The organism is Armatimonadota bacterium (assembly GCA_028871815.1).
In the GTDB taxonomy this organism is placed as follows: Bacteria; Armatimonadota; Chthonomonadetes; order Chthonomonadales; family Chthonomonadaceae; genus REEB205.
The window spans coordinates 286,817-338,818 of record JAGWMJ010000004.1; the positions used below are offsets into that span (position 1 = coordinate 286,817).

Genomic DNA, 52,002 nt, shown 5'->3' on the forward strand with positions numbered 1-52,002 from the left:
ATCCCAGAAGTCCGCCGTGCGTCTTGCTGGCCATGCTGATGAACACGCCAAGGGCTACGCAGCCACCAACCAGCAGTACACCAATCAGAATGATTATCGCCTCAACCGGGTCGAAACCTTTACTGTCACCCACGCGGCGTCTCCTGTTTTGTTAAAGCCGAATAACTTGCGTCCAGCATGCCTTGCGCCGTTATTATAGCCTGCCCGTGGGCGGACGAGTCAAGGCCGGCATCACACCGTCCGGCTGGATCGGCGGTCAGTACTTTCGACCCAGATCTTCGAGGTTAGAGCGTTTGAGGTCTTCAGGCGTCATGGCTATACGGAACTCGCAGTCCGCCTCAAAGCTGAGAAACCATGGTTCAGCCAGGGCTGGGATCTCCGAGGCATGATCTACCTGCACCACCAGTACCGCCCCGCGCGATCCGCTGTGCTCGGTAAAATACGCCGCTTCCGGCTTGGTTGCCTCAAGGATTCTCGTGATCGTTTCGCCGACCGACCCTTCACGCAGCATCGAGTTGAACGGCTCCGGTGGAAGGGTAACGTGCAGCAGCATTCGCATGGTGGACCTCGATGTGGGATGCCTACGGGTGACGGCGATCGCCGTCCGGGACATAGATTACCTGCAAACCGTGCGCTGCGTCGCTCGCTGGAAGTGTGGTGAGAATCCGGCCTGTTGGCAGCAGGTTCTGGCATTAAGGTCAAATCGTACCGCTGCCTCGAGCCACAGCGTCAGCACTTGTCCTATGCCTGGTACGCAGGAGAACGACGCCGAGCCGCCTCAGCAAGGTAACGATGAAGATGCAGCCGCCGGCGAGCGGTTGGCCGTGCGCCTACAGGTCTCGATTCCGTCATCCGGCCTCGTCTCCGCGGAGTGCGACTGTCTGCACGCCCTCTTCGATGCCGGTACCTGCGGTTTTTCGGCCAAGCTCAGCGCAATAAGCATCTCCTCAAGCGCCTTGCCGCTCACCGTCCCACATCATGCATCGCGATGAGCCGTACGTACAGCGTGACGGCCGCCGGCAGCGCTATGACACTTCCCGCAAACCCGTACCGCTTTTGAGCCCTCGGTCAGGTTTTAGTTGAGCCGACGCGCGCGGCGCCATGTGACGACAAACCCGGGTAGAATGGGGCGCGGCGAAAGCCCGCGCGCCCGTAGCTCAGCGGATTAGAGTACCTGACTTCGGATCAGGTGGTCGGGGGTTCGAATCCCTCCGGGCGTATACATTCTGGATCGATTGTATGGATCTTGGCTGCTGCCGGCAACCCTGGCGAACCACCGAGCGTAATCCAAATTGACGGTTCACCCGGTCCACGCCGGTCGGGCCTAAACTCCGGAGGCGATTCGGTTAATTGAGAAGGGAGGCCGCCCATGAAGGCGCTGCCCAAGGTACTGATTCTGGGAGGCAACTTTGCCGGGCTGACCGCGGCCCGATTCATTCACGAACGATGCGGCGAAAGTGTAGAAGTAACGCTCGTCGATCGCAAAGCGGATCTGCTCTTCATACCGAATATCGGTATGGAGGTGTTGGAGGATCGCGACCCGGCGGAGACGATGCGTTTCGACATCGTACCGTTTCTTGACCATGACGGTACCCGCTTCGTTCGCGCTCAGGTCACCGAGATCGACCTCGCAAAACAGTGCGTCCGGGCGATTCCAACCGAGCGCCCGGGCTCTGCAACCGAGACGCTCCGGTACGACTATCTCGTCATCGCGCTTGGGGCAAGATTGGCGTTCGATCATATCGAGGGTTTCGCCGAGTATGGTCACGCAGTAACCGATAGCTGGTATGGCAACAAGCTCCGAGCCTTTCTCCATGGCGGCAGCTATCGCGGAGGGCCGGTCTTCATTGGGTCGGCGCGCTTCCACCAGGGCACTCGCGGGAACCCCGACTGGCTGCCGCTATCCGGCGCCGCCTGCGATGGGCCGCCGCTCGAGACGGCGCTGAGCCTTGCGGCGTGGTTGGAGCACCGTCGCCTCGGCGGTCCGAAGAACATCACGGTGTTCTCGCCGGCAAACGTAATCGCTGAAGACGCTGGGCAGCCCATCGTCAAGGAGTTTTTGGAGATGGCCGGCGGAATGGGCTTCCATTATGAGCGCGATACCCCCGACATTGCGTCGGTTGCCGAAGGCGGAATCACGTTCACTAACGGTAAATCGGTGGAAGCCGAACTCAAGATCCTGCTGCCGGATTGGCGGCCGCACGACTTTATTCGTGACCTGCCGATTGTGGATGAGGCCGGGTTCATCATCACCGATCGGCTGATGAGGAATCCTCAGTACCGTGAGGTATTCGCACTTGGAGACGCTGCCGCCCTCACTGTCCCGAAACTCGGGGCGCTTGGCCACACACAGGCGGAGATTGTTGCCCGCCAGCTTGCAATGGAAACCGGCCAGCTGTCGAGCGAAGAGGCGGCCAAGCCATACTGGCCCCAAATTGTGTGCTTTGGTGACATGGGGCGCCATAAGGCATTCTATATCCACTCCGATGTGTGGTACGGCGGCAGCACCAGCATATTCAAGATGGGGTACATGCTCTACGCGATGAAACTTGCGTTCAAGGAGATGTACTTCCGAACGGGTGGCAAAGTCCCAGGTTGGGGTCTTCCTGTTAGCGAAGTCTTAGCTGATAGTATCCTGTAGGCGCTGTAATCGGTCGGAACGGTAAGCGGCAAGTGCGCCAGATGTTTGCCGCGATTGTCTCAGCCGTCGACGGGCCTGCAGTTATCGTCGACCAGGGATGTGGAACCGTATGAACCTGTTCATTTCCGTGGATATAGAAGGCATAAGCGGTATCGCATCGTTCAGCCAGTGCATGGGTCCGGATGCCGGTCAGGCAGATTGGGCATATGCCCGCAGGATGCTGACGGGCGACGTAAATGCCGCGATTCGCGGCGCCCGTCGCGGAGGCGCGGATCGTGTGGTTGTCAAGGACTCACACGCCGGATGCCGGAATCTGCTCATCGGTGACCTTGAGCCCGGAACCGAGCTGATTTCCGGCTGGAAGGGTCCCGTAGACCTGTACATGATGGAGGGCCTGGATCAGGAGTCGTTTGATGGCGTTTTTCTCGTGGGTTACCACGCCATGGCGGGCACGCTTGAGGGCGCCATGGAGCATGCCTTGAGCGGCAGCATACATAGCTTCACCGTCAACGACGTGCCGGCGGGTGAGATATACGCAAGCGCCGCCATGGCTGGAGATCTGCGCATACCCACGTTGCTGGTAACCAGCGATCAGGCGGGCTGCGATGAAGCGGCCGGCTTACTGCGACGCGTTCAAACGGTTGCTACAAAGCGAGCAATGGCACGCTCGATGAGCTGGCTGCGGCACCCGCATGACACGGTTGCCGAGATTGAAGAGAAGGCGGAGGCGGCAGTGCGCGGGCGTACAGCAGTCGAGCCATTTTCGGTGGTTGGGGAGGTAAAGCTGGCAGCGCGATTTCGGGGCGTGCAGATGGCGGATACGGCAGCAGCGCTGGAGGGTTCGGTGCGCAGGGATGCGTATACGATTGAGGTGTTTGGATCAACCTTTACGGAGGCATACCGGCGATTTGGAGCTGTACTGGCTCTTGCGTCGGTAGGCGCCAAAGTCGGCGACTAGGGCGCCGGATCGTCATTCAGCTTCCAGGCGGATCGTGGCGCGGACAACTCCGGCCCGCTGGTGCCGCACGGTTACCTGAACCTCACCGGCAGTTTGGCTCTCAACCACCCATTCAATCTTGGCGCGTTCGGTACTGGCATCGGTTGTGAATGGTCCCGGTGCGCTCGTCTTGTACGCCCGTCCTTCCAGCTGACCACACTCCATGCGAAGTTTGCCGCTGCAAAGCTTTGCGCCCTGAGGCAACTCGATCTCCGCAACCACGTCACGCACAACTGCGTGCTGCAGCGCGGTTTTTGTAACATAACTGGGTAGCCATCCCGTGTTTTCCACCACGACCTGAACCAGCCACACTCCCGCGCGCAACCGGCGAGCTGTGGCGCTGCGCAACTCCATCAGCGGTGAGATCAGACAGTGAAAGATTGCCCAGTCTGCCAGCGGCGCGATCTCAGCTTCCAGGCAGCATGGCGGAGGATTGCGAAAAGCGTACAGGTAGTCCCATCCGCCAAGCTCGATGTCGCCGAGTTGCGGATGCTTGAAAGGCCGCCAGTCTTGCCATGCTGAGCCGCCCGGCAGTGAATCGGCCCAGGTCAGCATTTTGATATCGTCCTCTGCTGGATGCTCGCGGTACCACTCGATGAACTTGCGGCCGACTATTCCGGCATGTGCTTGTGGCGCCCAGATCTCGCACGTCCATGCAAACACACCCACGTGCTCAAACATCCAGTCGTCGAAAACGCCGGTGATCACCTCTTGAGGGTGGTAGCGGAAGTCGTGGTAAACGCTCGCTGCAGGATAGCCCGTTATCTCTGCCCCGCGTTCACCGATCTTCTGGTAAGTCCAGAGGTCCTCGGCAGGCATCTTCTCGTCCGGCTGGCCGCTGTACGGCCGCAGCAGAACGCCGCTGTGTGTGTGAAATGATATGGCGCCAGTGATGTTAGGATGGTCGGCAATGAACCGCATCAGATTGTAGACTTCCGGCTCGCTCCCGGGGAACGGCCCTGCGCCCCCCTGCTCGAACTCCTGCCGCCAGTCTGCGGGAAAGTTACGATTCAGGTCGAGCCGCTCCTTTGGAGGCTTGACCTTCAGGGTGATACCATCCCAATCGGGTATCAGCCCCTCCGGCATCAGCCGGAAGTACCGGCCACCCGTCTCGGTAGGCTCACGCCGTGTCAAAAGTCGTGGCTCTAGGGCATTGACCTTCCAGGCGCCATTGGGATCGGGGATGCGCATCTGCACCATCCTCCCATCACCATCAACATCCTGAACTTCCAGCCCTTCCAGCGGCTCTTCGTCGTACGGCCAGGGGCGCGTGCTGCTGCGGAGCAACCTGGGCCGCTCCGCAAATAGCTGCTCGGCGCCATCCGGGTTCACGCGCGGCACTATATAGAAAGCCCGGGTATCCAGGCATCGGGATATGCCGGGGTCGGAACCGTAACCACGGAGCAGCTTCTGCAAAAGATACAAGAGGGCTGATGATGGCGATACCTCCGTTGCGTGGATGTTGCCATCGCACCAAAACGCCGGCTTTTCAGATGCGGGGCCGGTAGCACTGTTAGTCACCGTGGCCAGCAATACGTCTCGACCCTCGTAGCTGCGTCCGATCGAGGCAAGTGAGAGCAGAGCGGGATACTCACGAGCCAGCGCTTTCAGGATGCGTGTAAGCTCGTGGTACTTGTAGTAACAATCAAACCGAATCTTTTGCGGCACGGTCGTCCCCCGGCGCAGCCGATGATTGGCAGCTAGCTGGCAAGTTCCGTTCCTGGCGTACCGCTTCCTTCACCGGACGGTCAACTGCCGCTGAAGCCGGCTGTTAAAATGTGCCCGGCGAGTCGCACTGAGACGGAGCGCGAGCTGCGGCCGCGACTGCCGCGGTGCTTCCGACACTCTCGCGCGGTACTGAGTGACAGCCCATCTCCGGTGGCGCTGTGACGGGCGGCGGCGGGAGGACCTCCTACGGAGGCGGAACGCCCTCAGGCTCCGACTGTTCGGTTTTTGCTGGATGCAACTTCCGTTCAATAGATTGCGCCACCGCAATCAGGTCTGATGGGGCCGGCCGTACCCGGTCGTTCGGGTTGATGTATGCGAACGCAATACTGGCGTCGCCTCCTACAACAAACGTGGCCGCTCTCAGGACAGTACTGCCGGTATACCGACCCGCATAGAGTTTGGCGGCATCGCCGGTCTTGTCCGACAGAAAGGTAATCCATTTGAGCTTGTACCGGTCACGCATCTGCTTCTGCGCCGCCGGATCCTCGTTGGATATCGCGAAAACCTGAGCGTGCGTTTTGAGAATGCCGGATTTGGATAGCCCAACCTGAGCCATCTGCTGATTGCAGTACGGTCACCAGATGCCACGGTAAAAGATCAGGATCACAGGGCGTTTGCCAAACTGGCGGCCCACAGTTACGCTCTTACCGTCCACCGCGGGCAACGTGAATGAAGCCGCCTTCTTTCCAACGAACCCTTGCGTGTAATCGGGCGGCTTCGGTGGAGGTTGCGGACTCTGTACGGCGGTCTGGCACGCGGAAGGCATGCATGTGACGAGCAGCGCGGTCGCGGCAAGCGCCATGTTAACCACGCATTTCACGGCGATTCCTCCATTCTGGACCATAGATTGACCGAACTGTACGGCGGTATTTCGCTGCCCTTGGACCGCTTACCTGCGTGCGCGGCATAGTCAACGCAAGTAGGGCCGCTGCCAGGTCTCAACTACTGTGCGCCGTCCCCCAGCGCAGCGGGGATCGTGATGGAGCCCGGCTTGGCGCGTCACGCGAAGCCCTTTGACTCGTCCATATGACTTGCGGTACAGACCTCCTTTGGAAGCTGAAGTCGCAGGAGCAATCAGCAATAGTGCTCGTTCCCGGCGGCAGCTCAAGCGCCACTGCCTGTGAATTTGCTCACGATGGCGTACACAGGCGGCCCGAAGTGAAACGATACCGCGCGTGAGTGTGTCTAAGTAGATGTTTCCACCCGGAGCGCTGGGCAAGTGCCGCCGCAGTAGCGAGGCGGCCTTATACCGGGCAGGAAGGAGATGCGTTATGGCGGCGGCGAAATCAGATGGCAGTTCGACGGCAGCGCTCCCACCGTGCGATCACCGCGAATTCCAGCGACTCATTGAGCGCACTAAGCGCCAAGCCTATAACATGGCATACCGCATGACCGGCAATCGGGAAGATGCAGAGGACCTCACGCAGGAGGCCTATTTACGCGCGTATCGCTCCTTTGGCACCTACAACCGACAAATGCCGTTTGAGAGCTGGTTCTTTCGCATCCTCTCCAACCTCTTTATCGATCTGGTGCGTCGCAAGCCGAAAATCCGACCGCTCTCTCTCGATCAGCCCGTTTCCGATGAGGAATCCGACACGAATCTGATCCTTCAGGTCGCCGACGAATCGGCAAATCCGGAGCATCAGGTACTGGATGCGATGCTCGATGAGAACCTCCAGGCGGCACTCGACTCGCTGCCGGATCCGTTTCGCATCGCCGTTCTGATGTGCGATGTGGAGGGAATGAGCTACGAGGCGATCGGGAAAGCAATGCACTCCTCGATCGGGACCGTCCGATCGCGAATCCATCGCGGAAGAACGCTGTTGCGGAAGCGTCTTGCGGCGCCTACGCCGGCAAAGCGTGGACTGCGTGCGCGCCTCAAACCGTTGATCCCTACGGACTCGGGAGAGCGATCCGGAACGCCCGAGCCGGCCTGACTCGTTCACGTCGGCGGACCATTTGTACGTCTCCATGGCCGATCGTGCGTTGGTGCGGGTAACATTCTCCCTGCACTGATACGGATGGGCAGCTAGCTTGGCATGCTCGCCGTCCGCAACCACGCACCGTGCCAACACGCTTTGTAGATACCCACTGTCACCTGAATGCGCCTGAGTTTACGGATGACTGGCCGGAAGTACTGGCACGGGCAGTGGATCTTGGTATGGCGGCCGCCATCGTGGTGGCTTATGACCAGCTTAGCGCTGAGCGCGCACTGGCCCTGGCAGCTGAACACCCGGAGAGGCTCTGTGCATCGGTGGGCATTCACCCCGACGCCGTTGCAGAGTGGCAGGCGTCAGAGAACTGGGTACGTGGTATCGCTCGCTCCGGCGCCGTAGTGGCTGTTGGCGAAGTCGGTCTGGATCGTGCTCGTGGCCAGCTGCTGGATAGCCAGTTACCAGTTTTTGAGGCGCAGTTGGCGATCGCCGAAGCGTGCCAACTGCCGCTAATTGTACACTGCCGCGATGCCTGGGTTGAGCTTCTCGAGGTCATCGAGCGCTGGGAGGGCCGGGTGAGTGGCGTCTTGCACTGCTTTACAGGCAGTGTGGACGACGCCAGACGCGCCACCAATGCCGGGTGGTATCTCGGTTTCGGCGGGATCGTTACCTACCCAAAAGCCGAAAACGTTCGCGCGGCGGCTGCTGCAGCGCCCGCGGCACACATCCTGCTGGAGACCGATGCGCCGTGGCTGGCGCCTGTTCCAAATCGCGGCAAGCGCAATGAGCCGGCGTACATTCCTGCAGTCGCGGCTGCGTTGGCGGAACTTCGTAACGAACCCCTTGAGCAACTGTATCACTCTACAACCGCAAACGCCGCGGCGTGTTTTCCAGCAGCTGCACGGATTATGAGCAGCGCATGAACATCCTTCTGATTGTGGTGGATACGCTTCGAGCAAGCCGGTTGGGCTGCTATGGCTACCCGCTGCCGGTCAGCCCACGTATCGATGCGCTCGCTCGAGAGGGACTTCTGTTCGAGAACTGCATTGCGCCCGGTATACCGACAACACCGGCGCATACCACGCTGTATACCGGTCTGCATCCAATTGAACACAACATCGTGTCGCACGGTGGAGCGGTGGATCTTGACAGGAAGATCGACGTACTACCGGAACTGCTTCAGCAGACCGGGGTAACCACCGCCGCTGTGGACAATCTGGTGGATATCAAGCCCTGGCTGGGCCGTGGCTACGAGTTCTACATCAATCCGTCGTTTCGACACAAGCTGCGCCTGATGATTACGGCCGAAGAAGTCAACGCCCGCGCGATACCGTGGTTGATGAGCCACTCACGCGAGTCGTTCTTCCTGTTTGTCCACTACTGGGACCCACATACGCCATACGCTCCGCCCACCGGGTACGAGCGGTTCTATCCGAAGAGCCGCGACCGGTTTTCCGCCCAGTTCAACTCCATGGAGCGGTTGAAGGAGCAGCCCCTGTGGCGTATGTTTGGCGATATCTGGTTCAACAAGCTGGGACCCGTAACCGATGCCGACTACGTGTCATCACTGTACGATGCCGAGATACGGTATGTGGACGACGGCATCGCGGCGCTGTTGGAAGCCCTGGAGGCCAGTGGCGCCGCGGACGACACGATGGTTGTGCTGGTGGGCGACCACGGCGAAAGCCTGACAGAGCACGATATCTACTTTGATCACCATGGGCTATATGAGGACGTTGTGCGCGTACCGCTCATTATCCGCGCTCCCGGTAGGGTGCGCGCCGGCAACCGGCATCCAGGAATGGTCTCGCACATCGACGTCGCCCCGACCATAATGGCCGCCGCCGGTGGGCCCGTATCACCGGCGATGAGAGGCAGGGACTTGTTGGCGGGCTCATTATCACCAGACGAGCCAATCGTATGCTGTGAATGCACCTGGCAGGCAAAGTGGGGTGTTCGTACTTCAAACCGCAAGTACATCGAATCGCGCAAACCCGACCACCACAATATGCCGTTGTACGAACTGTACGACCTGGTAGCCGATCCAAACGAACAAGTGAACCTTGCTCCGAACAGGCCGGATGAGGTGCAGCAATGGCACACGTGGCTGAATGAGTGGATTACACACGCCTTAGAGAGATGCGGGCGGAGTGAGGATCCGCTGGAAGCGCAGGAATTGACCCTGGGAAAGCGCTGGTACCGATAGCCGCGTCAGGGGCTTCGCCGAAGCACGAACATACTCTCTTCCACGGGTGCTGCTCCAAACTCCGGTTGCTGTCCCTGCTCAAGCATTGACTCGCCGCCGCGCTGATGGGAAGCAACTCCAATGGTTGGCTCCGGTACCTGCGATTCCTCGTCCGTGCCTGGTTCCGTTCGGCTGCGGCTCAACTGCAATTTGCGAAGCATCTGTTTTAGCTCCGCCACGTTCGAGGAACGGGAGATTGCCTCTCCCTCGCTCACGGTGTTCTCCATCACCAACTGGAGCAGTGCCTGGTTCATCGTGCGCATGCCCCAGTAACCGTCTTCACCATCCTGACGCATCATTCCATAGAGGTCGCCATGTTGGCCATCTGCCAGTAGATGCTCGATCGTGGGGTTGACTACCAGCATCTCCAGAGCCGCGGCAAGCGCGTGACCCGATAAGCATGGCAGCAGTTTCTGCGAGATGACGCCGCGGAGCGAAACGCTGAGCCGCTGCCATAAAAGCGGTCGCTCGGCCGGCGGATACAGGTTCGCCACACGTTCGATGGTCTCGCAGGCGCCGGCCGTGTGCAGCGTTCCAAATACAAGGTGCCCGGTCTCTGACGCTTGAAGGGCTACGTCCAGCGTACGCTGGTCGCGCACTTCTCCCATCAGAATCACATTCGGTGTTTGGCGCAGTACCTGCTTGAGAGCCTCTTCATAGGAGTGTGTGTCAACCCCGACCTCGCGCTGGCTGATCATCGCCAGCTTGTCCTGATAGACATATTCGATCGGGTCTTCCAGCGTGATGATGTTCACCGCGAAGTGCCGATTGATATGCTCGATCATGGCCGCAAGCGTCGTGGATTTCCCGGATCCGGTCGGACCCGTCACCAGCACGAGACCGTCGCGGTATTCCGTCAAGCGCGATACCGCCTCAACCGGTATCCCGACCTCATCCAGAGTGCGCACGGTAAGTGGCACCAATCGGCAGGTGGTTGCCACAGAATCGCGCTCAAAGTAGCAGTTCTGGCGGATACGCGCCACACCCGGAACTGTGAACGACAGGTTCATCTCCAGATGCTCGGCAAAGCGCTGTTGCTGCGCATGCGACATCTGCTCCTCCGCAAGCGCTCGAGTCTGTTCGGGCGTAAGCGCCGCTCCTTCTGACTTCGAGATCTTGCCGTAACACTTGAAGCCCGGCGGGGAACCGGCTTTTAGGAACAGATCGGACGCGCCCATGCTCGCTGCCTGAGCGATGAGTTCCAGTAGTGTGGGAGATTGCACGTTTGCTGAGTTGTTGGAGTCCGTTTGCATGCTCGGCGTTATCTCTCGGACGCAGCCGCTGGTTGGCTCGTCACGCAGGGTCATTGAGTCCCGACAAACAAGATGTGCATCTGCTGGCCGGAATGCTCCGCGCCAGAGTACCGTAGTGGCGATAAGCCGAGCGGGAATAGTGCCCTAACGTTCGGAATCGGCAGCCGGCGCGTTGGCGCGGCTCAGCCGCACGCCGGTCAGCTCATCGAGCCTGCGCAGCGCCGAGTACCGGTCGATCAAAGCCGACAGGGAGTACCGTTCCGCCAGCACGTGCACCGTGAGCAGCACGAGTACCGCCGCGATGCGAACGGAAACCGGCAGCGTCAGGAACCCGATGCCAATTGCAGCGCCGAGCGAATTGCTCCCCACATCGCCCAGCATCAGTAACGCCTTGCGGTCGTAGAACCACTCCAGGAGAGCCGGCACGGCCAACACGGCCAACGGCAGGAGTCTCCCTAGTTGGGTGGGACAAAGCAGCCACACAGCGACGCCGGTGAAGCACGCCATCCCGATAAATGCCGCGGTGGCGCGACCCGGTCGGACGTCGAGCAGGTTGATAACATTGGCGCTCAATGCGATGAGCAGGCTGTTCAGAACCCACACGGCCGCCGAAGGCGGCACGAATTGCCGTGCGATCCATAAAGCTGCGGCAAGGCCGCCGACGGCCTTTACAAGGCCGGTTGTTATGCGCCGCTCCTGCACCAGCGCGCGCAGGTGGCCGCGGATGCCGCGTGCGCGGCTGTCGCCGAGCCAGTCGTCAATGAGTCCCAGCGTGCCGAACAGCACCAGCGCAATGATCCAGAGGGAATATGAGGGGGCAGCGAGACGTGGCCAGTCGGAGAGCGTCGCAAGGATGAGAGAGGCGGTTCCGACCACCACGATTCCTGCGGCTATCGGTACAGGTTCCCCCACGAAGTTGGGTCGAACGGCTTCTGCATGCAGTGCAGCACGACGGAACGCAGGTAAGCCCGCGATCAAACAGAGGGCAGCGGCGATCGTCGTAGCCCAGATCACTGTTTGTTCGCCCCCCGCGAGCGGCGCCGTCTTGGGAGCGCGGCAAGCCCAACCGCGACGGAAACATCGACAAACTGACGCGCGCGGTGCCTCCAACCGGCGACACTGTTTCCGGTGACGCGATGCGTGAAGTCAGCCTCGACCTCCACAACCCGCGCGCCGCGACGCAAGGCGTCGATCGTCGCGGCGACTTCAACGCCCCAACCACGCGGCAGGCGCTCCGGCAGCATGCAGCGACGGATCGCACGCTGACCGCTGAGCGGGGCGACTGCCGTGAAGCCCGTCAGCCGGCGTATACCCCATCGCGCGAGGCGCACCACCATCCCGCGTCCGCGTCTCGGCCCTCCGCTCCCCGGCAAAATCGCGATCGCAAGATCGGCTTCGCCGGCTTCAATTGGCCGGAGGAGCTCGGCGACCGCCGCGACCGACTTTCCAAGGTCGGCATCTAGAAGGAGCGCCGTGTCCTCGTCGATCAACGGGATGCCCGCCATCAGCGCAGCTCCTTTGCCGGCATGACGTATGGATATTACACGCGTGGCGCCGGAGGCGCGGGCCACCTCGACCGTCGAATCGGTCGAGCCATCATCCACGACCAGAATCTGTGTGATGTTGGCGGTCAGTGCGGCTAGCGCGCGAAGCGTCTCTCCGATCCGCTCCGCTTCGTTCCAGGCCGCGATCAAGACGGTGACGCGTGGGCCGGCAAACACCTGAACGTCACCGCGATTTGCTTGAGGCGGCATCAGTACTATGGTGCAGCTGGGTCCGGCATCAGTTGGTGCGCCGTCGGCTTAACGCCGAAGTCATCGGGATCGCGCTTGAACGAGAGAACCAGCGAGGTTTGACCAATAACCGTATCCACATCGTCCACGGTAGCCAGCTGGAGGCCCGCCGCATGGTATGCCGCCACGTCCGACACCGTCGCTGACTCCGGCTCGGCCATTGTTACCGTGATGCCTGAATTCTGGAGACCGCGGACCAAGGGTGCGTCGATTTCGTCGATGCGGCCGGCATCAGCCTCACGACCGCCGCCCACAATCACCGCGTCATGGCAGCCAATCGAAAAATCTGTGTCCGCATGCGTCGTCACCATCCCGACCGACACGAGGCTCGGCAGCAGCGCTCGCTCTGGATTGTCGCCATGCGCCACGATGTTTGCGAGCGCGGTTACCAACTCCTGCCGCGAGGCGGGGGCTTGCGACCCAGCACGGCTGATCGTGGCCAATCGTCGAGCCACGTCCGAATCGTCCCCGGAGGCTCGGGTACCTAGCGTCATCACGCCGGTAACCGTGGCGCCCGCCTGCTCAAGTGTATCAGCCACCGAGGCGCCCGTATCCGGGTAGTCACCGGTGATAACAACCGCAATTCGATACCCGGTGAGTTTGTTGACCAAAAACACCGGCGAAACCCGTGTAGCATAGGTTTTGTATGGTTCCAATTGCGTCGTTTGCTGCGTCAGCGTGCGACCGAGGTCCGAGATGGCATTCGCCTGCCGTGCGGTAACGGTTGGCGAGCCGTACAGCCCTCCAATCAACAGACCCACCGCAAGTGCGAAGAAGATCGCCGACACGGTGATCACGTGATACTTGAATCCAGGTCCCAGCTTTGCCTCCAGAATACGCGGACCGCACCTACCGAGATGATATACGGAGCCACACGGAAAGTGTTTCGAGCAGGTTGCGGCCCATTGGCGATGTACCCAAAACGGCGAGTACGGCGCTACCGGCAGCTACCACCACAAGCGCCATCTCCCGAAACCGAGGATGATGGTGCGCCCAAAGTCTTCCGATGCCCTTTGCGTCTACTAACTTGGAGCCGATCCGCAGGCGGGTAAGAAACGTGCTGGCCATTCCCTGACGACCCTTATCCAAAAAATCTTCGAGGGAAAAGTGTGTGCCAACCGCGACAATCAGCGTGGCCCCCAACTCGTCGGCAAGCAACATGGCCGCGTCCTCACTTGTTCCTGCCGCGCGCATCACGACGGCATTCAGACCCAGGGCAAGCACTCTCGCCATGCCCGGTGCTCCGCGCGGATCACCCTCCTTGTAAGCATGCACCACCAGTTCAGCGCCACACTTTAGCGCTTGATCCGAGATACTGTCCATATCGCCGAGGATGATAGAGGGTTTCAGCCTTGCGTTCAGCAGGGCATCTGCTCCGCCATCAACGGCCAGCAGCACCGGATCGGAGTCGCGCAGGTACTCCTTCAGCATGGCCAGGTCGGCAGCGTGGCCCTCGCCGCGGACCACAATCAGTACGTGTCGGCCCTTTATACGTGTCTGGAGCTTCGGCACGCTCAACGCGTCAAACAGCAAGCTTTGCTCGGCGTTCAGAAATCCAAGCGTATTGCGCGCGAAGTGATCAAGCTCACCACGCAGATTCTCCCGCCCACGCTGCATCAGCTCCTCAATCGACGCCGCGTTAAGCAGGTTCCCGGTCAGCCTTACGCCCGATGCAGTAACCAGTTCGTTGCCGACCAGTCCGCCGATGATGCCATCCGGCAGCGCCGTGAATGCCGCGTCGCCCACATTGTCGAGAATCGGGATACCGGCTTCCGAGAGAACTGCCGGGCCTCGGTTCGGATATCGGCCGGTAATGCTGATGGCGGCATTCACAACCGCCGACGGGTGGCGATCGGCCAGAGCCTGCGCAGCGGTAGCATCCAGGTCTGGGTGGTTGATGAGAGCAATGTCGCCGGGTTGCAGCCGCAACACCAGATGTTTGGTTCTCGCGTCCTTCCGGATCACCTTACCAACAGCCGCCAGTGTCATAGAGGAGATGCCGCCTCCCGGCGATCGAGCGGAAGTGAACGCGCTATCATAGTGCAACCGGCGCGTGATGTCAAATACCGCGGCCTCCCGCTCGGGTAGAATAGGGCGTGGGGCACGGAGACCTGTGCAGCTTGGATGCCAGAAGTGATGCAATCCTTATTCAAGGGCTGGAGTTTTACGGATACCACGGCGCATCCGACGAGGAGCAGGAGGTCGGCCACCGCTTCGTCATCGACGTGGTATTGGAGGTGGATCTTTCGGTAGCCGGGAAGTCGGACGCCCTTGCTGATACGGTGAGTTATGCCCGTGTCGCCCGGCGACTGGTAGAAGTAGGAACGCACGACAAGTACCGGCTGGTGGAGGCGCTCGCCGAAGGTTTGTGCCAAATGGTGCTGCTGGAATTTCCGGGCGTAAACGCTCTGGAACTGTGCGTAAGAAAGTCGTATCCTCCGGTAAATATGATCGTATCTTCAGTAGGTGTACGGATTTACCGGTCCCGCTGACCGGCGCTCCGGTTGGTGGTAAGGTTCGGTTCGGCAACCAGGGAGCAGCATCCCTGACACATATGGGCGATGTCAACATCTCCGTTCTGTCGCGGCCTCCAGCCGGACGAACTGCTCGCCCTGGAGTTCATTCCCATTATGCTTCAGCTCCCGCTTCCGGCGGAGATCACGGCGCTTGATGCCACAGCGACGTCTGAGCGAGTTCGGCGCGTTCGCGCTGAGTTGGCCGAGCGCGTGATCATTCTCGGACACCACTATCAACGCGACGAGATCGTTCGATGGGCGGATTATACGGGAGATAGCCTTAAGCTATCGCAGCTCGCTGCCGCGCATCCGGAGGCTCCGTGGATCGTCTTCTGTGGCGTGCACTTCATGGCGGAGACGGCCGACATCCTCACCACCCCAGAGCAGACAGTGATTCTCCCGAATCTGAATGCCGGCTGCTCCATGGCCGATATGGCAGCCGCCGGGCAAGTGGAGGCCTGTTGGCAGACACTCGGCAACTGGCTGGATGCAGACGGCATTGTGCCGGTTACCTATGTCAACTCCACGGCCGCGATCAAGGCGTTCGTCGGGCGACACGGCGGAGCGTGCTGCACCTCGTCGAACGCACGGCAGGTTCTGGAGTGGGCACTTGGTCGCGGTGACCGCGTTCTCTTTCTTCCGGACCAACACCTGGGCCGGAACACCGCGGTGGACCTCGGCCTCAACCCGGAAGGAGAAATGGCCGTGTGGGCGCCTAGTCTTCCGGATGGCGGGTTGACCGCTGCTGACGCACAACGGGCGCGGATCCTTCTGTGGAAGGGCCATTGCTCGGTTCACGCTCGGTTTACGGTAGAGCAGATTGAGCAGGCGCGTTTGACGAAACCAGGCTGCCGAGTCATCGTGCATCCGGAGTGCCTTCTTGCGGTGGTTCGCGCAGCCGGGGAATCCGGCTCGACCGAGCGGATCATCGATGCGGTTGCGAGTTCTGCCCCGGGCACCACCTGGGCGATCGGTACGGAAATCAATCTCGTCCGGCGGCTCGCTCAGCAGCATCCCGATAAGGAGATCTTCTGCCTCGACCCGGTTGTATGTCCCTGCTCCACTATGTATCGCATTCATCCGCACTATCTTCTATGGGTGCTGGAGGAACTGGCTGCGCAGCGGGTTGTAAATCCGATCCGCGTGGCCCCGCTGGTGGCAGCCGACGCTCGCGTTGCGCTGCAGCGCATGTTGAGTTTGAGCCGGCCGTTACCCGAGCTCGCGCTTAGCCGGTGATACATGGACGGTGCGCTCACGCGTGATCAGCACCGAGCCTGCCGGCGCGCCCTTGGGTTTACGAACATACCGACGTTCGGTAATGTCTACGGCTACAAAGGCGGCGTGCTTCTGCTCACTGTGCAGTGCGCACTGAACCGCCGCAAATTGGATCGTGTCGGCATCGACGCCCTCCGGATGTCCGTTGGTGCGGATAATGACATGCGCGCTGGCTCCGGCGCGCACGTGCAGCCACAAGTCGGATGGTCGCGCCAGCCGCGTGGTGAGCAAGTCGTTTCCGGTCGCGGAGAGGCCGACCAGTACTTGGTAGCCGCCTGGAGATGTCAGGCTCCGAACTTTGCCGGGCACCCCGCCTGAGGCGCCCGACGTCGGCGTTGCGCCACGGGCGTCCCGCGCGCTGCCTGGGAGATCGCCGGCCACAAGCAGTTCCTGAGCAGCCGATTCCCGTTCTCCGGCGGCTAGACACGCGAGCGCAGACTCCAGTCTTTTAATCCGTGCGGTCAGCTCATCAGAGCGGCTTGCGGCCATGGCGCGTGTTCGCACCATTTTGCGCGCCCGATCGAATGCCCGCTTTACGTTCTCGCCTGGCGAGAGCTCTGGGTCCAGCTCGACGCTTCGTACGTTTTCGGTTCCGGACGAATAGTCGACGACGCTCACCGCGTCGGAACCCGCTCGAATCTGCCAGAGGTTTGCCGCCAATAGCTCCGCGAGCGCCTGCAACTCGTCCGCCCTTGTGGATTCCGCAATGTCAAGCTGAGATGCCGCCAGAGCCCGTGTTGAACGCTTCAACGCAGTTTCCAGCACAAAGGCAAACGGCTGCTTCGTCGCCTGCGCTGCTTGTGCACCAGCGGGCTGTGCGCGTTCGAGAGCCTCGCTGATGGTGGATACTCGCTCCACGATGGCGCCGGCCAGCGGCGCTGGTTCAAAGGCAAAAGCGTGCACGACTCCGTCTGGCGCGGACCGTTGTATCCAGCCGTACGTTGGCGAGCCGAGCGCAGCTGAGACGATCCGCGAGATGGCCTCGACGATATCAGGCGACTCACATTCCGCGCCGCATCGCCAGGCTGCAGCGTTCGCTGGCGCATCGGCCAAACCAAGCTCACGACAGGCGTTTTGGATTCGTTCAGCAACCGTAGCGCCTGCTGCCCGGCTGACACAGAGTTGAATACTTTCACCTGTCAGAGCCGGTCGGATGCCTGGGAGAGGTTGATACCGGAGTCCAGGCCAGATTGCCCTGCTGGATGGCGCCCGTGCCTGCCGCTTGCGCGCTGCGTCGATGATGGTTCGCTGTTCGGTGACCAGGATCGCATTGCTTCTCGGGCCGGTCATCTCCAATACCAGTCTCCATGTTCTTCGTTCACCTGAAGTGAGTTCTCCGGAAAAGGCAAACTCAATAATCCGGTCGAAACCCGGCTGTGAAACGGAGGTTAGCTGCCACCCGTTCAAGCGGTTACGTAACTGCGCGGCGAAGCCCTGTGACCTGGGCCACTCCTTTGCGTGGTCGGCCGGGATCCTGTGCGTGCGACAGGTTGCAGCGTCCAGCGAGACAAGCACCCACGCCATTGTCCTATCGAGCGCAAGGCCCAGCGCGAAGTTGGTTTCGTTGAGCGATCGTGCTGACTGTACAGCGCCGCCGACCAGGCTCGACTCGAACTCCTGTGTAACCGCAGCAGCAGTTACATTGTCGAATATTGCAGTGGAATTCAGGATTGCACCGTTTGGCAGCTTCGTGACCGGGAGTCACGATACGTGGCTGTGCTATAATGCACCCAACCTATTGTGGCTTGCGATACACCGTCGCAACACCCTTTTTGTCGCGTCAGGAGGACCGCCGGGTGCCGAAAATCGATACCGCAGACTTTCGCAATGGTTTGTCGTTTCTGCTGGATGGTGATCTGTACACCGTCGTGTGGTTCCAGCATCACAAACCGGGCAAAGGCGGCGCGGTAATGCGCTCCAAAATCCGTAATGTACGGACCGGTGCGATTGTGGATAGAACGTTTAATGCCGGCGAGAAGTTTGACCAGGCTATTCTCGAGCGCCGTACGGTTTCGTACCTTTACCAGGACGGCACCGAGTACGTATTGATGGATCCTGACTCTTACGACCAGATTTCGGTAACGGCAGCCGCGTTCGGCGCCACACTGAAGTACCTCAAGGATGGCATGGACCTGACGCTGATTGAACACAATGGTGAGGTCCTGGAGGCCGCGCTTCCGTTCTTTGTTGAGCTCGCCGTAGCCGAAACGGACCCCGGTGTCAAGGGGGATACGGCGTCGGGAGGGTCCAAGCCGGCAAAGCTGGAGACCGGCGCAGTCGTAAACGTGCCACTGTTCGTCAATGTTGGAGATGTCGTAAAGGTAGATACGCGAACCGATACGTATCTGGAGCGCGTGAAGTAGTTTTACCGCGAGTTTGGCGGCTTGTTGCAGTCGCAGTGGGTGGCAGCCGCTGTTTCGCTGCCGACCGGCGCATCCGGAGGGCACTTTCGTGCGAGTGACACAGTCGGGCGGCCGCGGCGGCGACAGCGGCCGGATCATGGAGACGGTGCGCGATCTCTCGGCAAAGGCATTCTCGATTGCCGCCGTCGCCACAATTCTTGTTGCCGGCTACCTCATTTATGGTTTGCTTACCGGCCGGCTTGCCGAAACGAGCGCCATGTCCCATGCGGACCGCGCGCACCTTATCGAGCTCGTAACCAACATCTCGAATCTCCTGACGATCTGTACGTTGGTAACAGTGGTTACAGGAGCCGTATCCTTTTGGGATGTTGATGTACTGGCGTACGGATTTCTGGGCGCCGCGGTGTTCCTCGCTTACGGTCTGCAGTACTGTATTGCTTACCTCAGCCAATCCGGCACGGCTATCCTGCAAGGCGCGGCAGCGCAACTGACGCTGGGCGAAATGCATACGATGGCCCTGGCCCTCGGCGTGCCCGGCCTGATACTGACAGTGTTCCACCTTGCCGCGCGCATCTGGGACGGAATCGCTCACCGTGACCTGTCTCACGTGGAGTATGGCAGGAACGCCACTCGGGAGGCGAACCGAAGCGCCGCTATAGGTGCGCTAGCCAACTGTTGGCAGCTCGCGTTTTGCAGGGAGGGCATACGCAAGAACTGTCCGATCTTCCATGCCCGTACCAAGTGCTGGAAGCAGCGCGTTGGATGTATGTGCGAGGAAAACATTATCCTGCTCTCCATGGGCGGGGGCACACAGACGCCAAAGTCTCTGGAGAACCAAACTACCGCGACCGCAACGGGCTTCGTACCGATCGGCGACTTGATTACGGGTAGTACCGAGGAGGCCAGGAAGAACATTCCCACCCGTGTGGGGCCGCGCGGCATACGCATTCCGGTGAATCCCCACATAACTCCGGCGCAGGCGCGCAATCGCTGTAACAACTGCATCATATACAACGAACATCAACGTCAAAAGTATCAGTTGCTGTCAGCTCCGGTTACGCTCATCGTGCCGCTGCTGGTGTACTTTCAATTCGACCACCTCCGCCTCATGGTTGAGTGGGCGATGCAGCAGCTGGATAACTTGATCGGCCATGTTTCCTTCAGCGCCGGCGTCGATCCGCAGATTGGTGAGAAGTTCGGCTCTCTGCCGATTGAGACGATCATCATCGTATGCCTTTCGCTGGTGCTCATGACCTGGGCTCACCGCCTGCTTGAATACTGCATGTTCAAAATCAAGATATGATGAGCTGTAGATCTCTTCATGATGTGAGCGAGCAATAATGGAAAACAACCTGGAAATGACGGAACTGCATGAGCTGGTTCGGCTGGGCCGCGCGAGTGGTATGCGCGAGGTCACGTTAGCACACGGCGATGCTCAACTTACCGTGAAGTTTGCGGAGCATGAGGCGCCGGGCGCGACCCACACAACGGCGCGCCCTCGCGCCGGTGAGGTGACCCTCACGTCGATTGACGTCGCCGTGCCGGACGGTGAGAATGGTCTTGCCGATGGTCTCGCCGAGGTGCGATCTCCCATGGTCGGCGTATTCCGCCAGGGCGTGAAAGCCGTCGGTTCCGGTTCTCCGGTCGTGCAGGATAAGGAGATTGGCGTTATTGACTCGATGAGCATCCTGAACTCGATTGCAGCGCCGTGCGATGGTGAGATTGTGGATGTGTACGTGGAGGAGGCGATGCCGGTAGAGTACAATCAACTGCTGTATACGGTTCGGCGAGCAGAAGAGGGGTCGTAACCGGCGCACGCTCCGTTTGCACAAACGAGGAAGGTGCCATGCTGAAGCCCGCTGACAATCGATCGCTGAGCGCATTCTCGCTGATCGAATTGCTGGTAGTCTGCGTCATCCTGGTGGCTCTCGGGGCCGGGCTTTCGGCCATGCTCATAGGCCATGCCAAACCAGGATCGCATCAGGCGGCCACTCCGATGGACCGTGCTCAAAGCGTTGTGTGTATGAATAATCTCAACCAGATCCGCGACGCGATCGCGGCCGCCGAGGCCTCGGACCCGAACGGAGCGCCGCCAGCAACGCTTGCTTCCCTGAAGCTGCCCGTGGAGATGACGCAGTGCCCTCTGGACCATTCGCCTTACAAATACGACCCGGTAACCGGACAGGTCCATTGCACATATCCAGGGCACGAAAAGTACTGATCGAGGTTGCATTGAGCGCTCAACCCTGTGCCCACAAATGTAACGGCGGGTTCCCTCCTTTACGCCGTCATGTTTAAGAAGGTCCTGATTGCGAACCGTGGTGAAATCGCGGTTCGCATTATTCGTGCCTGTCGCGAACTGAAGATTCGTAGTGTGGCTGTATACAGCACGGCGGATGCAGATTCTCTGGCGGTTTCGATGGCGGATGAGTCGGTTTGCATTGGGCCGCCGCCCCCGCGTGACAGCTATCTGCATGCTCCGAACATCATCAGTGCAGCGCATATAACCGGCGCCGAAGCCATTCATCCGGGGATCGGGTTTCTCTCCGAGCGTGCGAGTTTTGCGGAGGCATGCGAAGCCTGCGGCGTGAAGTTCATCGGGCCGCGAGCGCTCGCCATGGAGCGCATGGGCGACAAGGCCAGCGCGCGTGATGCCATGAAGGCGGCTGACGTACCGGTCGTGCCCGGCACGGGTGCGATATCGACTGAAGCTGAAGCCGTGCAGTTTGCGCAGGTCGCCGGTTACCCGATTCTGATCAAGGCCGCCATGGGCGGCGGCGGCCGCGGTATCCGGCTGGTACAGAACGACGAGGAGTTACCACGCGCCATTGAGATGGCCCGGTCGGAAGCCGCCTCAGCATTCGGCAGTCCGGACGTCTATTTGGAGAAGTATGTGGAAGAGCCGCGCCACATTGAGGTGCAGGTCCTCGCCGACGAGCACGGTCACATCATCCATCTGGGCGAACGCGAGTGTTCCGTTCAGAACCACCGGCACCAGAAGATTGTAGAAGAGAGCCCGGCGGTGCAGTTGACGCCGGCGCAGCGCGCCCGGATCGGCGAAGCGGCGGTAAAGGCTGCGCGCGCCGTTGCGTACAGCAACGCGGGCACGGTGGAGTTCCTTATGGATCGGCGTGGCGATTTCTACTTCCTCGAGATGAACAAGCGCCTTCAGGTAGAGCACTGCGTCACCGAAGCAATCACCGGTATCGATCTCGTGAAGGAGCAGATCCACATCGCTGCCGGCGAGCGCTTGAAGTACCGGCAGAAGGATATCCACTTCTCTGGGCACGCCATTGAGTGCCGCGTAAATGCCGAGGACCCGGCGAACGGTTTTGCTCCGAGCGCAGGCCGTATCCGGTCGTTCCAGATGCCCGGCGGTCCAGGCGTGCGCGTCGACAGCTGCCTTCGCAACAATCTGGAGGTACCGCCATGGTACGATCCACTGATCGCCAAGATCATCGTTGTGGATAAAGACCGCCCGCTTGCAATTGCCCGAATGGTGCGATGCCTCGCGGAGGCGCAGGTCGACGGAGTGCATACGAATCTGGAATTGCTCAAGACCATAGTCAGTAACGCGTTTTATCGACGGGGCGATATCACCACCGACTTTCTACAGCGGCGGATTCTCAATAACACGGGAGCGACACATTGATCGAGACTCTAAAGGGCCGGATCGTTTTTCTCATGGCGGTCGCGACAGCGATAGTGTCGATGGCTGCCACAAAGCCGGCACGCGCCGACGGCAAGTTCTATCTGCATAACGGAGACCGCGTGGTCTTCTATGGAGACAGCATCACCGAACAGCGCCTGTACACCACGTATGTGGAGAGCTACTGTGTTACGCGTTTTCCACACGAGCACTTCACGTTCATCCACAGCGGGTGGGGTGGAGACCGCGTCACCGGCGGTGGTGGCGGGCCAATCGACACTCGCCTGCAGCGTGACGTGGTGGCATACCATCCAACTGTTGTGACGATTGATCTGGCGATGAACGACGGTGGTTATCAGCCGTTCAACACCGGCCTGTTTCGAGTGTTCGTTCAGGGATACCGGCACATTATCGACGTTCTGGAACGTGACCTGCCGGGTGTGAGAATCACACTGCTGGAGGCGTCTCCATTCGATGATGTGACTCGAGCGCCGAGCTTTGCTGGTGGCTACAACGCGGTGCTGGAGGCGTACGGCGATGCGGTCGCCGAGCTGGGCCGCGAGTACCATCTTACGGTGGTGGACCTCAACGCACCACTTGTTGGCGCTTTGGCGCGCGCACTGGTCGCCGATCCGAGCGAGTCGCAGCATATCATTCCGGATCGCGTCCATCCGCAGGCCGGAGGCCACGCGATTATGGCTGCCGCGCTTCTGGAAGGCTGGAACGCACCTGCCCTTGTTGCCAATACGCATATTGACGCGGCATCGGCCCGCGCGATATCCGCCGAAGGCACGTCGATATACGATGTCTCGTTCCAGAATAACAAGCTCCGGTTTCGTGAATCCGACCATTGCCTGCCCTGGCCGCTGGATACTGCGGCGGGCAATCCCGACATGGCGCTGGCGATGCAGTGCAGTCCATTTGAACGCGACTTGAATGAATATCGCCTGCAGGTCACCGGCCTGCCGCAATCTGTCGGCTCATGGCAGATCGTCGTCGACGGCAAGCCGGCCGGTGAGGTTTCGCGCCAGGACCTGGAGCGTGGCGTTTCGCTCACCAGCTTTCCGGATCTGCCGGCAAACCAGCAGGCGGCCCAGGTGCTCGCGCTCACGCGCAAGCACAACGACATCCACTGGCAGCGCTGGCGCGTGGTGCAAACGCCACATGCCGTAAACGGCGTGCAGGTGGATGCAGCCACTCAGGCTGAGATGGATCGACTGGATGCTCAGGAAAACGACGTTGTGGTTCAACAGCGTGCAGCAGCGCTACCGGTCGGGCATAACGTGACGCTGCAGCCGGCCCCAGCAGCCGCCGGCTGAGCGTCGCAGCGCCTCAATTGGTGAAACCACAGCGGTTGCCGCCAGTCTATAGAGGTGGTTGCCCTGCGCCATCGATGCACGTACCGCTGCACGGTGGCGGCTACGCGTGTGCGTGCGCTGCCGTTCGCCAACTTTTTGCCATCAGGTGATCGCTTAATGCCGTTTTATGTACTCCGTTCCTCGCTGCTCACCGGGTTGATCCTGCTCGGGTCTACGGCCGCTTTGGCACAGGTGCCCCAGGCGATGCCGCCATCGCCCGCTCCGGGTCCCAATCGCGCCGCTCCCACACCGGCCCAAACCAGGTTTGGCCTCACCAGCAACGGGAAGACCGGCGTCGAGTCCGTGGATACATCGCTCTCGTCGCCACTGACGCTACAACGGGCTATATCGATTGCGCTGTACCGTCAGAATTCGATTGCCGTCGCCGGGTTCGGCATCGAAAGCGCCCGCCAGGGCGTCACCGTGGCGCGGTCCGCCTACTATCCGCAGGTGGTGCCAAACTTCCAGTACCAGGCCAATCTCACCCCGCAGCGGGGTGGTTCCTCCAACTCCAGCTCCACCGCGGATGGTATCGTTGCCAAGGAGTTGATCCTGGACAGCGGCCAGCGGGAAGCGACGCTCGGGCAGGCACGCCAGTCGCTCTTTGCCCAGCAATATGCTTTTGCCGATACGCGGCAGCAGGTGATACTCGCTGTTACCATCGATTACTTCAACCTGCTGCGTGATCGCGCATTGACACAGGTTCAGCAAGAGAACGTCCGCCTGCAGCAGACGAATGTTACCAATATCAACACTCAGGTAGCGGCTGGCACCGAAGCTGCCGTGGACAAACTGCAGGGCGTCGCCGACCTGGCGAATGCGCAAGTTGCGCTTCTCCAGGCGCAAACCACGGCAATACAGGACGAAGCTACGCTGAAGAATGCGATGGGCGTTATCTCAAGCCAGCATCTGGATCTGCCCGCGTCTGAAACACCGGCAGCGCCGGACACAGCGCACACGCCACTACCGTTGGAGGCATGGGTCAACGCGGCCTACTTCAACCGGTACGATGTTCGAGCACAGCAGGATGCTTTGAATGCCGAGGGCTACAACGTGCGGACAGCAAAACTGAACGCCGGAATCTCGGTTCAAGCCAACATCACCGAGGGATACGAGATCGACCCGATCGCGGGCGAAGACCGCTCCTTTGTGGTGGCTCTTTCATACCCACTGTTTGACGGCGGACTGACCCGGGCGCAGGTGAAGGCGGCCGAGTCGCAGCAGCAGAGCGACCGGCGCAATCTCGATGAACTTGAACAGAACGTGCGCCTTGATGTGGAACTGGCGTACACGGCGCGTGAGCAGGCGCGCCAGCAGCTGGTTGCATCCCAGGCGGCCGTAGCTGCCGGCGATGCAAACTACACCGCGGCGTCGCAGCGGCTTCGGGAGGGCCAAGGCACCGTTCTCGACGTACTGAATGCCGAAGTGCAGCTGGTTACCGCGCGCGTTTCACTTGTGGATGCAATCTACGGCTTTCGTGTAGAGCAAGCCCAACTGGAGCGGGATGCCGGCGTCAATGACACCGCTTACGTTCCCAGTGTTCCGCACTCCATTCGAATCAAGGCTCCGGCGGCGTTTGCCGGCACAGCGATGCGGATGGCGCCTTAGCACCAGATACGTCGACTGCCAAAAGCCACGGTAACACCAATATGGCTGCAGATCAAACACCGATAATCGCCGTTACCGACGTTCAGCGGACGTACGAAATGGGATCTACCAGCGTCCACGCTTTGCGCGGTGTCACGCTGTCGATTCAACGCGGCGAGTTTGTAGCGATTATGGGTCCGTCAGGTTCGGGCAAATCGACATTTATGAACATCATCGGATGTCTCGATAGGCCAAGCCATGGCTCGTACCAACTGGACGGGATCGAGGTTTCGGCGCTGTCGGACAATGACCTGGCGGAGATTCGCAGTCGAAAGATTGGCTTCGTGTTCCAAACCTTCCACCTGCTTCCACGCACAACGGCGCAGCGAAACGTAGAGCTTCCGCTTCTGTACAGTGGCGCGAGGAATCGGCAGCAGGTTGCACGACATGCACTGGAGGTTGTTGGACTGGGCAACCGGCTGGATCATCGCCCGAACGAGCTTTCAGGCGGGCAACAGCAGCGTGTCGCGATCGCCCGAGCGCTGGTGAATGATCCGCCGGTGATCTTCGCCGACGAACCTACCGGCAATCTGGACACCCGTGCTGGGGAAGAGATCATGATTCTGTTCCAGCAGCTGAACCGTGAAGGCAAAACCGTCGTGGTCGTGACGCACGAGCCGGATATTGCCAATCATGCGCAGCGCCTGATCCGGTTCAAGGATGGTAAGATTGTTGGTGACAGTGCGGTAGCGCGGCCGGTGGATGCGCGAGCCGTACTCGACCGCTTGCGAGCTGACAGCCCGGACCTGTTTGAGGCTACTACCGCGTGAACAAATGGGGCGGCCGGTTAAGTAAAGCCGTTGTCTGGCTTGCGGTGGCCTGTGTGCTTTGGTTTGCTCCGGATGGAGCCTCCGGCAGCGTCTTACGCTGCAAGCACGGTGTGTTGACGTTTGTCGCAATTGTCTTGATCGGCAGCGCCATCTACAATACGCTCTTCTGGGACCGCTACCTGGGACATGGTTTGTCGCCACAGCCGGCAAGTCATCGACGCATTGCACGCCGCAGAGCGCGTGTGGCTTCGCACCATAGCTGAACTACCAAACGAAGCACCACCCAATTTGGTGGACAACAACAACAACAACACCGGCTAGCAGCCGGTTACGGCCCCTCGGTCTCTTCCGCCAGGCGAGGTATCGCCTTCAGGCCGTTCAATTGCTCACGAAAGTGCTGCATCTCCTCGGCTGTAATCTCGCCGAGATGCTCAAACCGTGCCGCCTCATCGCCCACAAACTCGGTCGGCATCTCCTTCAACTGGAGCGTCGTCCATTCGTCCTGCTTCACAAAGTGCTCGCCCAGCTTTTTGCAGCGGGTGCACCGGTACTTGATGTAGACATAGCTCGGGCCGAACTGGCGCACGTAGTAGGTCTTCTGCATCACGTCGCGCTTCAGAATGCGCTGACCACATGGGCACCTCAAACTGGTCTTCATGAAGCCCGTATCCTCCGGCTGCCAGATCTCCGCTCCGCGCGCTGCAAGGCTACCGCGGTTTGCCCCGAAAGGCCCCGATCCTGGACCGATTCCGCGCTCAGTATACCATAGTTGGGCGAGGGCCTTTCCGAGCGGTACCGCCGGGCCCTTACGCGGCAGTTTGTCCCGGTACTTCAGCCCTCATCGTGCAGACCGCGCCCGGGAATGAATATCTCCTCAAATCGTGAGAGTGCGTAACGGTCGGTCATGCCTGCGACGAAATCGCAGACGCGTACCGCCAGAGCGTCGTCAGGTCGCAAAGGGTTGACGGGCGGGAGTTCCTCGGGATGGGCAAGGTAGTGTTCAAAGAGTGACTCAATCACGTGGTGCACGCCGATGCTGTCGCCGGCGCGGCGTACAGGGTTGAGATAGACCCGCTGAAAGAGAAACTCTTTCAGCGAGTCGGTGGCGGCGGAGATATCCGGCGCCATCTCTACGGCCGTTCGCCGCGCGCTGTAGTCAACCACAGCGGCGACCATCACGGATATGCGCCGTGAGTGCGTCTCGCCTAGCAGCGCCATTTCGCGTTCCGGCAGCTCCGACTCTGCGAGGATCCCGGAGCGTACGGCGTCGTCGATATCGTGGTTCACGTATGCGATGCGGTCCGCGATTCGAACGGCCGAGCCTTCGAGGGTTTCGGGCAACTCCGCGTCATGCGCATCCAGGTTGCTTCGTCCCTTGCTGTGATGCGCGATGCCTTCCCGCACCTCCCAAGTGAGGTTTAGTCCGCCGACGACGACATCGGCGCCGGTTCGCGTGGACGTTTCCAGCACCTCCACCACGCGCAGGCTCTGGTCCACATGGCGGAATCCGTCCGGCAGCCCTGCTCGCCGGCAGGCATCGTCCAGTGCGGTTTCACCGGCATGCCCAAACGGCGGATGGCCAAGGTCATGCGCCAGCGCGATCGACTCGGTCAGGTCTTCATTCAGTCGCAATGCTCGCGAGATGGTTCGGGCAACCTGCGACACTTCCAGTGTATGCGTCAGGCGAGTTCTAACATGATCGCCTGCTGGATTGATGAAGACCTGCGTCTTGTGCTTGAGGCGTCGGAAGGCCCTGCAATGCAGAATCCGGTCTCGATCGCGCTGATACGCCGTCCGGATAGGATCCGGCGGTTCGTCCACGGCGCGTCCGCGGCTTTCCGATGATCGCGATGCTCCCGGCGCCAGCCAAATCTCTTCGAGTCTCTCCCACGCAATACGCGGACAGGGTGCGTCGTCAAAGGACATGATCGTTACCGCCTACCGCATCGGCGTCGGCAGTTTGTGGGCTACACGATGGTCGCGCATCTCCAGGCGTGCGCCGGTGCGGATCGTGAGGTCCGAACGTGGCTGCGCCGTGCAGAGCAGAATGAAACCGGCATCGCGGTCCTGGTCAAAGTAACGCCGCGATGCCGATTGGTCCCAACTGCCTGCACCTTCTACGTGTCCGGCACATGTGATGCACCATCCCTGCCGGCACATGTACGGCAGTTCGAGTCCGGCGTCCTCAGCGGCATCGAGCAAAAAGGAGCTGCTGGCTGCCCTGGTGTGCGCCTCGCTGCCGTCCGGCAGTATGAATGTGATGCTGAATACGGTGATGGCGTCAGACCCGCCGCAAACGAGCTTGCGGAGCGTTCCGGCCGAAATCGGAACGCTCCGCGAACCTCTTACGGATTGTAGAATCCGGCGTTCTTTGAATATGGAGCTTCACCGGGCGCGCCGCGTCGGAAGTGTCCCGACGGAACCACCTTGCCGTCGCGCTCCATGCTGAGCAGCTCAATAAACCACGCCTCGTGCTCAATCTCCTCCTGAAGGATGCGCGAGGCCATATCGTAAGTCCGCGGATCTTTGCCGAAGGTCATGTCGCAGACCTCATTCCAGGTGCGAACCGCGCATCGCTCAGCTTCCAGCAGCACGGTCAGAATATTGGTCGGTGTAGGAGGATTCGGCAGGAATGCGTCGGGGCACCCGGCCCGATTCGCAAAGTCGCGGATGTCGGTCGGCAATGATCCTCCGAGTTCATAGATGCGCGGCGTTATGAGCTCGAAATGGGCGCGGTCCTCGAGGCGGGCGTCTTCGCAAATCTCCTTGAAGTCCTCGTTTCCGGCGAGATACATGCGCAGGATGGTGTAGTAGTAATACGTGGTGAATTCGGCGCCTGCTGCGTCGATCAGCGTCTCGCGCAGCAGGTCGATATTCACGCCGCGCTTCCTCATCTGCTCAATGCCGACGCGCATCGTCAAATCGCCTGCGGCTACCACGCCGTCGCTGGCGTGCTTCTTTTCTGCCATCGTTATCTCCTTGAACTGCAATCGAACCGACGTTGTTTGCGCCAGGCCGGCGCGAGGCCCGACCTGCGACCCGTATCATGGCGCGGCCGCGGCCGAACCGGCCCACATCAGGCGCGGCGCTGCAAGGCATCATGACAGCCTCGGCTCAAGCTGTCAAGCAGGTTAACACCAGAGCTTTCAGGCTACCGGTAGTTCACAAACTGAATGTCGAACGGCAACTCCTCAATCGCTTTGAGCATCGCCTGCACCTTCTGAAGGTCGTCTTTTACCTTACCACTCACGCGGAGTTCGTCGCCCTGCATCTGTGCATTCACCTTCAGGTTCATCGCCTTTATTCGCTTGATCATGTCGCGGGCTGCGTCCTTCTCTAACCCCTGCTTCAGTGTCACGGTCTGACGCACGGTACCGCCGGAGCCCTGTTCCAGTTTGCCGTACTCGAGTGATTTCAACGAAACGTCCCGTTTTGCCAGCCGTGCACGGACGATGTCCAGCAGCGTTTGCAGGCGAAACTCGTCGTCACCCACCAGCTTGAGCGTTGCCTCCTCCAGGGTGACCGAGCTCTTGGTATTGCGGAAATCAAATCGCCCCTCCAACTCGCGCTGTGCCTGTTGGATGGCGTTCTTCACCTCTGCCAGATCCACGCGCGAAACCACATCAAACGAGAAATCAGCGGCCATTCATCCTCTCCTCTCCAGGTCCGCCCGAGCCACCTTCAGCTGCTTTCGAACCTCTTCCGGTGACGTACCGCCGTATGAGGTACGGGAAGCAGCGCTCCCGGAAGCGTTCAAGACGGCGACCAGGCTCTCCACGCCCTGCGTACCTTCGGGCAGCAGCGACCTCAACTCCGCTGCGGTAAGATTCTCAAGCGCCAAGCCGGCATGCTCACTCGCCGACACCGCGGCGCCGGTGAGCCGATGAGCCTCTCGAAATGGCATCCCGCGCCGTGTCAAGGCGTCGGCAAGGTCGGTGGCAGTGCTTGCGTCGCCCTTCATTGCGGCAGCCATTCTGGCCGGGTGAAACGTGGCGCTCTGCACAGCAATTCGCACGGAAGGCAATGCAAGCGACAGGGTATCCACCGCATCGAACAAGAGCTCCTTGTCTTCCTGAAGGTCCTTGTTATAAGCGAGCGGTAGACCCTTTACTACCGTGAGCATCGCCATCAGGTCACCGAAAACCCTGCCGGATTTGCCGCGAACAAGCTCCGCTGCATCCGGATTGCGCTTTTGCGGCATGATGCTGCTGCCGGTGGTTACGGCGTCGCCCAGCGTGACGAATCCATATTCCGGACTGCTCCAGAGAACCAGCTCTTCACCCATGCGCGAAAGATGGGCCATCAGTGTTGCGGCGGCCGAAAGATAGTCGAGTATGTAGTCGCGATCCGAAACAGCGTCGATGCTGTTCGCCATCGGTCCGTCGAACTCGAGTTCCGTCGCGGTGCGGAAACGGTCAATTGGGAAGGAGGTTCCAGCCAGGGCTGCCGCACCCAGTGGGCATACGTTAGCGCGTTTGCGGGCACAGATCAGGCGGTCGTCGTCCCGCGTGAGCATCTGGAACCACGCCAGCATGTGGTGACCCAATGAGCATGGCTGCGCGTGCTGGAGATGCGTAAGGCCAGGCAGGAGTGTGTCGGCGTGTTCCGCAGCAATATCCAGCAATGCCAGCTGAAGCGCCCGGATTTCGGCGCGGGTGCTGTCGATAGCGGAGCGGGTGAACAGTCGCGTGTCGGTAGCAACCTGATCGTTGCGGCTGCGCGCCGTATGGAGCCGGCCCGCGGCGGCGCCTACTCGCTCGCCCAGCATCACTTCAATGGCGGTATGAATGTCTTCGGCATCCTTGGGGAGAGAAGCGTCGCCTGACTCCAAATCCACCCGAATTGCCTCCAGACCTTCTACGATTATCGTGGCGTCGGCGCTGGGGATGATGCCACACGCGCCCAGCATACCGGCGTGAGCGATACTGGCCTGAATATCTTCGCGCCAGAGCCTGCAATCGATCGGAAGCGAGTTGTTCAAGCGCAAGAACAGTGCGTCTTGATCGCCCTGAATCCGCCCGCTCCAGAGCTTACGCATTCGCACCGCGTCCGGCCTGTGTCAGATGCCAGTAAAGGCGAGACTGCATGCCGTGTGTCTTGACCATGCCGATCGACTCAGACTGGTCAAATGTCTTGCTGTCAAACGATGCCAGGTCCTCGCTGTACAATGCCCACCGACTCTCCCGCCCGATGACGGTGACGGAGCCCTTGCACAGCCGGAGGATGACGTCACCGGATACCCGCTGCTGCACCTTTCCGATGAACGCCTCCAGATCCTCTTTGAGGGGATCGACCCAGAGGCCGCGGTATGCCAGCTCACCCCACTCACGGTCAACAAGCGCTTTGAACCGGAGTTCTTCGCGGGTGCAGACAAGCGCCTCAAGAGCGCGGTGGGCCGTCAACAGGATCACCGCGGCAGGGCACTCATAATTCTCGCGCACCTTCAGCCCGAGCATCCGGTCTTCCATGATGTCGACGCGGCCCACGCCGTGCTTACCGGCCAGCGCGTGCAGTTGCTGCACCAGGGCCAGTGGCTGAAGCAGCTCTCCATTTACGGCCGTGGGTTCGCCTTGCTCAAAGTGGATGGTAATCGTCTCTGCCTCATCCGGGGCGTCGCGCACACTGCGCGTCCACTGGAATATCTCCTCCGGCGGCGCGTATCCCGGCTCTTCCAATCTGCCACCCTCAATACTGCGGCCCCACAGGTTCTCGTCGATGCTCCATATCCGGTCGCGGGTTTGACCGATGTCAACGCCGTGCTCGGCTGCGTACTCGATCTCCTCGGTGCGCGTCCACGGCTCGCGAGCCCCGGATGGCAGGAGTCGGCCCTCCCGCATCGGCGCGATGATGCGCGCTTCCGGCATCAGTGTGCGCATGATGTACTCGATTCGAAACTGATCGTTGCCCTTTCCGGTACAGCCATGGGCAAATGCATCCACCCGCAACTCCTTCGCCTTTTCCACCGCCTTGAGCGCTATGAGCGGCCGCGCAATACTGGTCGATATCGGGTAGCCCTCGTAGTCGCCATTTGCCTTGACGGCGGGCCAACAGTAGTTGCGTACGAACTCCTCGCGGGCATCCACGGTAAAGTGGCGGGTTTTCAGTGTGTGCGCTCGCTCCTCCGCCTGGCGGATGTCGGCCTCCGGCTGCCCGACGTCGACCGTTACCGTGATGACGTCATCAAAGCCGTACTCCTCCCGCATAAGCGGAATGCACACCGATGTATCAAGTCCGCCGGAATAGACCAGCACCACACTCGCCATAATTATCTCCTTGCGAGAGTCGAGTCGACTGCGCCACCCGAAAGCATCCACCAGACCAGGGCCTTCTGCGCGTGAAGGCGGTTTTCGGCCTGCTGCATAATCAAGGCCCGATGTTCGTTGAAGACCTCCGCGCTGATCTCCTCGCCGCAGTGTGCGGGGAGGCAGTGCATTGCCACGGCGCCGGCGCCGGCTGCCTTCATCATACCGGCGTCCACCTGGAAGCCGCTGAACTGGGCGCGGCGCTGTGCCGCTTGACTTTCGTCGCCCATGCTCGTCCAGACGTCGGTGTAGACTGCATTGGCGCCGGAGACAGCCTCCATCGGCGAGGTGGTGATGCCGATTTCGGCTCCGGTGACGGATGCCGTTTCGCGCGCCGCCTGCACCACATCCGGTTTGGGTTGAAGCCCGGCCGGACAGGCCGCCTTCAGGTTGACGCCGGCGGCGGCGCATGCAAGCAGCAGCGAATGGAGAACGTTGTTGCCATCGCCACACCAGGCCAGCGTAAGTTGGTTGCCCAGGCCGCCAAATCGCTGCTTCAGCGTGAGCAAATCGGCCAGCGCCTGGCACGGGTGTTCCAACTCGCTGAGCGCGTTCACCACGGGTACCCCGCCGGGTTCCACAAGGTCCAGCAAAGTTTGATGCCGGTTCACGCGCGCCACGATCATGTGTGCCATCCTTGAAAGCACGGCGCCGACGTCCGACGCAGGCTCGCGCGTGTTGAGGCCGATGTCGCCGGGGCCCAGGTAGACCGAGCTGCCGCCGAGCTCAGTTGCGGCAACGCTGAAACTCACATGGGTTCTGAGCGATGGCTTCTCAAAGACCAGGGCGAGTGTGTGCGGGAATTGCCATTGCCAGCGAGATGGCCTTTCCAGGCGTTTCAACCGCATCGACTCCGCCAGGTCCAGCAGCCACACCAACTGCTCGCTGGTAAGATCAGCAGCGCTCAAGAAGTGGGGCGGAGGGTGTGGAGCGGAGCCGCTCATGCCGCCACCTCCGTGGATGGCGCGTCACCAAGCGCCAGAGCGAGCGATGATGCGAATTGCGCGACCTGCTCCCGGCTGATGCAAAGCGGTGGTAACAGGCGCAAGGTGCGATCACCAATGGCGTTCACCACCACGCCGCGCCGGAGCAAGAGCCGACCAAGCGATTGCGCATCGGGCTGCGCCAGCTCGATCGCCAGCATCAACCCCTTGCCGCGGATGCCCGCGATGCGGTCCGGCTGTCGTTCTGCCAGCTCCATGACCTCGGTCATCAATTGCAATCCACGAGCTGCCGCGTTCTCCACCATGCCTTCGTTGGCCAGTACCTCCAGCGTGGCCAGCGCCGCAGCGCATGCGAGAGGCTGGCCACCAAATGTGGAACCGTGGTCGCCGGCCGTCAGAACATCCGCGGCGCCGCCGCGGGCGAGACAGACACCGATCGGCAGGCCACTTGCCAGCCCCTTTGCCAGGGTGATCACGTCGGGATTGGCTTCGGTCCACTGGCTGGCCAGGAACCGCCCGGATCGGCCCATCCCGCACTGAATCTCGTCGCACATCAATAGGGCATCACTTTCGTTGCACGCCTCCCGGAGGCCGCGCATAAATGCACTCTCCGCTGGGTGCACACCACTCTCGCCCTGCACAGGTTCCACGAGGACCCCGCACGTTGCTTCGCCGATTAGCGAACGCGCCGACTCCAGATCCCCGAATGGCGCGTAGGCGAATCCCGGGACGATAGGCTCAAAGGGCGCCTGATACTTCGGCTGGGCCGTAGCCGATAGCGCTCCGAATGTGCGCCCATGGAATGAGCCCTCAAAGGTGACAAGCTGGCTGCACTCAGCGCCGAAACGCGACTTGCCCCACTTGCGCGCTAGTTTCAGCGCCGTTTCAACGGCCTCAGCGCCGGAATTACAGAAGAATGCTCGCTCCATACCGGTCAGGCGGCATAACTCCGCCGCCAACTGCGCCTGCAACTCGTTGTGAAACAGATTGCTCACATGTACGAGCCGGCCGGCCTGCCGGTGAATAGCGGCTGTAACGTGCGGGTGGCAATGACCAACCGGCGTGACGGCGATTCCGCCCAGGAAGTCGATGTATTCACGACCATCGGAGTCATACAGGACTGCTCCCTGGCCGCGAACGAATACGATCGGCGCTCGGCGGTAGGTCTGCATTACGCGCAGCTGGTCGAGTCGGATCGTCTTGTCGAGCAGCTTATCCACGTGGCTCTCGCTCATTGTCTCTTCAAAGTGTGTCAGCATCCCGTCTCTCCTATCGCTTTACCATCGTACCAATGCCGGTCCGCGTGAATATCTCCACCAACAGCGCATGCGGCACCCGGCCGTCCACCAAATGGGCGCTTTCACACCCGCCCTCCAGTGCCGTGATGCACGCCTCCAGTTTGGGGATCATACCGCGCTCCGCCTGGCCGCTCCGGAGCATCGCTTCAGCGCCGGTCACATCCATTTCTGCGATGATCGAGCCGGCGTCGTTAACGTCGGACCTGAGACCCTCCACATCGGTCAATATCACGAGCTTCGCTGCACCCAGCGCCGCGGCAATGTGTCCTGCGGCGTGATCGGCGTTGATGTTGTATGTTTCACCGTTGAGACCGATCGCAATGGACGAAATGACCGGAATGTATCCAGCCTGACTCAGCAAGTTCAGTGGATCCGGATTCACGTGTGCGATTTCACCGACGTATCCAAGGTCGCCGTCGGCGCACTCCATTTTGACCGCGGTGAGCAGGTTGGCATCTTTACCGCTGAGTCCAATTGCGCGTGCTCCCTGGGCGTTGAGCAGAGCCACGATCTCCTGATTGGTCTTGCCGGAGAGCACCATCTCCACGATCTCCATCGTCGATGAGTCTGTTACACGCAGGCCATTGATAAACCGCGGCTGCAATCCGTAGCGCTCCATGACCGAGGAGATTTCCGGTCCGCCGCCGTGCACCAGCACCGGTCGGATGCCCACGTAATGCAGGAGGGCGATATCCGCCATCACGCTGGACTTCAGGTGGTTGGCCGTCATAGCGGCGCCACCATATTTGGTCACGATCGTCCGCCCGTAGAACTGGCGCAGATACGGCAGTGCTTCGGATAGTACGGCCGCCTGAGTGGCGGCATCCAGGCGATTCTCGTCAGGTGTGGTATTCGGCATTGATTCGAATGTAGTCATAGCTCAAGTCACAGGTGAAGAACCGGCACGCCGCGGCTCCTACTCCCAGGTCAACCGTCAACTCCACTTCATCGCTTTGCAGGAACTTGCGAACTTCATCGGCGTCGAATGTGGCGACTGTGCCACGGGCGCAGACACAGTTCGTGCCGATGTGCACTTCCACTCTCTCCGGGTCCAGCGCCGCACCGGACCGTCCTGCTGCGGCCAGTATCCGTCCCCAATTCGGGTCACGCCCGAATAGCGCCGTCTTTACCAGCGGCGATTCCGCTATAGAACGCGCGCATCGTCGCGCATCAGCGTCGGACGCGGCGCCAACCACGCGCACGCTAACAAGGTGATTTGCACCCTCACCATCCCGGGCAATGCTTCGCGCCAGCGTGTCGCAGACACGCGTAAGAGCATCGGTGAAATCCTCGAGCGCTTCCTCCGTGGCGTCGGCCCGGGTTCCCGCATTGGAAGCAAGGATTATCGCCATATCGTTGGTGCTGGTGTCACCGTCCACTGTCACGGAATTGAGCGTGGACTTGGCAGCGCCGACCAGCGCCCGGCGCAGCCCGGCCGGCGATATCTGGGCGTCGGTACTGATGAACGCCAACATGGTCGCCATGTTCGGTGCAATCATTCCGGAGCCTTTACAAACGGCTCCGATCGTTATGGGCCCTTCCCAGGTGTCGGCGCGGCATTCTGCAGCCGTCATCTTGGTCCGCAGGTCGGTGGTGAGAATGGCGCGGGCAACCGCTTCATCGGATTGCTGGCCGGCTCCCAGGCGACCTGCCGCCTCGGCGATGCCGATCTCCACCAGCGGCACAGGCAGCAGTTGCCCAATGACGCCGGTGGAGGCGGTGATCACCGCATCCTCGCGAATCCCAAGCGCAGCTGCGGCGCTGCGTGCCATCGACACGTTGGCGGCGGCGCCGTCTATGCCGGTACAGGCGTTGGCGCACCCGGCATTGGCGACGACGCCCATCGCGAAGCCGCGGTCCGCTACCTGGCTGGAGAAGTCCACGCTGGCCGCGTGAATACGGTTCGTGGTGAAGATACCTGCCACGGTCCCAGGACGGTCTATGGCGACAAGGATAATATCGTCCCCCTGCGACTTTAGTCCGGCTCGTCCGGATCCGGCGCGGAAGCCGGCCGGTGCTGTGACTCCCCGGTCACGTATCGTTTCGAATTGCGTCAGCATAGGTCGTGCCTGAACTGGATCATGGCCAGACTGGAAGTGCATCGAGCCCGGCCGTCTCTGGAAGGCCCAGCATGAGGTTGATATTCTGAATCGCCTGGCCTGAGGCGCCCTTCACCATGTTATCGATGGCGCTGATGATCACGGCGCGATTCGCGCGTGCGTCTACTTCCACGCCAATGACGCAGTTGTTTGTGCCTCGTACCTGCGCCGTTGTAGGCAGCGTATTCTGTACGACGCGCACAAATGGCTCGTGTTGGTAACGAGTGGCGTATACGTTGCGCAGATCGGCAGCCGTCACCGGCTCCGTCAACTGAGCGTAGCAGGTGCACAGAATACCGCGTGTGACAGGCGCCGTGTGTGGGGTAAAGCTGACGCGAATGGACTGGCCCGCGGCGATCGAGAGCGCCTGCTCTATCTCCGGCGTATGGCGATGCGTGCCGGCGACTTTGTATGGCGAAAGATTCTCGTTGGTCTCGGCAAAGTGGTGCGCTTTGGAAGCGCGACCAGCGCCCGAAATCCCGGACCATGCATCCACCACGATGCTGGTGGTATCGGCGTAGCCAGCCTCAAGCAGTGGCGCCAGCGCCAGAGTGGCTGCGGTTGGATAACAGCCTGGATTCGCAACCAGGCGCGATTTCGCGATGTAAGCGCGATTCATCTCCGGCAGGCCATATGCCGCCTCTTCCAGCAAGTGAGGCGAGGCATGCGCAAAGCCGTACCAGTCTGCATAGAGTTCCGGCTGCTTCAGGCGGAAGTCTGCCGACAGGTCAACCACCTTTTGGCCGGCGCTCAGCAGCTCCGGCGCTGTGCGAACCGCGGCGCCACCCTCCTGCGCCAGTATCACCACTTCACAGCCGGCCATTGCATCCGGCGCGTCCTCGCCGGAACATATCAGATCGGTCGCGCCGGCCAGGCTGGGCACGCTCTGGGCCAGCGACATTGCCGCGCTGCTTCTCGATTGCACCGCAACGAGCTGCAGCTGTGGATGCCGAAGCACGAGCCGTGCAGCCTCGGCGCCGGCATAGCCCGTTACCCCAACTATCCCGACTGCTCTCTTTTCGCTGTTCATCCGTCTCTCGTCTCCCTCGCTGCCGGATCTTCCGCGTGGTCCGGTACCAAATCTTTAAACGCTAAAACGACCACCGCCATACACTGGCCGGCGGTCGCTGTAGGTTCCATCAACGAAAAAGCGCCGGGCCAACGTCAAACGCGTGGACCACGGCGCAAAAAGCGGTATTACGGCTTGGCGTTAACGAAGCGTGGTCATAAGCGTGCTATCTGTTCGCTCACGACGGAGGCGTTTCTCTGGCATAACGGCAAGGCCGGTGGATCTCATATCAATCTCAGCTTACCACGCTTGCAGGCGCCGTGTCAAGTTGTGGCCCGTAAATCGCGCATAACCTGACCTGAGTAGGTTCCTTGCCTCATGGTAGAACCTGACTGACCGCGAAGAGGGTTTGCGGCTTGCCGGGCAGCGCCACTACGCCGGCAGCGGGGAGCGCGGTATGAACCTCTCGCTGACGCCCTGCTGTCGAGCCGGGATTGGCACAGGCCTCAGACGACCGTCATCTGGCTGAATTCGGGTTGCCGAGCAGGTCGCGACACGGTGTGGTAGTTTAATGGGGAGTGGTGCCAGTTCGCTCGGCGTCCCCGCCAGCCCCCGATGAGCGGGACGACACACGAGCGTTACGTGTTCGCAAAGGGGGACAGCTTGAATGGTTATTCGATTGCCCGACGTAATGTACGTCAGGCCGCTTTCGTCTCTCTCTCTAGCGCGCGCTCGCTTTGTTTGTGTCGCGCGGCGTAGGCGCCGCTCCCTCACAGGCATTGCCGCCGCTGCCGCGACGCTTGGCCTCGCCGCCGCCACAACCAGCTGCGGCGGCGGCGGCGCACCGGCCGTTGCAGGCGCGGTGCGCACCACCATAAACTGGCCGCAGCGTTCCCGCGCCATCAACGCCCTCGCCTCGTCACTGTCGCTGGTCGTCACGTTCAAAGGCGCGGCAGCCAACGGCGGCGACTTCACGTGGACCATCAACCGCGCCGGCGGCGCCGGCGCATACAGCCAGCCGGCCGCCACACCGGGACCGGTGCATTACGGCAGCGTGAAGGTTTCTGTGAACTCTTTTGCCCAGCCGGACGGGCAGGGTTCTCAAACCGGTTCGGGAATTGGCGCCGTGCTGCTCAAGCCCGGGGCGGGCGGGGCACAACTGCCAGGAATCCAGCTGGCTACCGCGATTGAAGGCATCAGCGCTGGGTACGCTGGTGTTGTGCCGCCTTTCACCTACGTCCTCCTCCAGGTCCAGGTGGCTCTGCCAGGAGCCCCCGGGGGGGAGGCAAGGCCGGGACCGCGGGACCCGTCTTTGTCGTAACCCCCGGTTCACTTTTCTGGCGCCTGATCAGCGCAACCGACGGGAGCGTGAGCCTGACACCGGACGGCGTGATCTTCAGCGACGGTACGCACGCCGTAGCGACCGTGGCTGTCACCGCAGATCGGGTGTCTAGCGCACCACAAGGTATCGCGCTAGAGACGCTCACGCAGCTGTCTGTAAACGGGCGGCGGCCAGGTGTGTCGGCGCTGGATGCGCTGCTTGAGCGGCGGCGGCTAGCGGGGCGAATGGCTGCCGTTCCCGGCCACGGATGGCTGGCCCCCGCTCCAGCCAGTCACGGAGCAGCGCTTTATGGCACTCCAGGAGCCTGATCCTTAAGTAAGGCAAAGAACGCCCGACAGCCGGATTGCTCAACGGGGTAACAAGAATCAGGAGTCGGCCGGTTGAACTTCATGTCCCCAGCCACCTCCGCCTGGGGTCTCAATCTCCACGGCACACTCTTCGGCTACCGCGCCGCTCCACTTTGCCGGCAATTCGCGGCGACTTCCGTCGGCTTCTACAATGCTATTCCGTCCAGTTACGCCTCCGCCGCCGCCATGTGCGCCCGGTGGGCGAGAGTCTCTGCGCTCAGCGAGGATGGAGACGACCGCCGGTGTGAGCAATCGCGTGCGGCGCAGGAGGCCGTCGCCGCCGGGAAACTCGCCTGCGCCCCCGCTTCGCGAGCGTATTCCCAGCGCCTCAATGCGCAGTGGATAGTACGATTCGAGCGCCTCGGCCGGCGTGTTGAGCGTATTCGTCATGTGGCTGTGGATCGCTGAGCTTCCGGGCCGATGGTTTGCTGCGCCGGCGCCACCGCCGAGCGTTTCGTAGTAGGTGAAGTTGCGTCGCCGGGTCGGATCCCAGCCACCGATCGTAAGGTTGTTCATCGTGCCCTGGCTGGCGGCCGGGAACCTCTCCGGAGCGCATTTGCCGAGCGCCGCGAGCAGCACGTCAACCACGCGCTGCGAAGTCTCGGTGTTGCCGGCGGCGACGGCCGCGCCTTCGGCGGGGTTCAGCAGGCACCCGTGCGGCGCACGAATGGTTATCGGCTCCCAGCAACCGCTGTTGGTGGGAATCTCGTCTCCCACCAGGCACCGCACCACGTACCAGCATGCCGAAGTGGTTACCGCCAGTGGCGCGTTCATGGGTCCTTGACACTGCTTGGCCGTGCCGGTGAAATCGATGTCCGCATGACCGCCCTTCAGTGTGAGGCGGACGCGGATTGAGAGTGGTCCGGCAGTCTGGCCGTCATCGTCGAGCTGGTCCTCGGCCTCCCAGCATCCGTCGGGAAGAGCTAACAGCGCGCTGCGTATCGCGGCGGCCGAATATCGCCGGGCCTCAGCCAGTCGCAACTGGTAGGTATCCCAACCGTGTGTCTGGACGATTGCGGCCAAACGCCTGCAGCCGATGCGGCATGCCCCAATTTGCGCGGCGATATCGCCACGTCGTTCATCCGGCGTGCGTGTATTGGCACAGAGGATTGCCAGTGGATCGGCCTGTAAGCTGCCGCCCCGCATCAGCGCCACCGGTGGTATGACAATTCCCTCCTGGCACAACTCCGTTGCCGGCGCCAGCGAACCGGGGCTCGATCCGCCAACATCGGCATGGTGAGCGCGCGACGCGGTAAAGCCAACCAGGCGCGCCGACTTGCCGAGACCGACATACACCGGCATCGCCACCGTGATGTCCGGGAGATGCGTTCCGCCGTGCGCCGGATCGTTACACATCCAGGCGATACCGCGCGGCCACGCCACCTCGTTTCGCAGCGAGCGCAGAAGTACTGCCATTGCGCCCAGGTGTACAGGAATATGCGCTGCCTGGGCGATCAGTTCGCCATCGGGACCAAATATGGCGCACGACGCGTCGCGGCGGTCACGGATGTTCGGGGAGGATGCAGTGCGCTCCAGTGTTGCGCCCATCTCTTCAGCAACCGACGCCAGCAGGTGACGCCACACCGCAATCTGCACCGGGTCCGGCGCCGCGCCGCGGACTTCGTCGATGTCGGTCTCTGTTCTATCCAACGGTAATTGCTCCGGCAGGTGCGATGCGCGCCGATGACAATGGTACTGCTATCCGGTACCATTCAGTCGACCGCGGTCCGCTGCGCACACATTCGCGTAACCGCGCCTCAGGAATGACGTCTAAACATTCGGCGCCGAGGCCGCAGTGTGTTGGTACCACATGCGCGGATTCCGGGCGCCGTCGTTCTTTGGCGTGCAGCGAATTCGGTGAGCGAGGTTCTCATTGGGCTGGAGGCAGACGAGTTGCTGAAATTTCGGCGGGCGCCTCTTGGGGCGATGCTGGTCGAGTCGGGCGTTTTGACGCAGGAGCAGCTCGATTCTGCCGTTGCCGAGCAGACGCGTTCCGGGGATGGCAAGCGCCTCGGTGAAGTCCTGGTCCGCATGCGCTATATCACGGAGCAGGGCCTCCTTCAGGCGTTGTCCCACCAGCTTGAGGTGCCGATCGTCGATCTTACCGCCCAGCCACCGGATCCCGGCGTGCTGCAAATGGTACCCAGCGAATTCGCGCTCCGGCATCAACTGCTGCCGCTGGGTATGACGGACGCGGCATTGACGGTGGCTATGGCGGATCCACTCGACATCAGCGCCATCGACGATCTTCGCCTCCTGACGGGCCGTGAAGTAATCCCTATGCTGGCGCTGCCGTCAGATATCCGCCGACTGGGCGAACAGGCCTATATGTCGCGGATGATCCAGGATGTGCAGGAGGCCGAGCGAGGTGCGGATGACGACGATAATCTGGATGTTGCCGATCTCCAGAAAATGGCGCGCGAAGAGCTCGTCATCCAGATGGTCAACCTGATCATCAACCAGGCGATTCAGGACCGGGCCAGCGACGTTCATATTGAGCCGTTCGAGAAGGAGCTGCGGGTCCGCTACCGCGTTGACGGCGTGCTGCGCGAAATCAATTCGCCGCCGAAGAGGTTTCATGCCGCGGTCGTAAGCCGAATCAAGATTCTCTCCGACCTGAACATCGCCGAGCGGCGGCTGCCGCAGGACGGACGCATGCGTATTCGCAGCGGTGGACGTTCTATCGACTTGCGCGTTTCCACCGTGCCCACCGTGTACGGTGAGTCGGTGGTCATGAGGATCCTCGACAAGACGACCGCGCTTCTCGGTCTGAACGAGCTCGGGATGGCCGACATGATGAGCCAGCGGTTTCGCAAACTCATCGCCGAGCCTCACGGCATCATTCTGGTAACCGGGCCAACCGGCTCCGGAAAGACCACGACGCTATATGCCAGCCTGAACGAGATATACAGCGTCGAGAAGAAGATCATTACGATTGAGGATCCGGTTGAATACCAGCTGGCCGGTGTCAACCAGATCCATGTACAGCCACAGATTGGCCTGACCTTTGCGGATGGCCTGCGCCACATCGTCCGCCAGGATCCCGACATCATCATGGTGGGTGAAATTCGAGACCGGGAGACCGTGGAGATCGCGATTCATGCGGCGCTCACGGGCCACCTGGTTTTCTCTACATTGCACACCAACGATGCGCCAGGCGCCATCGGCCGCTTGCTGGATATGGGGGCAGAGCCGTATCTGGTGGCCTCGTCGCTCATTGGGGTTGCCGCTCAGCGCCTCGTCCGTCTGAACTGTCCCCGGTGCGCCGCGCCATACGAAGAGAAGCCGGAGGTCCTGCGCGACATCGGAATCGACCCGGGCGATGTGCGACAAACGCCCCTGATGAAGTCGACCGGCTGTCCGGAATGTCGCGGCATCGGCTTCCGTGGGCGGTCCGGCATCTACGAGCTGTTGACGGTTGATGAAACGGTACGTCGCATGATTGTTGAACACGAAACCGCTGGAAACATCCGGCAGCATGCTCAGAAGGCTCAGGGAATGACCACCATGTTGAACGATGGTCGTAGGCGGGTGCTCAAGGGCACGACGACAATTCAGGAAGTCTTGCGCGTATGTCAGCGCGAAGAGTTCGACAACTAGAAGCTTAAGCCGCAAGAATGCCGCAATTCAATTACGAGGCAATAGATACCGCAGGGAAATCGAGTTCCGGGCTCATCACAGCGCGTGATGTTACCGAGGCTGCGGCACGAGTCCGCGCCATGGGCGTCTATCCGGTTCAGATCGGCGCCGGTCGCGTGGAGGCGGGGTCGAACGGCAATGCTTCGGCCACGCTCCAAACGCAGAGCGGTGGCTCGGTTGCGCAGGTTTGGCAGAGCCTGATAGCTCCAAAAGCCGCGGGAGCCGGCAGCCGGCGGGTTGGCCGTCTTCAGGTGCTGCTGTTTACGCGTGAGATGGCGGACCTTCTCGACGCCGGCCTGCCCATGGACCGGGCCTTCTCGGTACTTATAAACCAGGCCGAGGTGGATTCGGTTCGCGAGATGCTCACCGCGATGCAGTCGGATATCCGGAGTGGCAAGCCGCTTTCCGAGTCCCTTGCCGCGTTTCCGCGCGAATTCAGTTACCTCTACGTGAATATGGTGCGCGCCGGTGAGGTCTCGGGCCAGTTGGCGAGTGTGATGGCTCGTCTGGCCGACTTCATGGAGAAGGAGGCGGTTCGGCGAAGCCAGATCATGGCGGCACTCAGTTATCCGATGGTACTGATTACTGTAGCCACTATTGCGATTATTTTCCTGGTGATGTACGTCATTCCAAAACTCAGCGCCGTGTTCAAAGACCTCGGCGCTGCACTGCCGCTTCCAACGCAGCTGCTGCTGGGGGTTTCAACGGCCGTTGGGCACTATTGGTGGGCAATACTGATCGTCGTGGTCGGCGTCGTGGTCGGATTCCGGGCCTGGGTGAGCACCGGTTTCGGCCGAAAATCGTTTGATGCCTTTCGATTGTCGGTACCGCTGTTCGGCAAGCTGATGCGCAAGATCATCTCGGCGCGCTTCGCGCGGACATTGGGGACTCTGTTAGCGGGTGGTGTGCCGATTCTCCAGTCGATGGAGATATCGGCAGCCGCGGTTGGCAATGTTGTGGCCAGCGATGCAATCACGACCGCGTACAGCGGCGTGCGACAGGGTGAGACACTGCACACATCCATCGAGCAAACCGGCGTGTTTCTACCGGTGGTAAATCATATGACCGCGGTCGGCGAGGAGACGGGCAGGCTCCCAGCCATGCTTATCCGAACCGCCGAAACCCTCGACTTCGAGGTTGACAACGCGATGCGGCGACTTACCAGCATGGTTGAGCCGCTGATCGTCGTATGCATGGGCGGATTCGTGGGCTTCGTGGTGCTCTCGATTCTGCTGCCGATTCTGCAGATCAATACGCTGGTCCATTAGCTACGGGAGGATTCTGGTGAAACAAAACATGGTGCGCAAGAGCGCAGCGGGCTTTACGCTTATCGAGTTGATCGTTGTCATCGTTATACTTGCGATAATGGCTGCGGTCGTGATACCGCGGGTAATCGGCCGTGCTCAGGATGCCCGCATCTCGAGCGCAATGTCCGATATCAAGTCATTCGATGACGCTCTGGACATGTACAAAGCGGATATCGGTGAGTATCCCACGAACGACCAGGGGCTGAACGCCCTGCTTACCAAATCGGATCCCAAATGGAACGGTCCGTACCTTAAGAATCAGACCAGCATTCCACTCGATCCCTGGGGCACGCCGTACAAGTATCAGATACCGGGTGGCTCCGGACGCGACTACGACATCTCGTCGGCCGGGCCGGACAAGCAGTTCGGCACTGCGGATGACATTCAGAGCTGGAACATCAGCGGCAAGTAGTGATGCTACCGCTCCAGACACGCCATCGCCTGCAGGGCGGCTTTACGCTGATCGAGTTGATCTGCGTAATCACCATAATCGCTGTTACTAGCGCTGTGGTGGTGCCGGCCTACGCCAGATTCATGGCCACGGAGCAGTTTCGGGCCGCTGCCGCCACCGTGGAGAGCACCTTTGCGGGCGCACACGCGCGAGCGATTCAAAACGACGCTCCGGTCGTGATCACCTTTGACACGGCTTCGCAGGTGCTTCAGGTCCAGTCTCAAACCACCGATCTGCCGCAAGACGGTCCTACCGCGCTGCAGCAATTCGATGCAGACTGGCGCATGCAGCATGGCGGAACGGGCGGCGGCCAGCAGCCGTCCACAACGCAGAGCGTGAGTTCGCTGGGCCAACACGCCGCCATTGTGCAGTTCGAGGCTGCGCCCGACTCACTGATGGGCGCCAGCATGCCGAACTCGGTGGTGTTTCATCCCGATGGTACGAGCAATGCCGCTCAGCTGGCGCTGATTGGCCCCAACGGACAAACAGTCCGATGGATGCTGATGCCGGCGACGGGTCAACTGGTTGAGGCCGGGGCCGAATGATGCGTCGCGGCTTTACCTTGATCGAGATGATTGTGGCCACCATGTTGCTCGCAATAGGCGTTTGTGCGGCCATGGCCGCGATTTCTTCATCAGTTCGGGCGCAGGACAAAGCCCGCTCGATCCAAACGGCGTCGTTGCTGGCCGCGCAGCAGCTCAACTCGGCGGTTGAAAACATCCAGAACATCAGCCCGGGCTCAACAAGCGGAAGTTTCGCTCCCCAACATCCCAACTACCACTACAACCAGACCATCGCGGCTACGAGTTTCCAGGACCTCTATCAGGTGAGCGTTCAGGTGATGTGGGGTTCGCCCCAGAATCCCCAGGAACGAACCCTGGCTACCTACATTCGCCAGCCACCGGCGCCCGGCAGCACGCAGACCGGATCGTCATCGGGGGGCGCCGGCAGCGGTGGCGCAGGTGGTGGGCTGCAGGGAGGCGGGCGATTGGGACGGCCTGGTGGAGGAGGTTTAGGCGGCGGCCTGCGTGGTGGCGGCGGTGGTGGCCTGCGCGGCGGCGGCGGCTTTGGCGCCGGCGGCGGTGGTGGCCTGCGCGGTGGAGGCGGATTCGGCGGCGGCGCTGGCGGCGGGGGGCTTGGAGGTGGCATCGGAGGCGGCGGTGGACTCCGGGGCGGTGGAGGCTTTGGCGGTGGTTAGAGCAGCAAGGTCCGGGTTCACGCTGCTAGAGGCCATTGTAGCTATGGTAATGATGGCAGTGATCATGACTGCCCTGGCGCTTGCGATGTCGGTAGCGCTGCAAGCCCAGGAGCGCTCATCGCACGATCTGACGGATTCCGGCTCGGTGCGGGCGGCGTTCAACACACTCACGCAGGATTTTCACGGTGCGACTGCCTCGAATTCCGGCGTCTCCGTCTTCGTAGCGGGAGGGCAGGGCGGAGGCAGCTCGGCCGCGGCAGCTTTCGGCAATTTGGTGACACTTACAACGGATTCCAACATCGTGGCTGCGCCGGACCTTACAATGAGCGCCGGCTCGATCAATCCTCAGCAGATGCAGAACAGCGCGACGATGCCGCAGACGGATGCGCTGGTGGTGCGATACGACTTTGACCAGTCGCGCCAGGAACTGATCCGAACGGTGTCACCCGTGCCGGACCTTGCCGACGTTGAAACCCCGGATACTTCGGCACAGGGCATCCTCTGCCAGCACGTGCTCAACATCTCGATCCAGTATTGGGATTTGAACCAACTGACATGGCGGAGCACCTGGGATTACGAGGGGTCGTTGGGCAGTGACTTTACAGCCACCAGCACGGGCACGAGTACCGGCGCCGGCGCCGCGTCGGGGTCAAGCTCATCATCCAGCAGCACAAGCACCCTGCCACCGGGCCAGAACGCCGCCGGTCAGGATACCGTACTACCGGCCCTGGTCGATATATCGATGACCGTAGCCGACAGCAGCGGCATCCCGCACACGAGCGAGACGTGGATTCCGATCGCGGTGACACAGCCAATCGACCGTACGCCTGGTACGCCGCCCAGCACCAGTACCAGCGGTGGCACGGGGTCAACGGGTGGCTGATATGCGTCAACCACGTTTCACCCCGCTCAAAGCACGCGGTCAGGCGCTGATACCTGCGCTGTTTGTTACAATGATTCTGACTGTGGTGGCTATAGCCTTTGCAACTACAGCAACCCGTGAGGTCAAATCCGCAAGTAACTTTCAGGCAAACAACGACGCTTACTATGCCGCTCGTGGCGCCGTGGATTACGCGATCAGCTCGCTGGAGTCTACGAGTAACAACGGCGCTACCTATGGCATCCTGCAGCCGGACTCCTCAACCGATGCAAACGGCTGGATGCAGATTGGAAACGCATGGGTGAAGGTGGATGTCATCGACACCGGCGCGTTTATAGATCTCAACTCGGTTTCGGCCACGACGCTCGCGGAACTTCCCGTTTTGCAGCAGAATCAAAACCTGATCTCAGCCATCGTCGCATGGCGGACTGCAGCTCCGGCTGCCGGCGCCGCAGCCAGCTCCAGTTCATCCTCGTCAACGGGCGCCACCGACCCATACGCGAGCTACTACCAAACCTTGCAGCCGCCGTATCAAGAGGCGCAGGCGCCATACACCACGGTGGACGAGCTGTTGTTGGTGGAGGGAATGACGCCAGACTTGCTCTACACGCCGATAAGCGGAAATGGTGGCCCGGCCGGTGGGTCGATGGCGCAGAGCAGTAACGGCCAGCCAGCAACCACAATTACGAGGCAGGTTGCTGCACAAGGTGGCGCCGGCGCCAGCGGTGGAGTTTCCGCGCCAAGTTCCGACACCAACTTTACCGATATCTTTTCGCAAAGCACCCTGTGCATGGCTAATCTGTTCACCACGGACCAGCGAGAACTGAATCAGTCGGCGAACGGCACGCAGCGCGTAGATATCAACACCGCCTCCGCGCAGACCATGGAGAGCGCGGGGATTCCAAGCGCCACGGCTGAGGCGATTGTTCGCCATCGCGGTGGTGGAGGAGGCGGCGCGCCTGCTGGTGGCGCCAAAGGTGGTGCGGCTGGTGGTGGCGGGGCGGCCGCAACCACCAACACCTACACGACGATCGCCGATCTGCTCAAAGTGCCCGGAATAACGCCGACTGTGATGCAGCAGATTGGCGACATGGTGACCACCGATACCGGACAGTATCGGATCGACAAGGTGGATGTGAACACTGCGCCCCAAGAGGTACTGGCCATGGTGCCCGGCATGACCCGTTCACTCCTGGATGCAATCGTACAGTACCGGCAGTCGGGCCAGGCGTTCCAATCTCTCGGCGACCTCTTCGCGCTGCCGTCAGTTGGCTCGCAGATTGGGGCCGTAATCGGCGACTTGAGCACGCGGAGTTCAACTTACCTCGTCCGCGTCAAAGTGCGTACCGCAGGTTCGCCACGCACTACGGCATATGAAGCGATGGTCGAGTTGAGGCCCGAGGGGGCGGCAATTCTTCAGTGGCGCGCCGTGGGACAGAATCCGGGTTGGACGCAATGGGTGCCGGGGCCGGTGCTGCCACAAGCGACGATACCCGCGTCCAGCAGCTCCGGTACCGGCTCCGCAAGCGGCTCCGGCAGCAGCGCAGGCGGCCTCTGATATGACAGCACTTAACCCATTTAGGAGCACTGAGTGAGCAGAAACGCGCGCAGCGGATCAGCAGCCGACTGCCTGACTATCGAACTTGCGATGGATGCGGTTCGTGTTGCCGAGGTGCAGCAGCGTGCCGACGCGCGTGTTGCCCGCAGTGCCGTCGAGAGTCTGCCAAGGGACCTATGGAGCAGCCTGGTGGACCGGCGTTCGGAGCTTGCCGGCGCGATCAAACGCGCGGTGGTTGGATCCGGCACATCGCGCCGTCGTGCCGTGGTCTCGTTACCAAGGCAACTGGTGATGGTGCGTCTGGCGAGACTTCCAAGAGCAGATGCAGCCCAGATGCGCGGCCTGGTAGCATTTGAGGCGCAGCAGCATATTCTCTTTCCTATCGACGACGTGGTCCTTGACTACGCTCAGGTTAAAGAGACTTCCATTACCGAGGCGAATGCCCACGACGACCTGCAGCCAGTCCTCCTGGCCGCAGCGCAGCGCCGGATAATCAACGAGGTTATGGCGGCAGTGACCGCTGCCGGCTTGTCTGTGGACCGGCTTACCGTCTCCACGCTGGCATTGGCGGAACACGCACGCGAGTCAACAGGAACGATCGCTGTAGTGACGGCAGAGTCTGGTGAAGCACAGGTTTCGGTAGTGGCCGACGGTGCGCCTCTGTTTTCGCGTGCCGCCAACCTGCCGCAGGCTACCGACCTCAATGCTCTCGAAACCGACCTGGCCGGTGAAATCGCACGGTCGCTCGCAGCATTCAGCACTGAATTCCGGCAGGCACGGATCGATGCTGTCTGGCTTGGCGGCGCTGCCGCGGCGGCGCCCGGCGGCACTGCAATGGCACAGAGGCTGGAGAGCGTGCTTGAGTTGCCGGTAACGCTGCTTGAGTCGCCGCTTGTTCGCGCAGGCGATCACGATGGTATCCGGTACGCGGTTTCGGTCGGTGCGGCGGCACAAGATAGCGGTGCGGCAATCGCCGGCGTGAACCTCATGCCGCAAGACGAACTCGAGCACCGGAGGCGGCGCCGCCAGGCATTTGCCGGACGCCTCGGTGTCGCGGGCGCTGCGGTCGCACTGGTGCTTGTGGTTGTAATTGCCCGCGCGTGGCTCATCAACTCGGCTGCAGCCCACAAGGCAGATCTGGCAGCAAACAATCAGCTGGCGCAGTCTCAAAAGGCGCTGACTGTTGTGCAGGCCCAGCACGATGCCGACAGCTCAATCGCCTCCGACATGGACTCTGTGCTCGACTTCAAGCATCCTGCTGTGGACGTTATTACGGCTGTGGGAACGGCGCTTGCCAGTCACAAGGACCTGTGGTTGACACAGTTTGCATTCGACCGTAAGTCGGGAGTAGTGATCCAGGGTGAGTGCAAATCGGCCCTCGCGGCAACCGGTCTGCTCATCCAACTGGAGCGTACCGGCGCGTTTAGCAATGTGCAACTCGGCTACCTGCGCGACGCCGCGGAGCAGAATGGAGCCGCCACCGTAAACTCCCCCGCAACGTCAAGCCCGGTAAGGCAGTCTGTATTACCGGGTGGAGGCCCGTTACCCGGCATGACCGACAGCAATCCAGCTACGGCGTCTGCATCGCCGCCCGGCGGCGCTGGACCGACGAGAGGCGGCCGCACGCGGGGATTCCGCGGTCGATTCGGTGGTGGAAGTGTGCCGGGTGCCGCACCAACTCCCAGGCTTGTTGCAACCGCGCCGGCCGGACAGACCTCGGCTGCAAATGCACCGGCTGCACCAGCACCACTTGCGCCGGTTTCCACAGCACCGACGGTTCCCACGCCGGCTGTGCCGTCGCCTTCCGCATCGCCGCCACCGACGAACATAATGACAACATTCCAGATCACGATGAAATTGGCTCCGGGAGCGACAATCGACCTACCTGCGGCAGCAGCCCCAGCTCACATTGTCACCAAGCGACCATCACCAGTGGCCTCGGCACATGGCTCGCGTACCGTATCGCATTCCGGGCCGGCGCCGATGGTGATGCCGGTATCGCATCAAACGCGGCATACCGCGATCGCTAGTTCAAAGGCCGGCAATGCGCACTAAACGAGAGCGCAACCTGGTGGTCAGCGGCGGGATTACCGTTGTGCTTTTGCTGTTATGGAACTTTATGGTTCCATCCGGTTCCGGCGCCGCCAGGCAGCTGCTTCCGGCGTCAGCAGCGCGAGAGAAGAATGCGGTAGCGCTGCGCACCACGCGCCGGCTCGCCGCCGAGAACGCGGCGATGAACGCACAGATCGCCGATACGGCGTACACCGATGCGCCGGATCGTGTCGTGCCGCAACTGGTTCAAAAGGTTCAACACATCGCGAATCAGGCTGGAGTACATATCAACGAGATAAAGCCGATGCGGCCGCAGACTCTCCAGAGCGGCAAAACACTGGCGGTACCGGTGGAGCTGCGAGCCCGGGCCGCCTTTCAGCCAAACGTGGTCAAGTTTCTTTACCTTGCCGAGGATCCGGGCGGCAAGATGGCGGTGACGCACGTTCAGATCAATCCACCGGATTCCAAGACGCACACCGTAGATGTTACGGTGGATATCGCTGCGTGCACCACAGCGATTCCATCGGCAAGTTCAGGAGGCATTCCAAATGGCTAACAGCCGCAAACAGACGGCGCGTAAATCGGCGCGCGGTCGCAACAAGAGCAACTTCCGCGGCACTCTCGCAGTTCTCGCCGCAGCCGCATGCATCGGTGTTGGCGTCTACGTTTTCGCCAGTCCCAGGCCGGATGCGTCTCGCAGGCCGCTGTCCGTCCGCGCTTCGGCGCCGTCCAGCCTGACAACCGACGGCAAGACGGTGGCGGCGCCAACTGCGGCAACAGCGTCGGACGGGCGCCGTCCGCTCTCCTATTATGCGCATGCCGTACCTTCAACTCTGTTCGAGCAGCCACAGCCGCCTGCGGCGTCCGCGCCGGTTGAAGCCCCGATGCCCGTGACGATGCCGGCGCCCGTCGATCCATTCGCAGGCTGGGCGTATACCGGTACGATCCGGCAGGGCAATCACATCATTGCACTGATCGAGAACACGAGTACTCACGAGGGTCAGTACGTCTCCGAAGGCTCCTGGTTTCTCGGCGATCAGGTGACACATATCACAGACGCCAGTCTTACCATCACGGGCGTCGGTACACCTCACGTGATGGCTAAGTCGCAGGACTTCAAGATGGTGCCGCTCGACAAGAGCGCGGCGTTTCTCGGTTCAACGGGCGCCACCGCGCCGAAGAAGCCCGGTGCGCCCCCACCGCCCCCGTCGGGCGCAGGCGCCCCTGCCGGCGGAGCTTCGAACGCGATGCAACAGATGCGCCAGCGGATACGGAGTATGTTCCGGAATTTCCGCGGTGGCGGGCGCGCGTTCGGCATGCCGGGCGGCAATATGACCATCCAGATGGCGGTGCCGGCCGGATAACGCCGAGCGCCCAGGTGTAGGAGTGTGGCCGCGAACAGATAGT

51 protein-coding genes and 1 tRNA gene are annotated in these 52,002 nt (G+C 61.2%); 29 read left to right on the forward strand and 23 right to left on the reverse strand.

Going from position 1 to position 52,002, the window contains the following annotated elements; translation table 11 throughout:
• Window positions 1-256: 256 nt before the first annotated feature.
• The gene (locus KGJ62_07205) at window positions 257-559 is read right to left on the reverse strand and encodes a panthothenate synthetase (GenBank protein MDE2126360.1); all 303 of its coding nucleotides are present in this window, start codon (window positions 557-559) and stop codon (window positions 257-259) included.
• Between the two features lie 184 nt (window positions 560-743).
• Here KGJ62_07205 and KGJ62_07210 point away from each other — a divergent pair, with 184 nt between their 5' ends.
• The 4 genes from KGJ62_07210 (at window position 744) to KGJ62_07225 (ending at window position 3,599) form a co-directional block, all read left to right on the forward strand.
• Complete coding sequence (locus KGJ62_07210; GenBank protein ID MDE2126361.1) at window positions 744-992, forward strand: hypothetical protein; 249 nt, start codon at window positions 744-746, stop codon at window positions 990-992.
• Window positions 993-1,146: 154 nt separating this feature from the next.
• Window positions 1,147-1,220, forward strand: a tRNA-Arg gene (locus KGJ62_07215).
• A 149-nt stretch (window positions 1,221-1,369) separates the two neighbouring features.
• Window positions 1,370-2,641 carry an FAD-dependent oxidoreductase gene (locus KGJ62_07220; GenBank protein MDE2126362.1) on the forward strand — a complete coding sequence of 424 codons (1,272 nt, stop codon included), beginning with the start codon at window positions 1,370-1,372 and terminating at the stop codon, window positions 2,639-2,641.
• A gap of 109 nt (window positions 2,642-2,750) precedes the next feature.
• A complete protein-coding gene (locus KGJ62_07225) occupies window positions 2,751-3,599 on the forward strand; it encodes a M55 family metallopeptidase (protein ID MDE2126363.1) in 849 nt (282 codons plus the stop codon).
• A gap of 12 nt (window positions 3,600-3,611) precedes the next feature.
• Here KGJ62_07225 and KGJ62_07230 read toward each other — a convergent pair whose 3' ends face one another.
• The 3 genes from KGJ62_07230 to KGJ62_07240 all read right to left on the reverse strand — a co-directional run bounded on the left by KGJ62_07230 (window position 3,612) and on the right by KGJ62_07240 (window position 6,186).
• Window positions 3,612-5,306: a carboxypeptidase gene (locus KGJ62_07230; GenBank protein ID MDE2126364.1), complete on the reverse strand. Its 1,695-nt coding sequence runs from the start codon at window positions 5,304-5,306 to the stop codon at window positions 3,612-3,614.
• Window positions 5,307-5,550: 244 nt separating this feature from the next.
• Entirely contained in the window at window positions 5,551-5,922 is a 372-nt protein-coding gene (locus KGJ62_07235; protein ID MDE2126365.1) for a redoxin domain-containing protein, read from the reverse strand.
• 18 nt (window positions 5,923-5,940) lie between these two features.
• Window positions 5,941-6,186 (reverse strand): hypothetical protein, encoded by a 246-nt coding sequence (locus KGJ62_07240; protein ID MDE2126366.1) that lies wholly within the window; start codon window positions 6,184-6,186, stop codon window positions 5,941-5,943.
• Window positions 6,187-6,637: 451 nt separating this feature from the next.
• On the opposite strand from KGJ62_07240, the gene KGJ62_07245 reads away from it, so the two are divergent.
• From KGJ62_07245 to KGJ62_07255, 3 genes are all read left to right on the forward strand, one after another.
• Window positions 6,638-7,303: a sigma-70 family RNA polymerase sigma factor gene (locus tag KGJ62_07245; GenBank protein MDE2126367.1), complete on the forward strand. Its 666-nt coding sequence runs from the start codon at window positions 6,638-6,640 to the stop codon at window positions 7,301-7,303.
• A 128-nt stretch (window positions 7,304-7,431) separates the two neighbouring features.
• Window positions 7,432-8,223 (forward strand): TatD family hydrolase, encoded by a 792-nt coding sequence (locus KGJ62_07250; GenBank protein ID MDE2126368.1) that lies wholly within the window; start codon window positions 7,432-7,434, stop codon window positions 8,221-8,223.
• Window positions 8,220-9,506, forward strand: coding sequence for a sulfatase (locus KGJ62_07255; protein MDE2126369.1), 1,287 nt, complete (start codon window positions 8,220-8,222; stop codon window positions 9,504-9,506). The genes KGJ62_07250 and KGJ62_07255 overlap by 4 nt, the downstream gene beginning before the upstream one ends.
• 5 nt (window positions 9,507-9,511) lie before the next feature.
• Here KGJ62_07255 and KGJ62_07260 read toward each other — a convergent pair whose 3' ends face one another.
• The 5 genes from KGJ62_07260 to KGJ62_07280 form a co-directional block, all read right to left on the reverse strand.
• Window positions 9,512-10,798, reverse strand: coding sequence for a PilT/PilU family type 4a pilus ATPase (locus KGJ62_07260; protein ID MDE2126370.1), 1,287 nt, complete (start codon window positions 10,796-10,798; stop codon window positions 9,512-9,514).
• A gap of 144 nt (window positions 10,799-10,942) precedes the next feature.
• On the reverse strand, window positions 10,943-11,812 hold the full coding sequence (locus KGJ62_07265) for a hypothetical protein (protein ID MDE2126371.1): 870 nt from the start codon (window positions 11,810-11,812) through the stop codon (window positions 10,943-10,945).
• Window positions 11,809-12,552 carry a glycosyltransferase family 2 protein gene (locus KGJ62_07270; protein ID MDE2126372.1) on the reverse strand — a complete coding sequence of 248 codons (744 nt, stop codon included), beginning with the start codon at window positions 12,550-12,552 and terminating at the stop codon, window positions 11,809-11,811. The genes KGJ62_07265 and KGJ62_07270 overlap by 4 nt, the downstream gene beginning before the upstream one ends.
• Window positions 12,553-12,557: 5 nt before the next feature.
• Complete coding sequence (locus tag KGJ62_07275) at window positions 12,558-13,388, reverse strand: copper transporter (GenBank protein ID MDE2126373.1); 831 nt, start codon at window positions 13,386-13,388, stop codon at window positions 12,558-12,560.
• 52 nt (window positions 13,389-13,440) lie between these two features.
• On the reverse strand, window positions 13,441-14,580 hold the full coding sequence (locus tag KGJ62_07280; protein MDE2126374.1) for a hypothetical protein: 1,140 nt from the start codon (window positions 14,578-14,580) through the stop codon (window positions 13,441-13,443).
• Between the two features lie 131 nt (window positions 14,581-14,711).
• Here KGJ62_07280 and folB point away from each other — a divergent pair, with 131 nt between their 5' ends.
• Window positions 14,712-15,083 carry a dihydroneopterin aldolase gene (gene folB, locus KGJ62_07285; protein MDE2126375.1) on the forward strand — a complete coding sequence of 124 codons (372 nt, stop codon included), beginning with the start codon at window positions 14,712-14,714 and terminating at the stop codon, window positions 15,081-15,083.
• Between the two features lie 138 nt (window positions 15,084-15,221).
• On the forward strand, window positions 15,222-16,343 hold the full coding sequence (gene nadA, locus KGJ62_07290) for a quinolinate synthase NadA (GenBank protein ID MDE2126376.1): 1,122 nt from the start codon (window positions 15,222-15,224) through the stop codon (window positions 16,341-16,343).
• Here the strand turns inward: nadA and KGJ62_07295 are convergent.
• The gene (locus KGJ62_07295; GenBank protein MDE2126377.1) at window positions 16,317-17,672 is read right to left on the reverse strand and encodes a DUF814 domain-containing protein; all 1,356 of its coding nucleotides are present in this window, start codon (window positions 17,670-17,672) and stop codon (window positions 16,317-16,319) included. The genes nadA and KGJ62_07295 overlap by 27 nt on opposite strands.
• A 434-nt stretch (window positions 17,673-18,106) precedes the next feature.
• On the opposite strand from KGJ62_07295, the gene efp reads away from it, so the two are divergent.
• From efp to KGJ62_07335, 8 genes are all read left to right on the forward strand, one after another.
• Window positions 18,107-18,745, forward strand: coding sequence for an elongation factor P (efp, locus tag KGJ62_07300; protein MDE2126378.1), 639 nt, complete (start codon window positions 18,107-18,109; stop codon window positions 18,743-18,745).
• 88 nt (window positions 18,746-18,833) lie between these two features.
• A complete protein-coding gene (locus KGJ62_07305; protein MDE2126379.1) occupies window positions 18,834-20,048 on the forward strand; it encodes a hypothetical protein in 1,215 nt (404 codons plus the stop codon).
• Window positions 20,049-20,085: 37 nt separating this feature from the next.
• A complete protein-coding gene (locus tag KGJ62_07310) occupies window positions 20,086-20,553 on the forward strand; it encodes a hypothetical protein (protein ID MDE2126380.1) in 468 nt (155 codons plus the stop codon).
• A gap of 38 nt (window positions 20,554-20,591) precedes the next feature.
• Window positions 20,592-20,966 carry a type II secretion system protein gene (locus tag KGJ62_07315; GenBank protein MDE2126381.1) on the forward strand — a complete coding sequence of 125 codons (375 nt, stop codon included), beginning with the start codon at window positions 20,592-20,594 and terminating at the stop codon, window positions 20,964-20,966.
• Between the two features lie 69 nt (window positions 20,967-21,035).
• Window positions 21,036-22,397, forward strand: a complete 1,362-nt coding sequence (accC, locus tag KGJ62_07320; GenBank protein MDE2126382.1) for an acetyl-CoA carboxylase biotin carboxylase subunit — start codon at window positions 21,036-21,038, stop codon at window positions 22,395-22,397.
• Window positions 22,394-23,713, forward strand: a complete 1,320-nt coding sequence (locus KGJ62_07325) for a GDSL family lipase (protein MDE2126383.1) — start codon at window positions 22,394-22,396, stop codon at window positions 23,711-23,713. Before accC ends, KGJ62_07325 begins: the two co-directional genes overlap by 4 nt.
• Before the next feature lie 156 nt (window positions 23,714-23,869).
• Entirely contained in the window at window positions 23,870-25,360 is a 1,491-nt protein-coding gene (locus KGJ62_07330) for a TolC family protein (GenBank protein MDE2126384.1), read from the forward strand.
• Between the two features lie 62 nt (window positions 25,361-25,422).
• Window positions 25,423-26,169, forward strand: a complete 747-nt coding sequence (locus KGJ62_07335) for an ABC transporter ATP-binding protein (protein ID MDE2126385.1) — start codon at window positions 25,423-25,425, stop codon at window positions 26,167-26,169.
• A 328-nt stretch (window positions 26,170-26,497) separates the two neighbouring features.
• Here KGJ62_07335 and KGJ62_07340 read toward each other — a convergent pair whose 3' ends face one another.
• The 12 genes from KGJ62_07340 to KGJ62_07395 form a co-directional block, all read right to left on the reverse strand.
• The gene (locus KGJ62_07340; GenBank protein ID MDE2126386.1) at window positions 26,498-26,827 is read right to left on the reverse strand and encodes a hypothetical protein; all 330 of its coding nucleotides are present in this window, start codon (window positions 26,825-26,827) and stop codon (window positions 26,498-26,500) included.
• Window positions 26,828-27,000: 173 nt separating this feature from the next.
• Window positions 27,001-28,095: a deoxyguanosinetriphosphate triphosphohydrolase gene (locus KGJ62_07345; protein MDE2126387.1), complete on the reverse strand. Its 1,095-nt coding sequence runs from the start codon at window positions 28,093-28,095 to the stop codon at window positions 27,001-27,003.
• A gap of 12 nt (window positions 28,096-28,107) precedes the next feature.
• Entirely contained in the window at window positions 28,108-28,548 is a 441-nt protein-coding gene (locus KGJ62_07350) for a 2Fe-2S iron-sulfur cluster binding domain-containing protein (GenBank protein ID MDE2126388.1), read from the reverse strand.
• Window positions 28,515-29,138 carry a DNA protection protein DPS gene (locus KGJ62_07355; protein MDE2126389.1) on the reverse strand — a complete coding sequence of 208 codons (624 nt, stop codon included), beginning with the start codon at window positions 29,136-29,138 and terminating at the stop codon, window positions 28,515-28,517. The genes KGJ62_07350 and KGJ62_07355 overlap by 34 nt, the downstream gene beginning before the upstream one ends.
• Before the next feature lie 182 nt (window positions 29,139-29,320).
• Window positions 29,321-29,815 carry a YajQ family cyclic di-GMP-binding protein gene (locus KGJ62_07360; protein ID MDE2126390.1) on the reverse strand — a complete coding sequence of 165 codons (495 nt, stop codon included), beginning with the start codon at window positions 29,813-29,815 and terminating at the stop codon, window positions 29,321-29,323.
• Window positions 29,816-31,207, reverse strand: coding sequence for an argininosuccinate lyase (gene argH, locus KGJ62_07365; GenBank protein ID MDE2126391.1), 1,392 nt, complete (start codon window positions 31,205-31,207; stop codon window positions 29,816-29,818).
• Entirely contained in the window at window positions 31,200-32,432 is a 1,233-nt protein-coding gene (locus KGJ62_07370) for an argininosuccinate synthase (protein MDE2126392.1), read from the reverse strand. The genes argH and KGJ62_07370 overlap by 8 nt, the downstream gene beginning before the upstream one ends.
• A 2-nt stretch (window positions 32,433-32,434) precedes the next feature.
• Window positions 32,435-33,415, reverse strand: a complete 981-nt coding sequence (argF, locus tag KGJ62_07375; GenBank protein ID MDE2126393.1) for an ornithine carbamoyltransferase — start codon at window positions 33,413-33,415, stop codon at window positions 32,435-32,437.
• Window positions 33,412-34,650, reverse strand: a complete 1,239-nt coding sequence (locus KGJ62_07380; GenBank protein ID MDE2126394.1) for an aspartate aminotransferase family protein — start codon at window positions 34,648-34,650, stop codon at window positions 33,412-33,414. Before KGJ62_07380 ends, argF begins: the two co-directional genes overlap by 4 nt.
• Before the next feature lie 34 nt (window positions 34,651-34,684).
• Window positions 34,685-35,572: an acetylglutamate kinase gene (argB, locus tag KGJ62_07385; protein MDE2126395.1), complete on the reverse strand. Its 888-nt coding sequence runs from the start codon at window positions 35,570-35,572 to the stop codon at window positions 34,685-34,687.
• Window positions 35,553-36,773, reverse strand: coding sequence for a bifunctional glutamate N-acetyltransferase/amino-acid acetyltransferase ArgJ (argJ, locus tag KGJ62_07390; GenBank protein MDE2126396.1), 1,221 nt, complete (start codon window positions 36,771-36,773; stop codon window positions 35,553-35,555). Before argJ ends, argB begins: the two co-directional genes overlap by 20 nt.
• A gap of 19 nt (window positions 36,774-36,792) precedes the next feature.
• Complete coding sequence (locus tag KGJ62_07395) at window positions 36,793-37,842, reverse strand: N-acetyl-gamma-glutamyl-phosphate reductase (GenBank protein MDE2126397.1); 1,050 nt, start codon at window positions 37,840-37,842, stop codon at window positions 36,793-36,795.
• Between the two features lie 646 nt (window positions 37,843-38,488).
• On the opposite strand from KGJ62_07395, the gene KGJ62_07400 reads away from it, so the two are divergent.
• Window positions 38,489-39,142, forward strand: a complete 654-nt coding sequence (locus KGJ62_07400) for a hypothetical protein (protein MDE2126398.1) — start codon at window positions 38,489-38,491, stop codon at window positions 39,140-39,142.
• 47 nt (window positions 39,143-39,189) lie between these two features.
• On the forward strand, window positions 39,190-39,471 hold the full coding sequence (locus KGJ62_07405) for a hypothetical protein (GenBank protein MDE2126399.1): 282 nt from the start codon (window positions 39,190-39,192) through the stop codon (window positions 39,469-39,471).
• A gap of 57 nt (window positions 39,472-39,528) precedes the next feature.
• Here KGJ62_07405 and KGJ62_07410 read toward each other — a convergent pair whose 3' ends face one another.
• A complete protein-coding gene (locus KGJ62_07410) occupies window positions 39,529-41,139 on the reverse strand; it encodes a hydantoinase B/oxoprolinase family protein (GenBank protein MDE2126400.1) in 1,611 nt (536 codons plus the stop codon).
• Window positions 41,140-41,436: 297 nt separating this feature from the next.
• Here KGJ62_07410 and KGJ62_07415 point away from each other — a divergent pair, with 297 nt between their 5' ends.
• Genes KGJ62_07415 through KGJ62_07460 form a run of 10 tightly spaced genes read left to right on the forward strand, consistent with a single transcriptional unit; the run spans window position 41,437 to window position 51,959 of the window.
• Entirely contained in the window at window positions 41,437-43,110 is a 1,674-nt protein-coding gene (locus KGJ62_07415; protein ID MDE2126401.1) for a type II/IV secretion system protein, read from the forward strand.
• A gap of 17 nt (window positions 43,111-43,127) precedes the next feature.
• The gene (locus KGJ62_07420; GenBank protein MDE2126402.1) at window positions 43,128-44,417 is read left to right on the forward strand and encodes a type II secretion system F family protein; all 1,290 of its coding nucleotides are present in this window, start codon (window positions 43,128-43,130) and stop codon (window positions 44,415-44,417) included.
• A gap of 28 nt (window positions 44,418-44,445) precedes the next feature.
• Complete coding sequence (gene gspG / locus KGJ62_07425; protein ID MDE2126403.1) at window positions 44,446-44,868, forward strand: type II secretion system major pseudopilin GspG; 423 nt, start codon at window positions 44,446-44,448, stop codon at window positions 44,866-44,868.
• Complete coding sequence (locus KGJ62_07430; protein ID MDE2126404.1) at window positions 44,868-45,452, forward strand: prepilin-type N-terminal cleavage/methylation domain-containing protein; 585 nt, start codon at window positions 44,868-44,870, stop codon at window positions 45,450-45,452. Before gspG ends, KGJ62_07430 begins: the two co-directional genes overlap by 1 nt.
• Window positions 45,449-46,105, forward strand: coding sequence for a type II secretion system protein (locus KGJ62_07435; protein MDE2126405.1), 657 nt, complete (start codon window positions 45,449-45,451; stop codon window positions 46,103-46,105). The genes KGJ62_07430 and KGJ62_07435 overlap by 4 nt, the downstream gene beginning before the upstream one ends.
• Window positions 46,098-46,988: a prepilin-type N-terminal cleavage/methylation domain-containing protein gene (locus KGJ62_07440; GenBank protein MDE2126406.1), complete on the forward strand. Its 891-nt coding sequence runs from the start codon at window positions 46,098-46,100 to the stop codon at window positions 46,986-46,988. The genes KGJ62_07435 and KGJ62_07440 overlap by 8 nt, the downstream gene beginning before the upstream one ends.
• A 1-nt stretch (window position 46,989) precedes the next feature.
• Window positions 46,990-48,543: a general secretion pathway protein GspK gene (locus KGJ62_07445; protein ID MDE2126407.1), complete on the forward strand. Its 1,554-nt coding sequence runs from the start codon at window positions 46,990-46,992 to the stop codon at window positions 48,541-48,543.
• Between the two features lie 33 nt (window positions 48,544-48,576).
• A complete protein-coding gene (gene pilM, locus KGJ62_07450; GenBank protein MDE2126408.1) occupies window positions 48,577-50,598 on the forward strand; it encodes a pilus assembly protein PilM in 2,022 nt (673 codons plus the stop codon).
• Window positions 50,588-51,151: a hypothetical protein gene (locus KGJ62_07455; GenBank protein MDE2126409.1), complete on the forward strand. Its 564-nt coding sequence runs from the start codon at window positions 50,588-50,590 to the stop codon at window positions 51,149-51,151. Before pilM ends, KGJ62_07455 begins: the two co-directional genes overlap by 11 nt.
• The gene (locus tag KGJ62_07460) at window positions 51,144-51,959 is read left to right on the forward strand and encodes a hypothetical protein (GenBank protein MDE2126410.1); all 816 of its coding nucleotides are present in this window, start codon (window positions 51,144-51,146) and stop codon (window positions 51,957-51,959) included. Before KGJ62_07455 ends, KGJ62_07460 begins: the two co-directional genes overlap by 8 nt.
• Window positions 51,960-52,002: the final 43 nt, after the last annotated feature.

Coding starts and splice junctions, on each gene's coding strand:
- argH (MDE2126391.1), bottom strand. CDS start 31,207: ATGCGTAAGCTCTGGAGCGGGCGGATTCAGGGCGATCAAGACGCACTG.
- KGJ62_07260 (MDE2126370.1), bottom strand. CDS start 10,798: ATGCAAACGGACTCCAACAACTCAGCAAACGTGCAATCTCCCACACTA.
- KGJ62_07235 (MDE2126365.1), bottom strand. CDS start 5,922: ATGGCTCAGGTTGGGCTATCCAAATCCGGCATTCTCAAAACGCACGCT.
- KGJ62_07395 (MDE2126397.1), bottom strand. CDS start 37,842: ATGAACAGCGAAAAGAGAGCAGTCGGGATAGTTGGGGTAACGGGCTAT.
- KGJ62_07355 (MDE2126389.1), bottom strand. CDS start 29,138: ATGGCAGAAAAGAAGCACGCCAGCGACGGCGTGGTAGCCGCAGGCGAT.
- KGJ62_07420 (MDE2126402.1), top strand. CDS start 43,128: ATGCCGCAATTCAATTACGAGGCAATAGATACCGCAGGGAAATCGAGT.
- KGJ62_07370 (MDE2126392.1), bottom strand. CDS start 32,432: ATGGCGAGTGTGGTGCTGGTCTATTCCGGCGGACTTGATACATCGGTG.
- KGJ62_07225 (MDE2126363.1), top strand. CDS start 2,751: ATGAACCTGTTCATTTCCGTGGATATAGAAGGCATAAGCGGTATCGCA.
- KGJ62_07330 (MDE2126384.1), top strand. CDS start 23,870: ATGCCGTTTTATGTACTCCGTTCCTCGCTGCTCACCGGGTTGATCCTG.
- KGJ62_07310 (MDE2126380.1), top strand. CDS start 20,086: ATGGAAAACAACCTGGAAATGACGGAACTGCATGAGCTGGTTCGGCTG.
- KGJ62_07445 (MDE2126407.1), top strand. CDS start 46,990: ATGCGTCAACCACGTTTCACCCCGCTCAAAGCACGCGGTCAGGCGCTG.
- argJ (MDE2126396.1), bottom strand. CDS start 36,773: ATGCTGACGCAATTCGAAACGATACGTGACCGGGGAGTCACAGCACCG.
- KGJ62_07345 (MDE2126387.1), bottom strand. CDS start 28,095: ATGTCCTTTGACGACGCACCCTGTCCGCGTATTGCGTGGGAGAGACTC.
- KGJ62_07315 (MDE2126381.1), top strand. CDS start 20,592: ATGCTGAAGCCCGCTGACAATCGATCGCTGAGCGCATTCTCGCTGATC.
- argF (MDE2126393.1), bottom strand. CDS start 33,415: ATGAGCGGCTCCGCTCCACACCCTCCGCCCCACTTCTTGAGCGCTGCT.
- gspG (MDE2126403.1), top strand. CDS start 44,446: ATGGTGCGCAAGAGCGCAGCGGGCTTTACGCTTATCGAGTTGATCGTT.
- KGJ62_07270 (MDE2126372.1), bottom strand. CDS start 12,552: ATGCCGCCTCAAGCAAATCGCGGTGACGTTCAGGTGTTTGCCGGCCCA.
- KGJ62_07400 (MDE2126398.1), top strand. CDS start 38,489: ATGGTTATTCGATTGCCCGACGTAATGTACGTCAGGCCGCTTTCGTCT.
- KGJ62_07210 (MDE2126361.1), top strand. CDS start 744: ATGCCTGGTACGCAGGAGAACGACGCCGAGCCGCCTCAGCAAGGTAAC.
- KGJ62_07255 (MDE2126369.1), top strand. CDS start 8,220: ATGAACATCCTTCTGATTGTGGTGGATACGCTTCGAGCAAGCCGGTTG.
- KGJ62_07205 (MDE2126360.1), bottom strand. CDS start 559: ATGCGAATGCTGCTGCACGTTACCCTTCCACCGGAGCCGTTCAACTCG.
- nadA (MDE2126376.1), top strand. CDS start 15,222: ATGCTTCAGCTCCCGCTTCCGGCGGAGATCACGGCGCTTGATGCCACA.
- KGJ62_07295 (MDE2126377.1), bottom strand. CDS start 17,672: ATGACCGGCCCGAGAAGCAATGCGATCCTGGTCACCGAACAGCGAACC.
- KGJ62_07435 (MDE2126405.1), top strand. CDS start 45,449: ATGATGCGTCGCGGCTTTACCTTGATCGAGATGATTGTGGCCACCATG.
- KGJ62_07220 (MDE2126362.1), top strand. CDS start 1,370: ATGAAGGCGCTGCCCAAGGTACTGATTCTGGGAGGCAACTTTGCCGGG.
- argB (MDE2126395.1), bottom strand. CDS start 35,572: ATGCCGAATACCACACCTGACGAGAATCGCCTGGATGCCGCCACTCAG.
- KGJ62_07360 (MDE2126390.1), bottom strand. CDS start 29,815: ATGGCCGCTGATTTCTCGTTTGATGTGGTTTCGCGCGTGGATCTGGCA.
- accC (MDE2126382.1), top strand. CDS start 21,036: ATGTTTAAGAAGGTCCTGATTGCGAACCGTGGTGAAATCGCGGTTCGC.
- KGJ62_07245 (MDE2126367.1), top strand. CDS start 6,638: ATGGCGGCGGCGAAATCAGATGGCAGTTCGACGGCAGCGCTCCCACCG.
- KGJ62_07460 (MDE2126410.1), top strand. CDS start 51,144: ATGGCTAACAGCCGCAAACAGACGGCGCGTAAATCGGCGCGCGGTCGC.
- KGJ62_07340 (MDE2126386.1), bottom strand. CDS start 26,827: ATGAAGACCAGTTTGAGGTGCCCATGTGGTCAGCGCATTCTGAAGCGC.
- KGJ62_07280 (MDE2126374.1), bottom strand. CDS start 14,580: ATGACACTGGCGGCTGTTGGTAAGGTGATCCGGAAGGACGCGAGAACC.
- KGJ62_07415 (MDE2126401.1), top strand. CDS start 41,437: ATGCTGGTCGAGTCGGGCGTTTTGACGCAGGAGCAGCTCGATTCTGCC.
- efp (MDE2126378.1), top strand. CDS start 18,107: ATGCACCCAACCTATTGTGGCTTGCGATACACCGTCGCAACACCCTTT.
- KGJ62_07380 (MDE2126394.1), bottom strand. CDS start 34,650: ATGAGCGAGAGCCACGTGGATAAGCTGCTCGACAAGACGATCCGACTC.
- KGJ62_07455 (MDE2126409.1), top strand. CDS start 50,588: ATGCGCACTAAACGAGAGCGCAACCTGGTGGTCAGCGGCGGGATTACC.